This is a genomic window from uncultured Spongiibacter sp., assembly GCF_964011655.1.
GTDB lineage: Bacteria > Pseudomonadota > Gammaproteobacteria > Pseudomonadales > Spongiibacteraceae > Spongiibacter > Spongiibacter marinus.
On sequence record NZ_CAXGPO010000019.1, the window covers coordinates 1 to 49,980 of the forward strand.

At 55.2% G+C, this 49,980-nt stretch carries 44 protein-coding genes; 37 read left to right on the forward strand and 7 right to left on the reverse strand.

Translation table 11 applies throughout. The features are described 5' to 3' along the window. Positions 1–101: 101 nt before the first annotated feature. Positions 102–2,234 carry a YgiQ family radical SAM protein gene (locus tag ABNS66_RS09970; protein ID WP_286838280.1) on the reverse strand — a complete coding sequence of 711 codons (2,133 nt, stop codon included), beginning with the start codon at positions 2,232–2,234 and terminating at the stop codon, positions 102–104. A gap of 167 nt (positions 2,235–2,401) precedes the next feature. Between ABNS66_RS09970 and ABNS66_RS09975 the strand changes: the two genes are divergently transcribed. The 10 genes from ABNS66_RS09975 (at position 2,402) to phoU (ending at position 13,521) form a co-directional block, all read left to right on the forward strand. Further along, the gene (locus tag ABNS66_RS09975) at positions 2,402–2,878 is read left to right on the forward strand and encodes an NfeD family protein (protein WP_286838277.1); all 477 of its coding nucleotides are present in this window, start codon (positions 2,402–2,404) and stop codon (positions 2,876–2,878) included. Between the two features lie 45 nt (positions 2,879–2,923). After that, a complete protein-coding gene (locus ABNS66_RS09980) occupies positions 2,924–3,772 on the forward strand; it encodes an SPFH domain-containing protein (protein WP_286838274.1) in 849 nt (282 codons plus the stop codon). Between the two features lie 29 nt (positions 3,773–3,801). Continuing rightward, on the forward strand, positions 3,802–4,656 hold the full coding sequence (purU, locus tag ABNS66_RS09985) for a formyltetrahydrofolate deformylase (protein ID WP_286838273.1): 855 nt from the start codon (positions 3,802–3,804) through the stop codon (positions 4,654–4,656). A 105-nt stretch (positions 4,657–4,761) separates the two neighbouring features. Then, entirely contained in the window at positions 4,762–5,469 is a 708-nt protein-coding gene (phoB, locus tag ABNS66_RS09990; RefSeq protein WP_286838271.1) for a phosphate regulon transcriptional regulator PhoB, read from the forward strand. 9 nt (positions 5,470–5,478) lie between these two features. After that, on the forward strand, positions 5,479–6,774 hold the full coding sequence (phoR, locus tag ABNS66_RS09995) for a phosphate regulon sensor histidine kinase PhoR (RefSeq protein ID WP_027873873.1): 1,296 nt from the start codon (positions 5,479–5,481) through the stop codon (positions 6,772–6,774). A gap of 80 nt (positions 6,775–6,854) precedes the next feature. Further along, on the forward strand, positions 6,855–7,823 hold the full coding sequence (locus tag ABNS66_RS10000; RefSeq protein ID WP_027873872.1) for a phosphate ABC transporter substrate-binding protein PstS family protein: 969 nt from the start codon (positions 6,855–6,857) through the stop codon (positions 7,821–7,823). 194 nt (positions 7,824–8,017) lie between these two features. Beyond that, positions 8,018–10,174, forward strand: coding sequence for an ABC transporter permease subunit (locus ABNS66_RS10005; protein WP_286838269.1), 2,157 nt, complete (start codon positions 8,018–8,020; stop codon positions 10,172–10,174). A gap of 17 nt (positions 10,175–10,191) precedes the next feature. Beyond that, positions 10,192–11,892: a phosphate ABC transporter permease PstA gene (pstA, locus tag ABNS66_RS10010; RefSeq protein ID WP_286695696.1), complete on the forward strand. Its 1,701-nt coding sequence runs from the start codon at positions 10,192–10,194 to the stop codon at positions 11,890–11,892. Positions 11,893–11,960: 68 nt separating this feature from the next. Then, a complete protein-coding gene (pstB, locus tag ABNS66_RS10015; protein WP_286696193.1) occupies positions 11,961–12,761 on the forward strand; it encodes a phosphate ABC transporter ATP-binding protein PstB in 801 nt (266 codons plus the stop codon). Between the two features lie 37 nt (positions 12,762–12,798). Beyond that, a complete protein-coding gene (gene phoU / locus ABNS66_RS10020; RefSeq protein ID WP_027873868.1) occupies positions 12,799–13,521 on the forward strand; it encodes a phosphate signaling complex protein PhoU in 723 nt (240 codons plus the stop codon). 80 nt (positions 13,522–13,601) lie between these two features. Here the strand turns inward: phoU and ABNS66_RS10025 are convergent, their stop codons facing one another. Next, positions 13,602–15,110 (reverse strand): AbgT family transporter, encoded by a 1,509-nt coding sequence (locus tag ABNS66_RS10025; RefSeq protein WP_286838267.1) that lies wholly within the window; start codon positions 15,108–15,110, stop codon positions 13,602–13,604. 145 nt (positions 15,111–15,255) lie between these two features. Here ABNS66_RS10025 and ABNS66_RS10030 point away from each other — a divergent pair, with 145 nt between their 5' ends. The 7 genes from ABNS66_RS10030 (at position 15,256) to ABNS66_RS10060 (ending at position 22,479) form a co-directional block, all read left to right on the forward strand. Then, complete coding sequence (locus ABNS66_RS10030; RefSeq protein WP_286838265.1) at positions 15,256–16,515, forward strand: MFS transporter; 1,260 nt, start codon at positions 15,256–15,258, stop codon at positions 16,513–16,515. A 330-nt stretch (positions 16,516–16,845) separates the two neighbouring features. Further along, on the forward strand, positions 16,846–18,615 hold the full coding sequence (locus ABNS66_RS10035; protein ID WP_348655310.1) for a hypothetical protein: 1,770 nt from the start codon (positions 16,846–16,848) through the stop codon (positions 18,613–18,615). Positions 18,616–18,626: 11 nt separating this feature from the next. Further along, positions 18,627–19,298 (forward strand): TIGR01621 family pseudouridine synthase, encoded by a 672-nt coding sequence (locus tag ABNS66_RS10040; RefSeq protein WP_286838368.1) that lies wholly within the window; start codon positions 18,627–18,629, stop codon positions 19,296–19,298. Positions 19,299–19,325: 27 nt separating this feature from the next. Beyond that, positions 19,326–19,640, forward strand: a complete 315-nt coding sequence (locus ABNS66_RS10045; RefSeq protein ID WP_204996380.1) for a DUF2288 domain-containing protein — start codon at positions 19,326–19,328, stop codon at positions 19,638–19,640. Between the two features lie 12 nt (positions 19,641–19,652). Then, positions 19,653–19,946, forward strand: a complete 294-nt coding sequence (locus ABNS66_RS10050; RefSeq protein ID WP_286838370.1) for a hypothetical protein — start codon at positions 19,653–19,655, stop codon at positions 19,944–19,946. After that, on the forward strand, positions 19,946–22,078 hold the full coding sequence (locus tag ABNS66_RS10055; protein ID WP_286838373.1) for a GNAT family N-acetyltransferase: 2,133 nt from the start codon (positions 19,946–19,948) through the stop codon (positions 22,076–22,078). Before ABNS66_RS10050 ends, ABNS66_RS10055 begins: the two co-directional genes overlap by 1 nt. Positions 22,079–22,080: 2 nt before the next feature. Beyond that, positions 22,081–22,479: an HIT family protein gene (locus ABNS66_RS10060; protein WP_286695689.1), complete on the forward strand. Its 399-nt coding sequence runs from the start codon at positions 22,081–22,083 to the stop codon at positions 22,477–22,479. Between the two features lie 265 nt (positions 22,480–22,744). Here the strand turns inward: ABNS66_RS10060 and ABNS66_RS10065 are convergent, their stop codons facing one another. Then, a complete protein-coding gene (locus tag ABNS66_RS10065) occupies positions 22,745–24,673 on the reverse strand; it encodes a radical SAM protein (RefSeq protein WP_286838375.1) in 1,929 nt (642 codons plus the stop codon). Positions 24,674–24,832: 159 nt separating this feature from the next. Here ABNS66_RS10065 and ABNS66_RS10070 point away from each other — a divergent pair, with 159 nt between their 5' ends. Next, on the forward strand, positions 24,833–25,258 hold the full coding sequence (locus ABNS66_RS10070) for an SRPBCC family protein (RefSeq protein ID WP_204996385.1): 426 nt from the start codon (positions 24,833–24,835) through the stop codon (positions 25,256–25,258). Here the strand turns inward: ABNS66_RS10070 and ABNS66_RS10075 are convergent. After that, complete coding sequence (locus ABNS66_RS10075; protein WP_286838377.1) at positions 25,255–26,532, reverse strand: CinA family nicotinamide mononucleotide deamidase-related protein; 1,278 nt, start codon at positions 26,530–26,532, stop codon at positions 25,255–25,257. The genes ABNS66_RS10070 and ABNS66_RS10075 overlap by 4 nt on opposite strands. A gap of 88 nt (positions 26,533–26,620) precedes the next feature. Between ABNS66_RS10075 and ABNS66_RS10080 the strand changes: the two genes are divergently transcribed. After that, complete coding sequence (locus ABNS66_RS10080; protein ID WP_286838378.1) at positions 26,621–26,986, forward strand: hypothetical protein; 366 nt, start codon at positions 26,621–26,623, stop codon at positions 26,984–26,986. Between the two features lie 12 nt (positions 26,987–26,998). Here the strand turns inward: ABNS66_RS10080 and ABNS66_RS10085 are convergent, their stop codons facing one another. Together ABNS66_RS10085 and ABNS66_RS10090 are read right to left on the reverse strand one after the other, a co-directional pair. Then, positions 26,999–27,232, reverse strand: coding sequence for a DUF2789 domain-containing protein (locus ABNS66_RS10085; protein WP_286695684.1), 234 nt, complete (start codon positions 27,230–27,232; stop codon positions 26,999–27,001). Between the two features lie 45 nt (positions 27,233–27,277). Beyond that, positions 27,278–28,051: a glucose 1-dehydrogenase gene (locus tag ABNS66_RS10090; RefSeq protein WP_204996389.1), complete on the reverse strand. Its 774-nt coding sequence runs from the start codon at positions 28,049–28,051 to the stop codon at positions 27,278–27,280. Between the two features lie 129 nt (positions 28,052–28,180). Between ABNS66_RS10090 and ABNS66_RS10095 the strand changes: the two genes are divergently transcribed. Continuing rightward, positions 28,181–28,630: a hypothetical protein gene (locus ABNS66_RS10095; RefSeq protein ID WP_286838380.1), complete on the forward strand. Its 450-nt coding sequence runs from the start codon at positions 28,181–28,183 to the stop codon at positions 28,628–28,630. A 65-nt stretch (positions 28,631–28,695) separates the two neighbouring features. On the opposite strand, the gene gltA is transcribed toward ABNS66_RS10095, so the two are convergent. Continuing rightward, positions 28,696–29,979, reverse strand: a complete 1,284-nt coding sequence (gene gltA, locus ABNS66_RS10100) for a citrate synthase (protein WP_286838382.1) — start codon at positions 29,977–29,979, stop codon at positions 28,696–28,698. 507 nt (positions 29,980–30,486) lie between these two features. On the opposite strand from gltA, the gene sdhC reads away from it, so the two are divergent. From sdhC to ABNS66_RS10185, 17 genes are all read left to right on the forward strand, one after another. Further along, on the forward strand, positions 30,487–30,861 hold the full coding sequence (gene sdhC / locus ABNS66_RS10105; protein WP_204996392.1) for a succinate dehydrogenase, cytochrome b556 subunit: 375 nt from the start codon (positions 30,487–30,489) through the stop codon (positions 30,859–30,861). Next, a complete protein-coding gene (sdhD, locus tag ABNS66_RS10110) occupies positions 30,855–31,226 on the forward strand; it encodes a succinate dehydrogenase, hydrophobic membrane anchor protein (RefSeq protein WP_286838384.1) in 372 nt (123 codons plus the stop codon). Before sdhC ends, sdhD begins: the two co-directional genes overlap by 7 nt. A gap of 3 nt (positions 31,227–31,229) precedes the next feature. Next, positions 31,230–33,002, forward strand: coding sequence for a succinate dehydrogenase flavoprotein subunit (gene sdhA / locus ABNS66_RS10115; protein ID WP_027873851.1), 1,773 nt, complete (start codon positions 31,230–31,232; stop codon positions 33,000–33,002). Positions 33,003–33,019: 17 nt separating this feature from the next. Continuing rightward, complete coding sequence (locus ABNS66_RS10120) at positions 33,020–33,736, forward strand: succinate dehydrogenase iron-sulfur subunit (protein WP_027873850.1); 717 nt, start codon at positions 33,020–33,022, stop codon at positions 33,734–33,736. 289 nt (positions 33,737–34,025) lie between these two features. Then, on the forward strand, positions 34,026–36,860 hold the full coding sequence (locus ABNS66_RS10125) for a 2-oxoglutarate dehydrogenase E1 component (RefSeq protein WP_286838388.1): 2,835 nt from the start codon (positions 34,026–34,028) through the stop codon (positions 36,858–36,860). A gap of 55 nt (positions 36,861–36,915) precedes the next feature. Beyond that, on the forward strand, positions 36,916–38,109 hold the full coding sequence (odhB, locus tag ABNS66_RS10130) for a 2-oxoglutarate dehydrogenase complex dihydrolipoyllysine-residue succinyltransferase (protein ID WP_286838390.1): 1,194 nt from the start codon (positions 36,916–36,918) through the stop codon (positions 38,107–38,109). A 53-nt stretch (positions 38,110–38,162) separates the two neighbouring features. Then, positions 38,163–39,599, forward strand: a complete 1,437-nt coding sequence (gene lpdA, locus ABNS66_RS10135) for a dihydrolipoyl dehydrogenase (protein WP_204996394.1) — start codon at positions 38,163–38,165, stop codon at positions 39,597–39,599. A 138-nt stretch (positions 39,600–39,737) separates the two neighbouring features. Continuing rightward, on the forward strand, positions 39,738–40,904 hold the full coding sequence (gene sucC, locus ABNS66_RS10140) for an ADP-forming succinate--CoA ligase subunit beta (protein ID WP_027873846.1): 1,167 nt from the start codon (positions 39,738–39,740) through the stop codon (positions 40,902–40,904). Then, positions 40,904–41,776, forward strand: coding sequence for a succinate--CoA ligase subunit alpha (gene sucD, locus ABNS66_RS10145; RefSeq protein WP_027873845.1), 873 nt, complete (start codon positions 40,904–40,906; stop codon positions 41,774–41,776). The genes sucC and sucD overlap by 1 nt, the downstream gene beginning before the upstream one ends. Positions 41,777–41,919: 143 nt before the next feature. Then, positions 41,920–42,519: a TetR/AcrR family transcriptional regulator gene (locus ABNS66_RS10150; RefSeq protein ID WP_286695681.1), complete on the forward strand. Its 600-nt coding sequence runs from the start codon at positions 41,920–41,922 to the stop codon at positions 42,517–42,519. Positions 42,520–42,527: 8 nt separating this feature from the next. Next, positions 42,528–44,213, forward strand: a complete 1,686-nt coding sequence (locus ABNS66_RS10155; RefSeq protein WP_286838392.1) for an acyl-CoA dehydrogenase family protein — start codon at positions 42,528–42,530, stop codon at positions 44,211–44,213. Positions 44,214–44,297: 84 nt separating this feature from the next. Continuing rightward, entirely contained in the window at positions 44,298–46,199 is a 1,902-nt protein-coding gene (htpG, locus tag ABNS66_RS10160; protein ID WP_289083497.1) for a molecular chaperone HtpG, read from the forward strand. A 119-nt stretch (positions 46,200–46,318) separates the two neighbouring features. After that, positions 46,319–47,341 (forward strand): NAD(P)H-dependent glycerol-3-phosphate dehydrogenase, encoded by a 1,023-nt coding sequence (locus ABNS66_RS10165; protein ID WP_286839331.1) that lies wholly within the window; start codon positions 46,319–46,321, stop codon positions 47,339–47,341. Beyond that, entirely contained in the window at positions 47,341–47,817 is a 477-nt protein-coding gene (gene sixA / locus ABNS66_RS10170) for a phosphohistidine phosphatase SixA (protein WP_204996400.1), read from the forward strand. Before ABNS66_RS10165 ends, sixA begins: the two co-directional genes overlap by 1 nt. Before the next feature lie 4 nt (positions 47,818–47,821). Next, positions 47,822–48,703, forward strand: a complete 882-nt coding sequence (locus ABNS66_RS10175; protein WP_286839328.1) for an alpha/beta hydrolase — start codon at positions 47,822–47,824, stop codon at positions 48,701–48,703. Between the two features lie 236 nt (positions 48,704–48,939). Continuing rightward, complete coding sequence (locus ABNS66_RS10180; RefSeq protein ID WP_286839325.1) at positions 48,940–49,467, forward strand: hypothetical protein; 528 nt, start codon at positions 48,940–48,942, stop codon at positions 49,465–49,467. Positions 49,468–49,530: 63 nt separating this feature from the next. Further along, positions 49,531–49,980 (forward strand): hypothetical protein (locus ABNS66_RS10185; protein ID WP_286839323.1); only part of this gene is annotated, 450 nt, incomplete at its 3' end.

The window sequence follows — 49,980 nt, forward strand, 5'->3', positions numbered from 1 at the left end:
GCTTTTACATAAAACCAAGCTGCATCTATAGCCAGCAAGCTCATTATATACACAGTCTGAATAGGTATAGAAAGCCTTTTGCCAGCCATAAAATGAATTTTTTATGTCGTTTTTCTAGGGGGAAGTCCCGTGTGCTGCGTTAGCATGCGGCCGCGCTTCGGGTTTTTACTTTTCCAGTTTGCCGGTTGGCGCGGCGGCACGAGATGCTTTTTGCCATAGCCAATCAAATCCTTGCGTCCCATTTTCAGCAGCGATTCGCGCAACGCAGGCCAGCCTTCAGGGTCGTGGTAACGCAGGTAGGCTTTATGTAAACGTCGCTGTTTCAATCCCTTAGCACTGAATACATTTTCACTGCGACGGCTTACCTTGCGTAACGGGTTTTTTCCCGAGTAATACATTGCCGTCGCATTGGCCATTGGAGAGGGGTAGAAGGCCTGCACCTGGTCGGCGCGAAAGCCGTTGCTCTTCAGCCACAGTGCCAGGTTCATCATATCTTCATCGCGGGTGCCTGGGTGCGCCGCAATAAAGTAGGGAATGAGGTACTGTTCTTTACCCGCTTGCTTGGAGTATTTGTCGAACATGGCTTTGAAGCGGTCGTAGCTGCCCATGCCCGGTTTCATCATTTTGCTCAGTGGTGAGTCTTCTGAGTGCTCGGGTGCGATTTTTAAATAGCCGCCAACGTGGTGGGAGACCAGTTCCTTGACGTACTCGGGTGTTTCCACGGCCAAGTCATAGCGCAGGCCGGAGGCGATAAGGACTTTTTTAACACCTTTCAGATTGCGAACTTCACGGTACAGTTCGATAAGCGGTGTTTGGTCAGTGTTTAAGTTTTTGCAAATCCCGGGGTAGACGCAGGATAGGCGACGACAGCTTTTTTCAATCGCTTCGCTTTTGCAGGTCAGTTGCCACATATTGGCGGTGGGGCCGCCGAGGTCCGACACAACACCGGTGAAGCCCGGCGTTTTGTCGCGTATTTTTTCCACTTCTCTGACAATCGAGTCTTTTGAGCGGCTCTGAATAATCCGTCCTTCGTGTTCGGTGATAGAACAGAAGCTGCAGCCGCCAAAACAGCCGCGCATGATATTCACCGAGTTGCGAATCATTTCATACGCGGGAATCCGCGCCTCGCCGTACTTGGGGTGAGGGCGGCGCTGGTAGGGCAACTCAAAGACCCAGTCGAGCTCTTCTGTTGTGAGTGGAATGGGTGGCGGGTTGAGCCAAATTTCCTTGTCGCCATGGCGCTGAACCAGCGCGCGTGCGTTGCCTGGATTGGTTTCCAGGTGAAGCACCCTCGCTGCATGGGCGTAACTGACGGGGTCTTTTTTTACCGTTTCGTAAGCGGGTAGGCGAATAACTGTTCGCTCTGCCGGTGCGTCGCTTTTACGGGCCTGCCTGGGGTCGATAATAGTGATGGTCTGCGCAGCGTCTGGCTCGCTTGCTGCCTTTGCCTGTTCGGTTTTGCAACTGGGGTCAGCGCTGGTGTCCACATAGGGGCTGGTGATCGGATCCACCTTGCCGGGTCGGTCAATATCGCTGGAGTCCACAACCGTCCAGCCGTCAGGCACTGCGTCGCGAATAAATGCGGTGCCGCGAAGGTCGCGAATTTGCTCCACCGGCTCGCCGCGAGACAGCCGGTGAGCGAGGTCGACAATGGCGCGTTCGGCATTGCCATACAGCAGAATATCCGCCCGTGAGTCCATGAGAATTGAGCGCCGGACTTTGTCGCTCCAGTAATCGTAGTGCGCGATACGTCGCAGGCTTGCTTCGATGGAGCCGATAACAATGGGGCAGTCTTTATAGGCTTCGCGGCAGCGCTGGGCATAGACGATAACCGCGCGATCGGGGCGCTTGCCACCGACGTTATCCGGTGAGTAGGCATCGTCGTGACGCAGTCGGCGGTCTGCTGTGTAGCGATTAATCATCGAGTCCATGTTTCCGGCGGCGACGCCGAAAAACAGGTTAGGTTTGCCCAGCGCGGTGAAGGGCTCTGCTGACTGCCAGTCCGGCTGGGAAATAATGCCAACGCGAAAGCCCTGCGCTTCCAATACGCGCCCAATAACGGCCATGCCAAAGCTAGGGTGATCCACATAGGCATCGCCGGTGACAATAATGATGTCGCAGCTGTCCCAACCCAAGGCGTCCATTTCCTCGCGGCTGGTTGGCAAGTATGGTGCGGTGCCGAAGCACTCCGCCCAGTAGGGGTGGTGGCTAAAAATGGCCGGTGGTAAAGACATGGCGTAGCTACTCTCGAATGATCGGCTATTGTACCGGAAATCCCTGCTGTTTGCTGTGGGGGTGCAGCCCCAATCAAGTGTGAATTAGCAGCTTTGGCGCTTGCTATTAAGTGAGATCGTGGCTAAATAATGCCTCTCACTTATCGCGTGGCAGCAGGAGCGCACAAATGGATTGGCTGAATAACTCGATAGAGTACTGGCACTGGATGGTTTTGGGGCTTTTACTGGTTGCCAGCGAGGTCTTTGTTCCCAGCTTTGTCATGCTCTGGTTCGGTGCCAGCGCCATTGCGGTGGGGCTGATCACCGCCGTTGTGGATTTGCCCTTTAGTGTTCAAGTGTTGATCTGGGCGGGGCTGTCGGCGGTCGACTTGTTCCTCTGGTTTAAATTTGTGCATCCGCGTATGAAAGATAAAAGTTTATCGGGCATGTCGCGCGAGCAGGTTGTGGGTCAGGAGGGTATGGTTACGCGCGTTGGGGACCACCGCGAGGGGCAAGTGCGCTTCAGTATACCGGTGCTGGGTAATGACGAATGGAGTTATATTTGTCGCGAGCCCTTGATCGTTGGAGACCGGGTCGTTGTTGAAGATATCTCTGGTAATTCATTGATAGTACGCCGCCAGCGCGGCGCCAAAGCTGCCGAATAATACCGTTGCTGGCAGGCTCATTTTACGAGGTTTTAGGGGAAGAATATGGATGGTTTAGCGATTACAGGGGCGTTGTTTGTATTGGTTGTGGTCACGCTGTCGATGGGGGTGAAGACCGTTCCCCAAGGTTACAAACACATTGTGCAACGCCTGGGTAAATATCACCGCACCTTGAACCCCGGTTTGAATTTTATTATTCCCTATGTTGATCAAGTGGCCTATCGCCTAACAACCAAGGATATTGTGTTGGATATCCCCTCCCAGGAGGTCATCACTGAAGACAATGCGGTGATTATTGCCAACGCGGTGGCCTATATAAATATCGTTTCTCCTGAGAAGGCTGTCTACGGTGTTGAGAATTACACTATTGCCATCCAAAACCTAGTACAGACTGCGCTGCGTTCAATTGTAGGCGAAATGTCGTTGGATTCGGCCCTGTCGTCGCGGGAGCAAATCAAGGCCAAGCTCAAAGCGGGGATTTCAGACGATATTTCCGACTGGGGGATCACACTTAAAACGGTGGAAATCCAAGACATTAATCCATCTCCCACCATGCAAAGTGCCATGGAAGAACAGGCCGCGGCAGAGCGTCAACGTCGCGCGGCGGTGACCAAGGCCGAAGGTGAGAAGCAGGCTGCGATCCTCGAAGCTGAGGGGCGTCTGGAAGCATCGCGTCGCGACGCCCAGGCGGAAGTGGTGTTGGCTAAGGCCAGCGGTGCAGCGATTGAGTTGGTTTCGGAGGCCGTTAAAGGTGATGAATTGCCCGTGCTGTATCTGCTGGGTGAAAAATACGCTGACTCGCTGCGTCAGTTGTCAGCGTCCGACAATGCCAAGACCGTTGTGCTTCCCGCAGACCTGCCTCAGGCAGTGCGGGCAATACTGAACAAGGGTTAAGATTTTTTTGCAAGGATGTTGTTGTAAAGATGGAACATACCTACCGTTTGATCACCAGTTGTCCAGACCGCGTTGGCATTGTCGCCAAAGTGAGTCAATTTGTCGCCGACCAGGGGGGCTGGCTAACCGAAGCCAATCATCACGCGGATGCTGACAGCAATTGGTTTTTCATGCGCAATGAGATTAAAGCCGATTCACTGAGTATCGGTGCCGAGGCAGTGCGCGAGGCATTTACGCCCTTGGCGCAGGCCTATGACATGGAGTGGGAGCTGGTCGACTCAGCGCGGCGGCGCAAGGTGGTGATTCTGGCAAGCCATGCCTCACACTGTATTGCAGATTTATTGCACCGCTGGCATAGCGACGAGCTGTACTGTGATATTCCCTGTGTGATCTCAAATCACGAGAACTTGCGCAGCATGGTCGAGTGGCATGGAATTCCGTTTGAGTATGTGCCGGTCGACCCTCAAAACAAGGCGCCGGCCCACGCTCGTATTCAGGAGCTAACCGAAAGTTATGCCGCTGATTGTGTCGTGCTGGCGCGCTATATGCAGATTATTCCCCCGGAGTTTTGCCGTGCTTACAGCGGCAGAATGATCAATATTCACCACAGCTTTTTGCCTTCTTTCATTGGCGCGAACCCCTACCAGAAGGCCTATGATCGCGGCGTAAAATTGATCGGTGCCACTAGCCACTACGTCACTGAGCAGCTGGATGAAGGCCCGATTATCGAGCAGGACGTCATTCGGGTGTCGCATCGCCATAGTAAGGATGATCTGGTGCGTTTGGGTAAGGATGTTGAAAAGAGCGTTCTGGCACGCGCGCTTCGCAACCACCTTGAGGACAGGGTGTTAGTGCACGGTAATAAAACTGTCGTTTTCGACTAAGATTGGGGGCAACGGCTGGCGCCTTGATCGAGTCGTTGTCATATAATTGTCATTAAAGGCCGTTTTAATGCAGGCTCAAGCATCCACAGGCTACAAGGGAAGAGCATGAGCACAAAGACCATCCTCATCGTCGATGACGAAGCCGCCATTCGCGAGATGATCCGCGTAGGGCTAGAGCTTGCCGGTTACGACTGCATCGAAGCGAGCAACGCGCAGGAAGCGCACGGAATTATTGTTGATCAGCGCCCGGATCTGGTACTGCTGGACTGGATGATGCCAGTCACCAGTGGTATTGAGCTGCTGCGCCGCTTGCGCCGGGAAGATTTAACCCGGGATATGCTGGTGATCATGCTCACCGCTAAAGACGATGAAGACAACCGTGTTCAGGGCCTGGATGTCGGTGCCGACGACTATATTACGAAGCCGTTTTCTTCCCGAGAGCTAATGGCGCGCATCAAGGCAGTGTTGCGCCGCGGCAGCTCGCCTGAGCAGGAAGAGACCATTGAGGTGGATGGCCTCAAACTCGACCCCGCCAGTCACCGCGTGTTTGCCAATGGTGAGCCTTTGGATATGGGGCCCACCGAGTTTAAATTACTGAAGTTTTTCATGACCCACCAAGAGCGTGCCTATAGCCGTGGTCAACTGCTTGACCAGGTATGGGGCACCAATGTCTATGTTGAAGAGCGCACGGTAGATGTTCATATTCGCCGGCTTCGCAAAGCGCTGCTGACCGGCGAGCGAGACTTCGGGCAGCTGATTCAAACCGTTCGCGGTACTGGCTACCGTTTTTCCGCAACGGGGGTGAGCGCCTAGCGCTGCTCTATGCGGTATTACGGCTGGAAGACGGAGCTTGTTCGCGTAGTGCTGCCATTGGCAGCGGCGGCAGTGTTTGCAACAGCGTTCGACCTTGGAGTGTGGCCCGTTTTTATCGTTGCAGCGGTGATATGCACCTGGCTGCTATGGCAACTTCAACGACTGAGCGACTGGTTATATAGAGGCTTGGGTACCGAGCCGCCAGAGGCAATTGGCATGTGGGGTCAAATTTTCGACACGATTTACGATATGCAGAAGCATGCTTCGGGAGATCGTGATCAGTTACAAGCAATTATTGATTACTTACATTCATCGTTTGCATCGATGTCAGATGCTGTGGTGATGCTGGATCGTCACGGCAACATCGAATGGTGCAACGATGCGGCGATGGATCTACTGGGGCTGCGCAGGGATGAAGATGTCGGCTTGCAGCTGCTGAATTTAGTGCGCAACCCGAATTTTGTTGCCTACTACGAAGCAGAAAAATACGCCATGCCCTTTGAAATGGCGTCGCCGGTAAACAGCGAGATACAGCTCAGTTTAAGCATCAGCTTTTTCGCAGAGGGTAACCGTTTACTGTTTGCTCGCGATGTCACGCGAACCCACCGTCTCGAAAAAATGCGCAAAGATTTTGTCGCGAATGTGTCGCACGAGTTGCGCACGCCACTGACGGTGATCAATGGTTACCTGGAGACGTTTTCTGAGCACGGTGGCGACAACCCGCGCTGGGATCGCGCCATCGATCAAATGCTGCGGCAGTCTCGTCGCATGCATCACCTCATTCAAGATTTAATGCTCTTGTCGCGACTGGAATCCGTCCCTCAAGCCAGCGAGCATGAAGTAATACGCATCCGCCCGCTGATGGAAATGGTGCGCGAAGAAGCCCTGGCGGCCGCCAAGGGCAACCGCCAGATTGACATCGAATGTGACGATGCCATTGCCCTGAAAGGGCAGGCGACGGAAATACGCAGCGCGCTGTCTAACCTGGCGGTAAACGCCGCGCGCTACACCGCCGAGGATGACCGAATTGTGCTGCGTTGGTACCAGGATGACAGCCACGGTGTTTTGGAAGTGCAGGACAGCGGGATTGGTATCGAGCCGCAATACATTCCCCGTCTAACCGAGCGTTTCTACCGGGTTGATCAAAGTCGCTCCCTCGATACCGGCGGTACAGGCTTGGGTTTGGCGATCGTGAAACATGTTTTGTTGCGCCACCGGGCCGAGATGAAAATCTCCAGCCAGCCGGGGCATGGCAGTACGTTCAGTTGTTTATTTCCACGTTCATTAATCACTCGGGTAAACTGATTTCTCATTGTAATAAATCCGTCATCTAGCGCCGCTAAAATGACAGCCGTGTTACCAATTTTATTGATCGGGAGATACCTGTGAAACTGAAGCAATGTCTGATGGCGGCCGCATTTGGCCTTTCCTCTATGTGGGTGGCGGCAGCCACTGAAGTTGATCCGGCGCTGCCTGTGTACGAAAAAGCGGCGGGTGTATCGGGCACTTTTTCCAGCGTTGGCTCAGATACCCTGGCAAACCTGATGACGCTTTGGAGCGAAGACTTCAAACGCGCTTACCCAAACGTTAACGTCCAGATTCAAGCAGCCGGTTCCTCTACTGCGCCCCCGGCGTTGACAGAAGGCACTTCAAACATGGGGCCAATGAGCCGCAAGATGAAGGACAAAGAGATCGAAGCCTTCGAAGCGAAATATGGCTACAAACCCGTTGCGGTTCCGGTGGCTATTGACGCCCTGGCGGTGTTTGTCCACAAGGACAACCCCATTGAGGGGATGACCATCGCCGAAGTCGATGCGGTTTTCTCAAGCACTCGCAAGTGTGGCCACCCGGAAAATATCCAGCGCTGGGGTCAGCTCGGCATGGATGGGTCGTGGTCGGCGCGCGATATTCAAATGTTCGGTCGCAACTCGGTATCGGGCACCTACGGCTACTTTAAAGGCAAGGCACTGTGTAAAGGCGACTTTAAAAATGGTGTAAACGAGCAGCCAGGCTCGGCATCAGTGGTTCAGTCTGTGTCTACCTCTATTAACGGCATCGGTTATTCTGGCATCGGCTACCAGACCTCAAGCGTTCGCGCTATTCCGCTGTCCAAGAATGAGAAGGGCAGTTTTGTTGACGCCACGCCGGAAAATGCGATCAATGGTAGCTACCCGCTGTCACGCTTCCTCTACGTTTACATGAATAAAGCACCCAATAAGCCGTTTACGCCGCTAGAGCGCGAATTCGTTAAGCTGGTGCTGTCAAAGCAGGGTCAGGAAATCGTTGCCAAAGATGGCTACATCCCGCTGCCAGCAAGCGTTGTAGAGAAAATTCGCAAAAAGCTAGAGCTGTAAAAATGCCGACATGATGTCGCTGTAAAATGTGCTGCAAACGTGAGTTTGTGGCACATTTTTTATCTGTAACAAAACTGAAACATTATCGTCATAAAATCCCCGCCAGTTCCTCAAAGAGCCCGAGACTTATGAAGCAATCAGAGGTGCGCGCAACTGCATCGGCCCAACGCAGATGGCGCCAAGTCAAAGATGGCATGACCACAGCAACTATCACCGGCGGTGGTGTTGGGGTATTGCTGTCCATTCTGCTGATCTTTTTCTATCTGCTGTATGAAATTCTGCCGCTGTTTAATTCGGCTGGCATCGAGTCAGAGGAACAGTTCCAATTGCCAGTGGCCGCCGCGCCATTGTATCTGGCAATGGAAGAACAGGCCGAGGTGGGTTTTCGCCTTGCCGAAAACGGGGATGCCGTATTTTTTAATACCGAGAATGGTCAACAGGTTCTCAAGCGGTCGCTGCCAACGACTGCAGCGATTAGCAGCTTTGCACTGGAGTCAGAAGAAACCCGCGTATTCGCGGTGGGTATGGAAGACGGTCGAGCTCTGCTGGCCAAACATGACTATCGCGTGAGCTACCCCGAGGATCAACGCCTGATTACGCCGTCTCTGCGCTTTCCCTATGGCGAAGCCGGCATGGAAATTAGCGACGCGGCCCTGAGTCGACTAGCCGTGCGCGACAGTGAGGAAGCCCTGGTGGTGGTCGCCGTGAGTGACGGCCATTTGGTCGGACGCCGCTGGACCAAAGAAGAAGACTTCCTCAGTGAAGAAATCACCCTGGTCGAAGAAAACCTGGCATTGCCAACGCTGGATATCTCCGCCGACTATCTATTGATCGGGCCTCGCCAGCAGTGGCTGTACGTGTTGAGCCAGCAAGGTGGCTACCGGTTGATTAGCCTGCGCAGCCTGGAGATCGTTGATCGCGGCGAAGTGACTGATGGCGCGGCACTGAGTGATGTACGCTTTTTGTTAGGCGGTATTTCTTTGCTCACCGCCGCCGAGGATGGCAGCGTGTCCCAGTGGTTCGTGGTTCGCAATGCTCAGCAGGGCGGACAATACGGTTTGCAGTTTGTGCGCCAGTTTACGGCAGGTGGCCCCTCCGCGATGCTGCTGACCGAACACCGCCGCAAAGGCTTTGTCAGCATTACCGATGACGGTCACCTCGATATCTTCTACAGCACGTCGCAACGCCGTTTGCTGAGTGAAGAGCTGGAATTAAAAAATGTGCTTGGCATGGCAATTTCGCCGCGGGCGGATCGCCTCCTTGTCGAGTTGCAGGGAGGGGAGATCCGTAGCTTCGCCGTGGAAAATGAGCACCCCGAGGTCTCTTGGTCTGTGCTGTGGAGCAAGGTGTGGTACGAAAGCTACCCCGAGCCCGACTATGTTTGGCAGTCCTCGGCGGCAGACAATGATTTTGAGCCGAAGTACAGCTTTGCACCGCTGGCCTTTGGCACCCTGAAAGCCGCTTTTTATGCCATGTTAATTGCGGCGCCATTGGCGATTTGTGGTGCGATTTACACCGCGTATTTCATGGCGCCCTCGCTGCGCCGCAAGGTTAAACCACTCATCGAGTTAATGGAGGCCTTGCCTACCGTTATTCTCGGTTTCTTGGCCGGCCTGTGGCTGGCACCCTTTATCGAGCGCAATTTGCCCGCGGTATTCAGCATCTTTATTGCGCTGCCAGTGGGTATTCTCATTTTCGCTTGGCTGTGGTCGCGACTACCCGTGAGCGTGAGTCGCCGCGTTCCCGAAGGCTGGCATCCCTTGCTGTTGGTTCCCGTTGTAATTGGTCTGGTAATCGCATGCGTTGAGCTGAGCGCACCAATGGAGAGGGCATTCTTTGCGGGCGATATGCGCGCCTGGTTGACCAATGATCTGGGCATATCCTTCGACCAGCGCAATGCTCTGGTGGTGGGTGTGGCAATGGGTTTTGCCGTTATCCCCACGATCTTTTCCATCGCTGAAGATGCCATTTTCTCGGTGCCCAAGCACCTTAGTTACGGATCACTGGCGCTCGGTGCAACGCCTTGGCAAAGCCTGGTTGGTGTCGTTATGCCCACCGCCAGCCCGGGTATCTTCTCAGCCCTGATGATCGGCATGGGTCGCGCGGTCGGCGAGACAATGATCGTTCTGATGGCCACTGGTAATACCCCAATTATGGACGCCAATATCTTCGAGGGTATGCGGACGCTGGCGGCAAATATCGCGGTAGAAATTGGTGAAACGGAAGTCGACAGCAGTCACTACCGGGTGTTGTTCTTGGCGGCCTTTGTACTATTTATGTTTACGTTTGTTGTTAACACTGTTGCGGAGACGGTCAGACAGCGTCTGCGTCAGCGCTACGGCAACCTCTGATTGATTCGGGATACATCATGTATTTACAGGATAAAGAAAAGCAGGGGCTGACGGCCTGGTTCAAGGGCGGCGAACCCTTGATTTGGATGAACGCCGCTGCGGTGACCGTCAGCACACTGGCCGTTATCGGTTTGTTAATACTGTTGGCAGTGCGTGGTTTCAGCCACTTTTGGCCCGCCGATGTTTTTGTCGCAGAGTATCAGTTGCCGGATGCAACCCCAGCGGTGGTGATGGCTGAGCGGGTTGAAAGCGAGGATGTGGCGATCGAGCAGCTGCTCAGCGCTGGCTTTACACTCGATACCGACGAGCCGTTTATCCAGCGAGAGCTGGTGAAAGTCGGCAACCGCGATGTTAGCGGTGCGGATTTTAAATGGGTGTTAAGTCGCTACCTGCAGAACACGTATTACCCAGAACAAGCGATTGTTCTCGAGCGCCGTGAGTGGGGCAACTTTTACGGCTTTTTGCGCGGTTTGAAGCGCGATGGCCAGGCGATCGCCGCCGCCGATGACGAAGCACTGTGGCAGGCGTTTCAGCAGAGTATCGAACGTGCTGAAACCATTCACCATGATATCGAGCGCGTTGAAAAGAAAGAGATTGGCGCGATCAACTACCGCTTGGAAAAACTGCGTCTGCGCCAGCGCGGCTTGGAACTCGATGAAGCGTTACCTGCCGCTGAGCGCGCCCAAAAGCAGCTGGAAATAGACAGCGAACGCGCTGAGCTGGATGCCGCCTATGCGGTATTGCAAAAAGAGCTGAATGCACTGTATGCCGAGTGGAACCGAGACAGTTTTATTGTCGAGACCGCGCAGGGCCAGCAGCGCGAGCAACGCGTGTCGACGGTGGTCCACGCCTACAAGCCCAATACCATGAACTTTGCCAACAAGGTCGGTTTTTACTTCGGCAAGTTTGCGGAGTTTCTCACCGATGAGCCCCGCGAAGCGAATACCGAGGGCGGCATCTTTCCCGCGATCTTCGGTACAGTGATCATGGTGCTGATTATGTCGGTACTGGTAACGCCCTTCGGTGTTATCGCGGCGGTGTATCTGCGCGAATACGCCAAGCAGGGGCTGATGACGCGAATCGTGCGCATTGCGGTGAATAACCTGGCGGGCGTACCTTCGATTGTATACGGGGTGTTCGGGCTCGGCTTCTTTATCTATTTTGTTGGGGCAGAAATCGACCAGGCCCTATTCCCCGAAGCACTGCCGTCACCAACCTTTGGTACACCGGGACTTCTGTGGGCGTCTGTGACGCTGGCGCTGCTGACGCTGCCGGTGGTTATTGTGGCAACCGAAGAGGGCTTGGCGCGTATTCCCCGCAATCTGCGAGAGGGCAGTCTGGCCCTGGGTGCCACGAAGGCCGAGACCCTGTGGCGGGTGGTGTTGCCCATGACCAGTCCGGCGATGATGACTGGCCTGATTCTGGCCGTTGCTCGTGCCGCCGGGGAGGTTGCGCCGTTGATGCTCGTCGGGGTGGTCAAGTTGGCACCGTCGCTACCGGTGGATGGCAACTTCCCATACTTCCACCTCGATCAGAAGTTTATGCACTTGGGCTTCCACATCTATGATGTTGGTTTTCAAAGTCCGAATGTCGAAGCAGCGCGGCCACTGGTGTACGCTACGGCATTGCTGTTGGTGATTATCATTGCGCTGCTGAACCTCAGTGCCGTGGCACTGCGGAATCATCTGCGCGAAAAATACAAATCTCTGGAAATGTAATTGGCACAGCCATGACGGTAAAATTTATGGATACCAACAAAACTGCTACAGCTGGTCACGCAATCGATATGGAATCGCTTGGCCGGGTACGCAATGAAGCCTCTATTACCGACGAGGACATTACTCTGAATGTCGACGGTTTGGATCTGTACTACGGCGACAAACAAGCGTTGTTTGACGTCAATATGGAGATTCCTCGTCAAAAGGTCACGGCGTTTATCGGCCCCAGCGGTTGCGGTAAGTCGACCCTTCTGCGCTGCTTCAATCGCATGAATGACCTGGTCGATACTTGCCGGGTTGAGGGTGCCATTCGCCTGGACGGCAATGATATCTACGACCGCAGTGTCGATGTGGCAACGCTGCGTCGCCGAGTCGGAATGGTATTTCAAAAGCCGAATCCCTTTCCCAAGTCGATCTATGAGAATGTCGCTTACGGGCTGCGTATTCAGGGTGTGAATAAAAAGCGGGTGCTGGATGAAGTGGTCGAGCGCTCGTTGCGCGGTGCCGCCTTATGGGACGAAGTGAAAGACCGTCTGCACGATAACGCGCTAGGCATGTCTGGCGGCCAGCAGCAGCGTTTGGTCATTGCGCGCACCATTGCGGTTGAGCCGGAAGTCCTGCTACTGGATGAGCCAGCATCGGCGTTGGATCCCATATCAACGCTTAAGATCGAAGAACTGATCAATGAGCTGAAAGACAAGTACACGATTGTCATCGTTACGCATAATATGCAGCAGGCAGCGCGAGTCTCTGACTACACTGCATTTATGTATATGGGCAAACTGATCGAGTTTGATAATACGGATACCTTGTTTACCAATCCGACCAATAAACAAACTGAAGATTACATAACAGGTCGTTACGGCTAAGGCTAGGCCATTAGCTCGGCGCCAATAGGATGCGGGAATGAAAGATAAAGACTTACACGCTCACCATATCTCTCAGCAGTTCAACTCTGAGCTGGACGATATTAAAACCCGTATGCTGGAAATGGGTGGGGTCGTCGAGAAACAAGTTGCCGATGCGACTACTGCGTTCATGAGTCAGGACAGTGGTCTGGCTGATGAAGTGAAGCGTGGCGACCGTATCGTCAATGCGCTGGAGGTGTCCATCGACGAGGAGTGCACCATTATCCTGGCGCGCCGCCAGCCCGCGGCGACCGACCTCCGCCTGGTGTTGTCGATCAGCCGAATCATCAGTGATCTGGAACGTATGGGCGATGAGGCCACAAAAGTTGCCGAAGCCGCAATTAAGCTGGGTGAACTGGGTGGCCTGCCGCGCAGCGTGTTAGAGATTCGCCACATTGGTGACCATGTCTTGAGCATGGTGCGCAACGCGTTGGACGCGTTTGCCCGTGTAGACAGTGATATGGCTCTGGATGTGGCGGAAGAAGATCACTCCGTCGATATGGAATACGGCACCGCTATGCGCAGCTTGGTGACCTATATGATGGAAGATCCGCGCACCATTTCTTCGGTGTTGCAGGTACTGTGGGCGCTGCGTTCCCTGGAGCGTATTGGCGACCACGCGCGCAACATTGCCGAGCACGTTATTTATTTGGCCAAGGGCGCGGATGTTCGTCACGTGAATATCGATGAGATGAGTGCGGCTGTCCAAGAGAAAAAATAAGGCGTGACGCCAGTAGTCGAAAGCCGCCCCAGCTTGGCTGAGGGCGGCTTTTTTGTGGCCCTTTTTTATTTCGGTCCTTTTTATTTCGGCCCTAGTGGAATCCCCAATCCGACCCAGGCCGCCAGTAACACGGACCAGCTCACGATAAAACACAGGGAGTAGGGCAGCATCAATGCTAACAGCGTGCCCATACCGGCTTTGCTATCGTGGCGCTGTATAAAGGCCACCACAACGCCAAAATATGGCATTAACGGCGTGATGATGTTGGTGCTGGAGTCACCAATTCGGTAAGCCATTTGCACGGCCTCGGGTGCCACATCGAGCATCGCCAGCATGGGGACGAATATCGGCGCCATCAATGCCCATTTTGCCGACGCGCTGCCGATCAATAGGTTGATGGCCGCGCTGCACAGCACAAAGCTAATCAGCAGGCTGGTAGTGGAAAGCTCGAGCCCGGCAAGCCATTGTGCGCCTTTAATTGCCGTTAATGCGCCAATGCCCGTCCAGGAAAAATAATTGACAAACTGGGCGGCAAAGAACATTAGCACCAGATAGCCGGCCAGGGTGCTCATGCCTGACTCCATGGCGTCTACCCAGTCTTTGCTGCGCGTAAAGCGGCCACTGCTGTAGCCGAAAATAATCCCGGCGAGTGCGCCATATGCAGCAATAAACACCACAATTCCCTGCAGCAGAGGCAGGGCTGCCATACCGCTGGGGTCAGGGTTGCGCAATGGCCCCTGTGGGTGGACGACCGCCGCGATGAGCGCCGCGACATAAAGTACGCTAAAAAGCAGCACGCGGCGCAGCGCTTTTGTCTCGCTGGCCGAGGCTTCCGGGGGCGTGCTTGTGCTCTCTGTCTGCCCAGGGCGCTGCAGTCGAGGCTCTACCAAGGTTTCCGTCACCCATGCGCCGACGAGGGTAATAAGCAGGGTAGAAAAGGCGATGAAATAATAATTTGCGCTGACGCTCACCGAGGCCTGCGGGTCAATCAGCTGTAGTGACTCGGTGGAGATCCCCGCCAAAATTGCATCGACCGGGCCGAGGAGAATGTTTGCGCTAAACCCGCCAGATACCCCGGCGAATGCGGCGGCAATGCCCGCTAGCGGAGAGCGTCCGGCGGCGCGAAAAACGATCGCCGCCAATGGGATTAAAACAACATAGCCTGAGTCAAAACCAATACTGGATAATACGCCGGTGAATACAATCACCGCACTCAATGCCTTGGGTGGCGCCCGTCGTGCGAATTGTGTCAACACATGGCCGAGCAAGCCGGAGTGTTCCGCCACCGCAATACCCATAATCGCGACGATCACAGAGCCGACAGGCGCGAAGCTCACAAAGTTACCCACCGCATTGTGTAGCATCCACAGCAGGCCGTCGCGGGACAACAACGAGCGCGTGTAAAGCCATTCGCCACTGCTGGGGTTCTGAACATTAGCGCCTGTTGCCGTGAGCCATGCCGACAGCAAAACGACGATCGCGCAGAAGTAAATGAACAGCACGACCGGGTGTGGCAGGCGATTGCCGGTGCGTTCAATTCGGTCCAGCCAACGCTGGCTCAATGGTACGTCTTGCTGAACCTTTGACATGTTTCCCGCTTGGTTTGTGTTGGCAAAAGGAGTGGCTGTGTAAAATGCATGCTCCGCGAACGGACGATAGCCAGCCGCTATCACGCTGTATCAAAGTGTGCCAGATGGCGTGGCAGATAAAAACCGATGGCAAGAGGATAGCTGAGTGACGGAAACAGGCAGTGCACCGAGGTCTGACTGGCGGGCGATGATTTCGCTTTACGCCGCCATGATGGCGGTGGGGATGGGCCAGAGCGTGGTGTTTGCGGTGCTGCCAATGTTGGGGCGCGAACTGGCCCTGCATGAAATGCTCTGGCAACTCCCCTTTACCGAACTAACGATTGCGCCCAAGGAAATGGCAATCACCTCGCTGTCGGCGCTTACCGCGCTCGTTTTTTTCATGACCTCACCCTACTGGGGAAGAAAGAGCGATGTATGGGGGCGAAAGCCGATCATTATTATCGGCCTGTTCGGCTACACCATTGGTACCATGCTGTTCAACGCGGTCGCGTGGATGGGACTTGTTAGCATACTCGGTGGCGGCCTCCTTTACGTGTTGCTGATGTTCAGCCGCGGTATTCACGCCGCTTTGATGTCGGCGACCCACCCGGCATCGGCTGCCTATATGGTCGATGTCACCGATATTTCCCGGCGCGCGCAGGGGATGGCGAAATTGCAGGCCTTTAATCAACTGGGGGTAATGCTGGGGCCCGCGCTGGCGTGGTTTGTCGCCTTCAGTTATTTAACGCCGCTATATTTGCAAGCCGCGCTGGCCGCATTGGTTGCGATTTTGGTCTGGCGTTATTTGCCAGCCATTCCAGCGCATAGCAGCGGCGGCAAGCGGCCGAAGCGCATGGCGTATTTCGACCCCAGGTATCGTCTGTTTATCCTCATCGGTTTTGCGCTTTACAGCTTGCTGGGCATGGTTCAGCAGACGCTGGGGTTTTATTTTCAGGATTTACTGTCACTCGACGGTGTGGCGGCGGCACAGTGGTTTTCCGCTGCGATGATCGTGTCATCAGGTGCCATGCTGTTTGCGCAATTTGTGGTGGTACAGCGCTACAACGGGTCGCCAATGAACCTGCTGTTTATGGGGCTGCCGTTCAGTTGCGCCGGGTATTTGCTATTAGCATTGTCAGACACCTTGCCGATGTTGTTGTCGGCGATGGGCTTGTTCGGTTTTGGTATGGGTTTGACCGGCCCGGCCTACGGTGCCAGTGCCAGCTTGGTTGTCGAGCCCCATGAGCAGGGCGGTTTGGCGGGCCTGCTTGGCTCGGTGGCGGGACTTGGGTTTGTCGCTGGGCCGCTCGTGGGGGGCTTCTTATACCGAATCGCGCCGAGCTACCCGTACTTTTGCGCGGCCGCCGTAATGGCTTTGATTATTGTGGTAATGGTGTCACGTCGTCGCCAGATCGCCAAAGGTTGATCAAAAACTACGCGCGCGACGGTAGCGTTGATGAGACGCCGCTCAGCGGAGAATTGAACAGCCTTATCCACAAGCTTATTCACTGTATCTGGGGAAAACTTGTTGTGGATAAGCGGTGATCTTAGCGCAGTCACGTGACAGTGCTGTGACGCTGAAGCATTTCTTTCATGTCATGTCGCCAGCTTTTCATTTTGCTTGCCAGCAGTCTGTTGTTCAGCGTCGCTCAGGCCACTAAGCAGCGATTGCTGCGCGACTTTAACTCAAAATGTTGTAAGCTGTAGTGTATTGATAAATGTGAAGTGAATCACAACAATAAACGAGAATACGGCAATGAAGAAACTTCGAGCCCCTGCTTTTATTCCACTGCTACTAGCGGTCGCCGTCAGCCCCGATGCGACAGCCATGGGTTTAGGTCGTGCAGAGCTGGATTCGGTGTTAGGCAAGCCATTGGCCGCTCGTGTCGTCATCAGTGGTGCCGAGGGCTTGGATCCCGAACAAATTCTGATTGATGTGAAGCCGGTGTGGGATGCGCAGAGCGATAGTGCGATGGGCGGGCTCGATACCCGAACCCTGACGGTGCGCAGCGAATTAAGTCCCTCTGGCAGTGGCGTAATTTATTTACGTAGCACCACGCCAATTGTTGAACCCTTTTTGAATTTCGTTTTATCGGTGCGCTGGCCGACCGGTACGATTGAGCGCGAATACACATTGCTGCTCGACCTGCCTGCGCAGGCACCGGCGTTGGCAAGTGCGGCCCAAGCGGGTGCAGTGAGCACTCGGCTGGCATCGGGAAAACCAGCGCAGGGTAATCGCCCCGCGAAATCGTCACCGGCGAGGCCTATTAGCGCTGATACATCGACGTATACCACCGTGCGCGGGGACAGCCTTTGGCGAGTGGCGTCGCGCATTCGGCGTGCCCGAGGCGGTGAGCAACTGCCCCTGATGGAGGCGGTCTATCGCCTTAACCCCCAGGCCTTTGTGCGCGGCGAAAAGGACCTGCTAAAGGAATCTGTCTCGCTAAATGTTGAGGCAGCAGCACTTGCCGAGGTGTTTTTGCCGGGCGGGGGCCCTGGCGGTTCGGGCAAACAAATATCGCGGGCGCCTAATGGCACGGTAAATAGTGAAGTGGAAACGGCGCCAGAAGCGTCGACAGAACGTGTCGTTTTAAGCTCCAACGCCGCTCAGACGATGACCGAAGAGCAGCGATTGACGGCTTCGTTGGCGGCGGTGACCGAGGAGGTGTCAGCCGTACGAGCGAATATAGAGGCAATGAATAGCCGCTTGCAGACGCTACAGACGCGCCTGCTGAGCTTGCAGGATGAATATACTGCGCTGAAGGGCCAGACCGCAGCGATCCAGGCCGGTGAAAGCGCACTGCTGCCGGCGGTGAGTGTCGCGGAGCCTTTGGCTGAGGCATCTCAGGCAGGGGAGCAAGCCGTATCAAGCACCTTTGTACGTGGTGCTGATGTGGCGTCGGCCTCGCCCTCTGAGGCGATTCAAGCTGGGGTTACGGCGACTGACACGGCGCCCATTGGCGAAACCACCGCTGCGCTGCCTGAAAATGCTGAGTGGCGCGGCAGTCCTTGGGCGTTATTGCTGCTGGGTGTTGCAGCGGTGGGCGGGCTATTGTTTTATCGGCGCCGTAAAGCCGCCGCAAAACGCCGCTTGCAAGCGTTTCACTATGCTGGTGTGGCCACGGCTGCCCCCAAGGCGTCGGCAACACATTTTGAAGACGTTTTCGCGGAACTGGGTGATGCCCCTCAAGAACAGTCTGGCGGCGCAGATATTGCTTCAGTGACTGCTCGTGTGGTTGAGGAGGATAACTCGCCGCAGGCGGCCGCGGCGGCGTGCATTGAGTTGGGGGATTACCGCGGTGCTCAGCAGATCGTTGAGCAGGCACTGCGTGAGGACGAGTCTCTGACTTTACAAATGCTACTGCTCGATCTATATGCGCGTCAGGGGCAGGCCACGGACTTTGAGGCACTGGCCTTACAGATGGAGTTTGCCGGCGTAGAGGAAGAATCCCTAAGAGAGATCGATATCCTGCGGCGTGAGCTCAATGGCGCGCAGCAACACCGCACTCAGCAGCAAGGGCAGTAGTCGATCCACCCGTGTATGAACTCGTGTATGAGCACAGTGATTTTTTTGTGCTCAATAAAACTGCCGGTGCTAATTTGCACCGCAACCATCACCGTGAAAGCCTGTTAGACCGCCTCAGCACTGAGCGAGGGGGAACCGGCTTGCACCTTGTCCATCGCCTTGACGATGCGACCTCGGGTTTACTCCTTATCGCCCGCAATGCGGAGGCCGCAGCCGAGCTGGGGCGCAGCTTTAGTGAGCGGCGTATCGATAAGTTTTATATCGCCATTGCACTCGGCAAGCCTCGAAAAAAACAGGGGGCAGTAGTGGGGGATATCATTAAAGCACGCGGGGGAAGTTACCGGCTTAGCCGCAGTTGCAATAATCCCTCGCGGACCCGCTTTATCAGCACCAGTATTGCGCTGGGCAAGCGCTGCTATCTACTGAAACCTGCCACCGGTAAAACGCATCAATTGCGCGTGGTGATGGCGAGTTTGGGCGTGCCGATTCTCGGCGATGAGCGTTATGGTAAGTCGCCGGCGGATCGCTGTTACTTGCATGCCTGGGGGCTGCGTTTTGACTACCGAGGCGTGCCAATGTCATTCACTTGTGAGCCAAGCAGTGGTGAGGCCTTTGGCGATAGAGCTGTTGAGGCGGCGCTGGTAGAATGGTCGCCACCTTGGCAGCTCCCCTGGGGAGCTTAATACACCGACTTTGAGACCTACCTGTTCATGACTGACCCGCAAGAAAGTGACGAGCTGCTGACTAAGCTGAATCGCGAAACCGCCAAAATACCCTGGGAGGAATTGCAACGTTTCTACGCTCAGGGCGCCGTACTGGAGGTTTCACCCAAGCTCGATCTTGTTGCTGTGGCGGCAGGCATGGCAAACGACGATACCCAGACCATTAGCCCGTTGCTCACCTCCGGTCAGCTTGGCCGTGTCGACACCGAGTCGGCGCAGAAGTGGACGCAAGAGCAGGCTTCGTTATGGGCCGTGGTGGTCGCCCCTTGGGTGCTGGTGCAGACCCATCGCGATCTAGATTAAGGCGATAGACCAGTGGACTCTCAGGCTTTTATCGACGACTTGCGCAAGCGTTTGCGTGCGTTCTTCACTGAACAGGCACAGGGCTGGGATGTGCCACCCGCGACCCTGTACCGTATGGAAGGCGCGATGGCCTCAGCGGTTCAATTGGGGCTAGTGTCCGAGGCGGAACTGCGTGGCTATTTGCTCCATCTTGCTGAAGAATTTCTGGACGAAAACTTGCAAGGCATTTACCGAAACGACCGGCAACTGCTGTTGCATCTACACATGCACGAGGCCCCGGTTTATCCCAGTGGCGGTAGCCAATAGTGCAGGCCGACGTCTTTTCTCAGTGGTGCGCGTCGCGGCGCGCGAGCAATGTCCGCCGCGGTCACCGCCAGCTTATTGTATTAAGCGGTGAACAGCGTTGGGCAGAGGCATTATTATCCGCAGCGATCAACGGCGACGATAGCGTCTTACTCGTTGCACACGATGCGCTGGCGGGGTTTCAGCCGAGCGGTAAAGCCGCCAGCTTAGGCATCGAAAGTGATTGGGTCATTATCGACGGCCATCGCTACAGTTCGGTTAATCACTGGTTGGCAGCAGCCGGCACATTGCGAGGCGGCGGCTCCCTGGTGTTACTAACGCCGCCTTTAGCGGATTGGCCACAGGCCTACGCCCTGGCAATGGGGGAGGCGGGTTTCGCGGTTGAGCACTCGGCCTTCATTTCCAGGCTCACGACGTTGCTTCCCCTGCAGCCTGCAGTCTGCTTGATCCAGCAAGGCAGCGAGTCAGCCCAGGTGAGCCACTCGACGTCACTCAACGGCGACAAGTCGCAGGCCTGGCAAGCCGAGGTACCCAGCGCAGATCAATTATCCACCGTTACTGCCATTGTTCGCGCGGCGCGAGGTCGGTCGGGGCGCCCCCTTGTTATTCGCGCCGACCGTGGTCGGGGGAAAACATCAGCGCTCGGAATGGCCGCTGCAGAACTGCTGTGTAGCGGAAGCCAAAAAGTGGTGATATCCGCGGCCAGAGCCGACATGGTTGAGATCGCCTTTCGCCGCGCGATGGAGGTGTTGCCGGGCGCGGTGCGCGAAGGTGATAAGCTGGTGTGGCAGGGCGCGGCGCGCGAAGGTGATAAGCTGGTGTGGCAGGGCGCGGCGCTGGAATATCTCACGCCGGCTGACTTGCTGTCTGCCAGTGCCTGCGACGACTTTCAAGCCGAGCTGGTGATGGTTGACGAGGCGGCTCACTTGCCGCTACCAGTCTTGGAAACGCTGCTAGGGCGCTTACCGAGGCTGGTATTTTCCACAACCGTGTCAGGATACGAAGGCACAGGAAGAGGGTTCGATATTCGTTTCCGGCGCTGTCTTGACCAGTTACGGCCGCAGTGGCGCAGACAGTTCTTAGCGACGCCGCTGCGCTGGGCTGACGACGACCCCCTTGAGACCACGTTAAACGCCATTTTTTTGCTGGGCACTGCCGACGCTGCACCCGACACTGTTAAAGGAGGCTTGCGCGTCGATAGCGTCAGTGCGGCGACACTGGTGAACGATGACTTGGCGTTGGCGCAGGTGTTTCAGTTACTGATGGAAGCGCATTACCAAACGACGCCGCAGGATCTTCAATACTTGCTCGACCTTCCTTCTCAGCTGATGATCGCGCGTATCGGTACAACGATCGTTGGGGTTTGTCAGGCGCTTCCGGAAGGGGGGCTGGCCGATGAACAATGTGAACGGGTTAGCCGCGGCCAGCGGCGTATAAAAGGCCACTTGCTGGCTCAGGCCCTGGCACAGCGGAGCGGGCAGACACAGTGGTTAGTGGCGCCGAGCTTGCGTATCAATCGTATCGCGGTGAGCGAAGGGCAGCGACGAAGGGGGATTGCTAGCGCATTGCTACGGGAGCTTCTGCACAATGCTCGCGGGAGCGGCTGCGCGTTCCTGAGTAGCAGCTTCTCTTGCGAGCCGGAATTATTGGCATTTTGGCTGCGGCAAGGTTTTGCTGCTGTCCATCTGGCCAGTCGGCGAGACATCAGTAGCGGCAGCTATTCACTGATGGTGGTTCGCCCCCTCGGTGATAATTTGCCCCACCTTGATGCCCTGCGTGAGGTGCTTTGCGATGAGTTGCTGAGCTGTACAGAGCTACTGCGCCGGGACATGCCGGCACCAGCGCTGGCCGCTTTACTGGCGGCGCTGCCGGTGCAGGGGACTGAATACGACAGACAGCAACAACAGCGCTATGTAGCGGGTGAGCTGCCCTTTGAACAGGCGGCAGTGCATTTAAAGCGCGCCTGCATTGGCGCTACGCCATCGCCGTCCGCGCTGGTTGTAGAACGCTTGTACCAAAGCCGCGATTGGCTTGCTTTGGCAGCCGCGTACCGTCTAACAGGGCGAGCGGATTGCGAGCGACAAATAAAACAGTATTTTGCCGGTGTTGACACTGGCGATGATCAACAGGAGTAATCATGGCGAGTATTTTCAGCAAAATTATTGCAGGTGAATTGCCCGGACATTTTGTTTGGCAGGACGATGACTGTGTGGCGATTATGACCATTCAGCCGATTAAGCCGGGCCATATTTTGGTCATTCCCAAAGAGGAAATTGATCACTGGGACGATTTGCCTGAGGCGCTCAGTGCTCACTTGCTGGCGGTGTCCAGAAAACTGGCGAAGGCCCAGAAGCGGGTGTATCAATGCCGTCGCGTGAGCTTGCAGATCGTCGGGCTGGAGGTGCCACATACCCACCTGCATCTCGTGCCAATTGACGAGATGCGTGACATCGACTTTGCCGGGGCTGAAATGGCCGACGCCGCGTCGCTGGCGGCTGAGGCAGAAAAAATACGTGAGGCACTCGCGGCAGGTTAAGGCACCTCTGATTAATTCGGTAATGGCTCAGCGGAGCCTCTCGCGTGCACTGGCGAGGCGCAGCGCGAAGGTCAAGGGTGGTTCTCCTTGACGAGTGTTGCAACGACGGCCAGGGGGCGCGAGAGACCCGCCCTTCGGGGTTTTGCCTTATTTCGCCTGGCGGCGTTCCGCTCATTTGAAAGGCAACCAGCCTTACTGCCTGAGCGCGCCTTGCCAACCGAAATAAGGCAAAGCCTGAGTTATCACCGAATTAATCAGAGGTGCCTTAAGAGTGCGCGAGCGCTTCCTGTCCGGGGTGGATCACGCGTACCACTTGCTCTTCAGTGTCGTGTTGAATTTCGCCGCGTAGCCAGGCGCCGCCGTCGGGTTCGTGGAGAATGCTACCGACGCCGCCCGGGGTGCGTATTCGCGCTGAGCTCGGGCCGGACTGAAAGCAGCTTTCATCAGGCGATGACATCTCGTCCAGCGCCCGTTTGCAGCCCAGTGCATCGAAGCTAAAGGTAACGTCGCGTTCGCTGGCTTCTCCCCAGCGAGGTGAAAGTGCTTGGTCAAGCTCGAGCAGCCTGTGCAAGCGCGCCTTGATCGGCAGTGTGGTACTGGCGCCGGCGTAATCACTCACATAGTGGTTCATTACCCTTTGCACGCACTGATACAGGCGCTGCGGATCGCGCAGGCACTCGGTGAAGATGGCGTTGCGTGACTCGTAGACCGTAAGGGCATCGTTAACATCGACGCTAGGCAAAGCGTCCTGAAATTCCCGGCACACCGCCAGTAGTAGCTCGCGCATCAGTGTTGCGGTCGTAATACCCTCTTGCTGGGCGATGTAGCGAATGCTGTAGGGCAGAATATGGCCGTGAGCAAATAACATATGCGCGGTAATTAACAGGTAGCCCTGCAGGCCTTGTTCGCGGCTGAAGCTGTGACAGGCGACCACGTATTCGCCCTTCGCCTTGCCGTAGCCGGCCACCGGAATGGTTTCGATCTGATATTCCTGGCGTTTTTCGTAAAACTCGGTGCCTGGCAGCAGGGTGTAGGCAAAAATATTGAGGTTGGGGAAAACCTGCAGCAGTTCATCGAGGTTGCGCTCAAAATCCGGGAGATTATCGCCGGGTAGGCCCCAAATGAGCTCGGCGGCAATAGGCACCCCTTTACTGGCCATATCTTTGGCAATGGGCTCGTACTTATTGGCGGCCATGTTTTTGCGATTGCTAAGCTCAAGGGCCTTTGGCGTTAGGGTTTGCAGGGCGAGTTGATAGTGCGGCAGTAGCCCGTGCTGGTTAAGCAGCAAGACAATTTCCTGCACCCGCGGGCTGTGTTTCTTTGACCACGAGGTAGCGAAGCTGCTGGGTAGGCCGGTGGTGTTTTTCAGTTCGCAAATGAGTTTGGCTTTGTCCAGGTCTTCTCTCAATGCACCAAAATTGGAATCGGCAAGCCAGATATCCTTGATGCCAGCGGCAACAATTTTGCGCCAGTCCCGCTCAATCCTCTCCATGGAAAACTGGTACATTTTCGAGCCGATAGCGCCGGTGCCCCATTCGCAAAACGCGCATTTAAAGGGGCAGCCACGGCTGCTTTCATAGGAAACGGAGTCGTAGAGTGGCTTACCCGCATCATCACACAGCGGCACTACATCGAGGGCCGAGGGGAGGGCGTCGAGATCCTGGCGGCGCTTGCGCTCGGCAGTTTTTACCAGTTCACCATCGCGCAAATACGCGAGGCCATCCACGTCTTGCCACTGCTCTCGGCTTTTGCAGTCCAGCCACTGGGCGAAGGTGGTTTCTGCCTCGCCCAGAGCAATAACATCAATCGGGTCGTCGTACAGATAATCCTCAGCTTGTTGAACGTGGGGCCCGCCGGCAATGCAAAGGACTTGCGGGCAGTCAGACTTGATTAGCGCGATCAGCTCGAGAAATTCCGCTGCATTCCAGGTGTACATACTGAAGCCCACCACCGGTACACCGCCATGTGCGATGCAGGCGATGAACTCCTCTCTAAGCTCGGGCCATGTGGCTTTCCAGGCGTCAGCCGCGTCGCTGTCGCGAAAATGTATCAGGCGTATGTCGTTGCCGGCTGGGTTATTGCCGTAATGCTGGTAGTACGCTTTCAAGCCGCCCGTTGTGGTGGGAACAGCCCAAAAGCCGTCCGAGTCCATGCTGAATAAACAAACGGGGCGAGGGGAGTGCGCTGAGCTCATGTGGGTGGAATGCCTTGTTGTGATTATGGCGCTATTGTCGCATCTTGCGCCGCCATTTGCTCATGAGTAAGCCGAGGGTTAACTAAGCCGTTCGGGTGAGGTTGATCCACCTATTATGCGGCAAGATCGCCGCTGAATAAAAAAACTTCGGAGAGTCAGATGGTTGAAGTACACGTAGAGCGCGATTTAGATTTTCCCGCCGCAACGGTTTGGGCCTTATTGGAAGATTTTGGCGACATTAACTGGGCGCCGGGTATCGACAAAATTGAGGTAATCGGTGAGGGCATTGGCATGATTCGCCGTTTGCACCTGGCGGGGATGGAGCCGATTGATGAGCAGCTCGAAAGTATGGACGCCAGTACCATGAGTTTTGGCTATACGATCCCTCGCGGTATTCCCATGCCGGTAACCGATTATTCGGCCAATGCCAAGGTGACGGCCATTGATGACGGCCGTTGCCATGTAGACTGGTACGGCCGCGCAACACCACAGGGCGCATCAGACGAAGAGGCGGCCGCGATGATTCGCGGTGCCTATGAAATGCTCTTGCAATGGGTGGACGAGCACCTGAAATCGCGCGCTTAATGCGCTTTTTTGCAGTAGCGCTGTATCAAGCTGGGCATTGTGGCAATGCCCAGTAAGTGGCGGCGCACCAGCTCCATACCCAGTGCCGACACCCACATTTGAAAGGCCTGTCGGTCAAAAGGCAGCACCAAACATTCCACTTTTAGGTGGTCTTCGCTGCCCCAGGCTATCCATACGGTGCCGACCGGCTTGTCTTCAGAGCCACCATCGGGCCCGGCAATGCCTGTGACGGCCAAGGCCACATCGGCGTGGCCAACGCGTAGGGCGCCCTGCGCCATGGCCAGGGCAACGTCTCTGCTTACCGCGCCGTGCTGTTGCAGCAGCGCCTCACTCACACCCAGCTGGCTGCTTTTCATCGCATTTGAATAACTGACGATGCCACCGGGAAAGACTTTCGATGCGCCAGCGGTGCTGGTGATTTGGGAGGCGATCAGGCCACCTGTGCAGGACTCTGCTGTGCACAGAGTTTGATTTCGCTTGCTGAGTTCGTCGACCAATACTGAGGGCAAACTGAGCGGCAGTTCGCCGAGTAAATGTTCGCCGAGCAGGGTTTCAACGGGCGTGCGCCACTCGGCTAAGGCCGTGTTTGCGTGTTCACCGCGCGCGGTTAACTTTACTTCCAGCACGGGCATTGAGGCGCGAAAACCCAGTTCGATATTGTCGGGCCAATTGGGTAACTCGCGGTCAAACAGCTCCTGTATGCTGGACTCACCTAAGCCAAAAACGCCAAGACGAAGGGTGTGAATATGGTCCGACTCAAAGCGTTGCTTGAGGAGAGGGAGGAGTTCGTCGGTCAGCATCTGACGCAATTCGCTGGGTACCCCCGGCGTGGCCAATACCAGGCAGTTGCGATACATAAGCCGTATTCCCACGGCGCTGCCTCGGGCGTTAGCGATAATATCGCAGCCCTCGGGGAGAATGGCTTGCTTGCGGTTAGAGGCGTTCATGCTGAAACCGCGTTGCTCGCACCAATGTGATAAGTGCGCTAATGCCTCAGGGTGTTCGGTAAGTGCCCGGTCGCAGAGCTGGGCCAGCACGGCGGCGGTTAAGTCATCGACGGTGGGGCCGAGGCCGCCATTAATAATCAGTACATCGCCCTCTTCACACAGCTGATCAATTTCCTTTTGCAGCAGTGCGCTGTCGTCGCCTACCGTGACCTTTTTATGTATTCTCCAACCTTGTGGCGCCAGTTGCTGGGCAACCATCGCGGAGTTTGAATCAATAATATCGCCGGCCATAAGTTCATTGCCGGTTAACAGTAAATTCAGCTTCATAGCGTTCCGGTTTTTCAAGTTTACTGGCGATTATCACCTAAAACGGGCATACAATGCCTGTGTCGAAAAAGCTCGGAGAGAGCATAGTATGAAATCATCGTTAAACGCGATATTTGCCGTAGCGATTGTTGCGTTGATTGGCTTTGAATATTGGCAGTACCGCCATAATCAGGCGGAAACGCAGCGTTTGGAGCAGCAACTCGTTGCCTTGCAGCAAAGCGTGGACGCCCTGAGCCTGCAGCTAAACAGTGCCAAGGAAGAGGACGCTGCCAGTTCGCTGGGGAATCTTCTCGAGGAAGCCAACAAAGCGTTGGTTGATGGTTGGTCGGTGATGGTCGATGCGGTTGAGCGCGAATTGCAACGCGCGCAACAGCAGATCGAAGAAAGTAAAAAGCCGAAATCAGAAGCGCCTCCCGAGACGTCGCAGAGCCACTATGGTCCCGGGGCGCTCTGAGTCGCGAACGTGTCAGTGGCGCAATTGCGCGTCCAACTCGTCTACGAGCTCAGCCCACTCAGCGTCGTCGTCCAAGGCCTGCTTCAAAAAGGCGGCCTGGCTCGGCGACCAGAAGTGAGCCTGGTGCAGGGCCAGGTCTTTGGGGAGTGGCCGGTGACGCCCAATGAATGCTTCAATGTCGCTGGGCGTTGCTGGCAGGCCGAGTTGCTGAAACAGTGCTGACATGCTGTGAAATTCTGCTTCCATATTACCCTCCGTTATTCATGGTGAGTCAGCTGTCAGCCTAAACGATTAGGAGGTCGGCAGTAAATCCAGCCTCAACCCCGCATTCCACCCGCCGTCGACAATAAACTCAGAGCCTGTTGAGTAGCTGCTTTCGTCGGAGGCCAGAAACAGCGACATATTGGCCACTTCGGCGGGAAGGCCGACCCGCGGTAAGGGATGATTGACGTAGAAGGCATTGTCCTCGTCGCTGGGCTGGGCACCTTCTCCCGCGCCGTGCATGTCGGTGTAAATGCCACCTGGGTGGACCGTGTTCACGCGAATATTGTAGGGGCCTAATTCAATGGCGGCCGACTTGCTTAGGCCGCGAACCGCCCACTTCGACGATACATAGGCGCTCAAGCCGTTTTTTGCTTGCAGGCCGTCGATAGACGAAATATTAATAATTGAACCGCCGCCGCTGCGCTTCATTGGCTCGATGGCAGCGCGTATGCCGAGGTAGGGGCCGAGCTGATTAACCTTGATAACGCGCATGTAGTCATCGCCGTCCGAATCGGCAATGGCGGCTGCGTGGAGTATCGCCGCATTATTTACCAATATATTGAGCGGCCCAAAGGCCTCGGCTTCGGCAATCAGTGTTTGCCAATCCTGTTCGCGCGATACATCGGCATGCACGTAGCGAGCATTCTCGCCTAGCTGTTGGGCCAGTGCCTGCCCGGGCTCATCCAGTAGGTCGGCGATTACCACTTTGGCGCCTTCTTCTACAAAACGTTTGGCGGTGAGGGCGCCCATTCCGCGCGCAGCACCGGTGATAATTGCGACTTTTCCCGCGAGCCTAGCCATCGATTTCTCCTGTTATTTTGTTAAATTCTCTGCGCATTTAATCGGTGACAAACTGTGCGGTCAATTGTCCAATAGGAGTAGGGCGTAGGTGTTATTCAATATCGGTGCGCCGCAGTTAAGGGAGGGTAGATGAAAAGTACAATCGGCATCGCGCTGTTGCTGCTGGCGGCAGGTCTAATGTGGTTTTATTACCAACAACAAGCGTGTTGCGTTGCGCCCCTTGAACCGCTGCCCATGACAGAGGGCAAATCCTCCCCCGGGGTGACTTCTAATCCGCCATCGCAAAAACAGGCAACAAAAACAGCAGACGGTGTGCCAACTGCGCCACCACTGGATTCGGCGCCGCCACTGGATTTGCGTTTGCCGACTGACTACACAGAGGACGCGACGCCATTTGAGCCTCAAACGAGTCGCTATGGTGTTGAGCGTTGGTTTGAAGAGGGCGATAAGCCGGAATCAAAATTAAAGCTGAAAAGTAAAATCTACCTTAAAGAAGATGCAACGCTGGATAAAAGTTTCAACGCTTACGATGAAAAGGTCGATGGTGTGGAAATGGGCTTTGAGTACAAAACGCCGTAGGCACGCTGGCAAAGTCAGAAACGTTGAGCAAAAAAAAAACCCTGCCGAGGCAGGGTTTTTTGTTTTTAGCGCTTGTCCAGTGGGACGAAATCGCGTTTTTCCGGGCCAGTATACAACTGACGTGGGCGACCGATGCGGTAGGCGCCGCTGATCATCTCGTTCCAGTGCGCGATCCAGCCTGGGGTACGACCCAGTGCAAAGATAACGGTGAACATGCTGGTTGGGATGCCGATCGCTTTGAGGATGATGCCTGAATAGAAGTCTACGTTGGGGTAGAGCTTCTTCTCAACGAAGTATTCATCTTCCAGGGCGATTTGCTCAAGGCGCTTGGCAATCTTCAGCAGAGGGTCATTTTCCAAACCAAGCTCAGCCAGTACTTCATCAGCTGCTTGCTTCATTACCTTGGCGCGTGGGTCAAAGTTTTTGTAAACACGGTGACCAAAGCCCATCAGGCGGAATGGATCGTTCTTGTCTTTAGCGCGGGCAACAAACTCGTCGATGCGTGAGGCATCGCCGATTTCTTCCAGCATATCCAGAACAGCTTCGTTCGCGCCGCCGTGAGAAGGTCCCCACAGGGCAGCGATGCCAGCAGAAATACAGGCGAAGGGGTTGGCGCCAGTCGAGCCAGCCAAACGCACAGTAGAGGTAGAAGCATTCTGCTCGTGGTCAGCGTGCAGCAGGAAAATCTTGTCCATGGCCTTAGCCAGTACAGGATTAACATTGCTGGGCTCGCAGGGGTTGCCGAACATCATGTGCAGGAAGTTTTCTGAGTAGCTCAGGTGATTCTGCGGGTACATGAAGGGCTGGCCGATGGTGTACTTGTAGGTCATGGCAGCCAGTGTTGGCATTTTTGCAATGAGTCGAATTGCAGAAATTTCGCGATGGTGTTCGTCAGCAATGTCCAGAGAGTCGTGGTAGAACGCTGACAGGGCGCCAACTACGCCACACATAATTGCCATTGGGTGAGCGTCGCGGCGGAAGCCTTTGAAGAACGTGCTCATCTGGTCGTTGACCATGGTGTGCATGCGCACTTTGTTGACGAAGGTTTCTTTTTCAGCTTGGTTGGGGAGCTTGCCGTAGAGCAGGAGGTAACAGGTTTCCAGGTAATCTGACTGTTCTGCCAGTTGTTCGATGGGGTAACCGCCGTGAAGCAGAACACCTGCATTACCATCGATATAGGTGATTTTTGATTCGCAGGCTGCGGTGGAAACAAAACCGGGGTCGTAGGTGAAATATCCGTTACCCGTCAGGGGGCTAACTTCAATCACGTCCGGGCCAATGGTGCCGGAATGGACATTCAACTCCAGCGTTTTGCCATCGATACTCAGAGTGGCTTTCTTATCGCTCATTTGACGGGCTCCTGTTACTTTCTTTTCATAGCTTGTGGCGGTGGTTTCTGCTGTCTGACAATCGGCGTGGTGATGCTGAGCGCAACAGGCAGAAAGGCTCCCTGCAAAATTAGGGAGTCACAAATATAGAGAGCTAAAACGTTTTGTCAACGCTGACCACATTTTACCCTGTGATTGCGGCCGTGGGAATGTTTGATGTTTTCTGTACTTTATGCTGCCCCCGTCGATGCGTGCGCGGTTTTGGTGCGCCGCAAATCTTATGGCGCCATAATGGCGCGAAATAGTCCCGCAAACCCTTGATATAGCGCTTTTTTGGAGGGCAATTTCGACTAAAGGCGTGTTTGTAATTGCGTATGTATAGCCCTATAATGCGCGGCGTTTCTTCTCGAGCCCCAGTGCTTGCACCTCTTAGGAAGAAGCCCGGGAAGGAGAGCCCGGCAAACTTGATAGATCCACTTCCGTTGAACCGCCCGTAGTAAAAGGGCCTGAAATAAAGTGTGGAAAACCGTGAACGATAAACGACCTGTGAACCTGGATATCGGGACAATCGCACTGCCGATTACCGCATATACCTCAATCATGCACCGCGTCAGTGGTGTTTTCCTAGTGGCCGGTATGGCCGTCTTATTCTGGTTGCTGGGCACTAGCCTCAGTGGTCCAGAAGGTTTCGCTCAAGCCAAAGAGTGTTTGTCATCGTTCTGGGGCAAGCTGATTGTCTGGGCAGTATTAGTGGGTATTAGTTACCACGCTGCTGCGGGAGTGAAGCATTTGGTCATGGACGCCGGTATCGGTGAGTCTATGGAAGGTGGCGAGAGAGGGTCCAAACTGGTGCTGCTGACTACAGCGGTTCTGGTTGTACTGACGGGGTTATGGGTATGGTAGTTAAATCAGTAACAAGTTTTGGTCGCAGCGGTCTTTCAGACTGGCTGGTTCAGCGAGTATCCGGTGTTGTTCTGCTGGCTTACTTCTTGGTCGTAGGTGGCTACTTGGTTTGCGAAGGCAGCGCGATGGATTACGCCCAGTGGAGCGCGTTCTTTGCCTCGACATTTATGCGTGTCTTTAGTACTGCAGCGGTGCTGTCGGTAATTGCTCACGCGTGGATAGGTTTGTGGGCGGTCTCTACTGACTACCTGACCGAGCGTATGATGGGTGGCAAGGGTCTTGTCTTGCGCCTGGCGTTTCAGGCTGCATCAGCAGTTGTTCTGTTCACCTACCTCGTTTGGGGCATCCAGATTCTGTGGAGTTAAGTAATGGCTAATGTTCGTACTATTACCTTTGACGGCGTTATCGTCGGCGGTGGTGGCGCAGGTATGCGCGCTGCACTGCAGTTGGCCCAGTCAGGCTACAAAACTGCGGTAATTTCTAAAGTATTCCCTACGCGCTCTCACACAGTATCAGCCCAGGGTGGTATCACTTGCGCGATCGCGAGTGCCGACCCTCAGGATCAGTGGCAGTGGCACATGTACGATACCGTTAAAGGGTCTGACTACATCGGTGACCAAGACGCTATCGAATACATGACCAGCGTTGGCCCAGAAGCGGTTTTCGAGCTGGATCACATGGGTTTGCCGTTCTCGCGCACAGAAGAAGGTCGTATCTATCAGCGTCCCTTCGGCGGCCAATCTAAAAATTTCGGTGAAGGCGGTCAGGCGGCGCGGACATGCGCAGCAGCTGACCGTACCGGTCACGCCCTGCTGCACACCCTTTATCAGGGCAACCTGAAGAACAACACCGTGTTCTTTAATGAGTGGTTCGCCACTGACATTGTAAAGAACCAAGACGGCGCGGTTGTCGGTGTGATGGCGATCTGCATCGAAACGGGTGAAGTTGTCTACGTTAAGGCGAAAGCAACCGTATTCGCGACCGGTGGTGCAGGGCGTATCTACGCATCTACCACTAACGCTCACATCAATACGGGCGACGGCGTGGGCATGGCCCTGCGTGCTGGCTTCCCTGTACAAGACATTGAGATGTGGCAGTTCCACCCCACCGGTATTGCCGGCGCAGGGGTTCTAGTAACAGAAGGCTGCCGTGGTGAAGGTGGCTATCTGATCAATAAAGATGGCGAGCGCTTTATGGAGCGTTACGCGCCGAATGCCAAAGACTTGGCCGGCCGCGACGTCGTTGCTCGCTCAATGACACTGGAAATTCTCGAAGGCCGTGGCTGTGGCCCCAATGGCGACCACGTTTTCCTCAAGCTCGACCACCTTGGCGAGGAAGTGCTGGAAAGCCGCCTGCCAGGTATTTGTGAGCTGAGCCGCACCTTCGCCCACGCTGACCCAGTTAAAGAGCCAGTGCCTGTGGTACCAACCTGTCACTACATGATGGGCGGTATTCCCACCAATATTCACGGCCAGGCATTGACGGTTGACGCCAGCGGCAACGACCAAGTGATTCCCGGCTTGTACGCCTGTGGTGAAGTGGCCTGTGTATCGGTACACGGCGCGAACCGTCTGGGTGGTAACTCGCTGCTTGATCTGGTGGTATTTGGTCGCGCTTCAGGTCTGTTCATTGAGAAAGCGCTGCGCGAAGGCATCGATATGCGCGACGCCTCAGAGAGCGATCTCGAGCAGGCCAACGAGCGTTTGAACCGCGTTAACAACAGCAAAGGCGGCGAGAAAGTTGCCGATCTGCGTACCGAGCTGCAAAACGTCATGCAGAACCACTTCGGTGTATTCCGCCGCGGTGACTTCATGCAAGAAGGCGTGAAGAAATTGGCAGATCTTCGCGGTCGCATTGAAAACGCGCATCTGGAAGACAAGAGCAACGCGTATAACACAGCGCGTATCGAAGCGCTTGAACTGCAAAACCTCTTTGAGGTGGCCGAAGCAACGGCTATCGCCGCTGAGGAGCGCAAGGAAAGCCGCGGTGCTCATGCTCGCGAAGATTTCCAAGACCGCGACGATGAGAATTGGCTGTGTCATTCCATGTACTTCCCTGGCGAGAAGCGTGTTGGTAAGCGTGCGGTTAACTTCGCGCCGAAAACCCGCGAAGCTTTCGCGCCTAAAGTACGCACCTACTGATCAGGGGAGAAGAGAAAATGTTGAAAGTCAGTCTCTATCGCTACAATCCTGAAGTCGATCAGGAGCCGTACATGCAGGATGTCGAACTCGACACCGGCGGCAAAGACCTGATGGTACTCGACGTATTGGAACTGCTGAAAGCGAAGGACCCTTCGCTGACCTACCGCCGCTCTTGCCGCGAAGGTGTCTGCGGTTCCGATGGTATGAACATCAATGGTAAAAACGGTTTGGCGTGTATTACGCCGATTTCGGAAGCCTTGAAAAACGGCAAGGGTGGTAACACCTTGGTGCTGCGCCCGCTGCCCGGCTTGCCCGTTATCCGTGACTTGATTATTGATATGAGCTTGTTTTACAAGCAATATGAGAAGATCAAGCCTTACCTGATTAACAACACGCCAGCGCCCGCGATCGAGCGTCTGCAATCACCTGAAGAGCGCGCCAAGCTCGACGGCCTGTACGAGTGTATTCTCTGTGCATGTTGTTCAACGGCTTGCCCGTCTTTCTGGTGGAACCCGGACCGCTTCATCGGACCCAGCGGCCTGTTGCAAGCTTACCGCTTCCTTGCGGATAGCCGCGACACGGCAACTGAACAGCGTTTGAGCGAACTGGACGATCCTTTTAGCGTCTTCCGTTGCCACGGCATTCAAAACTGTGTCAATGTTTGCCCTAAAGGCTTGAACCCAACCCGGGCTATCGGCCATATTCGCAACATGTTGCTGAATCGGGCGAGCTAATCGCTGAGGGGCTCGAGAGAGCCCCACTTATTAGACCCTGCGAAGATAGGGCTAAAATCTGCGCGTATTGTGTCCTTTGGTGTCACAACGTGACACCGGAACAAAATACAACTCGGTGCTTACCGGCACTAGCGAGATAAAAAACGTATTGAGAGGGATTGGCTAAGGCCTGTGGTTTAAGCCGGCCTCGCGGCGTACACTGAGCGCTGCGGGCGTAAGACGATGCAAAACGCCTTATCGGGCGATGCAGCATCCGGCAGCCACGCCTCTCGTTATTAGGTGGACAGGAATGCAGAAAGCGTCAATGGAGCTTCTTTGGAAGAGCTCCCACATATCTGGTGGAAATGCGGGTTACGTCGAAGACCTGTACGAAACCTACCTCACTGATCCCAATGCTGTTCCTGAGGAATGGCGAAACTATTTTCAACAGCTCCCTCGCGTCAGCGAATCCGCTATCCGCGATATCCCTCATTCTCCGATCCGAGATCACTTCGCTCAGTTAGCCAAACAGCCGGTTCGCGCCGCTGCCTCGGCCAGTAGTGAGGTCAGCGAGCATGAGCGCAAGCAGGTACGGGTTATCCAGCTGGTCAGCGCGTATCGTCAGCGGGGCCATCAGGAAGCGCAGCTCGATCCGCTGAACCTGTGGCAGCGCCCGGGCGTACCCGATTTGGAGCTGCAATATCACCAGCTCAGCGAAGCGGACTTCGATACCGTATTTCAGACGGGTAGTCTGTACATCGGTAAAGACCAAGCGACCCTTCGCGAGATCTACGACTCGCTGCGTGAAACCTACTGTCGCTCAGTCGGCGCCGAGTTCATGCACATTGTGGATACCCGCGAGCGTGCATGGATTCAGCAGCGTATGGAGAGTGTACGTTCAAAGCCGGAATACGGTTTTGAGGCGCGCAGCCATCTGCTGGAGCGCTTGACTGCCGCAGAGGGGCTGGAGAAATCGCTGGGTTCAAAATACCCCGGTACCAAGCGCTTTGGCCTGGAAGGCGGCGAGAGCCTGATCCCAATGATCGACGCCATGATCCAGCGCGGCGGCGAATACGGCGCCAAAGAAATTGTCATTGGTATGGCCCACCGCGGTCGACTCAATGTTTTGGTCAATATTCTGGGTAAGAACCCCGCCGAACTTTTCGACGAGTTCGAAGGCAAGGTTCAATACCAGGGCTCGGCCGACGTTAAATACCACCAGGGCTTTTCTTCCAACGTGATGACCCCGGGCGGGGAGGTGCATTTGGCACTGGCCTTCAACCCGTCTCACTTGGAAATTGTATCGCCAGTGGTCGAGGGCTCTGTGCGTGCACGGCAGGATCGTCGTTTTGACCCCGTCGGGGAAAAGGTCGTGCCGATAGTACTCCACGGCGATGCGGCCTTTGCCGGTCAGGGTGTGGTCATGGAGACATTCCAGATGTCCCAGACCCGCGCTTACAAAACCGGTGGCACGATCCACGTCGTCATCAACAACCAAGTGGGTTTCACCACCAGCTTGCAGGAAGACGCGCGCTCCACGGAATACTGTACTGACGTTGCAAAAATGGTACAGGCGCCGATTTTCCACGTTAACGGTGACGACCCCGAAGCGGTGTTGTTCGTATCGCAGTTGGCCGCCGACTTCCGCCAGGAATTCAAGAAAGACGTGGTGGTTGATTTGATCTGCTACCGTCGTCGCGGTCACAACGAAGCGGACGAGCCGTCAGGCACCCAGCCGCTGATGTACAAGCAAATCAGCAAGCAAAAGAGTACACGCGAGCTCTACGTCAATAAGCTGCTTGACGATGGCACTATCGACAAAGCGCTCGCCGACAAAATGGCCTCTGAATACCGTCAGGCCTTGGACGACGGTCAGCACGTTGCCAAGAGCTTGGTGAAAGAGCCGAATACCGAGTTGTTTGTCGATTGGACGCCGTATCTGGGACATGCGTGGGATGTCTCGGGTGATACCCGCATTGACGCCAAAGAACTTAAAGAAGTGGCAGAGGCGGTTAACGCCGTGCCAGAGGCCTTTAGCGTGCAGCGCCAAGTGGCGAAGATCTATGAAGATCGCCGCAAAATGGCTGTCGGCGCCATGCCAATCAACTGGGGCTTTGCCGAAACGCTGGCCTACGGTTCCCTGCTCAATGCTGGCCACCAGGTTCGCCTTACCGGGCAAGACGTGGGCCGCGGAACCTTCTCGCACCGCCACGCGGTGTTGCACAACCAAACAGACGCCAGCCGTTATGTGCCACTGCAACACGTGGCCGATGATCAGCCGTCGTTTGATATTTACGACTCGCTATTGTCCGAAGAGGCGGTACTGGCTTTTGAATACGGTTACGCGACCACCCAGCCCAATGCATTGGTGATCTGGGAAGCGCAGTTTGGTGATTTCGCCAACGGCGCACAGGTGGTAATCGACCAGTTCATCAGCAGTGGTGAGTTGAAATGGGGCCGTTTATGCGGTCTCACCATGTTGTTACCCCACGGCTATGAAGGCCAGGGGCCTGAGCATTCATCTGCTCGCTTAGAACGCTTCCTGCAATTGTGTGCCGAGCACAACATTCAAGTATGTGTGCCCTCTACGCCGGCGCAGGTTTTCCATATGTTACGCCGCCAGGTTATCCGCCCGCTGCGCCGCCCACTGGTGGTTATGTCACCGAAGAGTCTGCTGCGTCACAAGGAAGCGGTATCAACGCTGGAAGAGCTGACGGATGGCCAGTTCCAGAATGTGATTGATGAAACCGACGATATCGATAAGTCAAAAGTGACGCGCATGGTGTTGTGTAGTGGCAAGGTCTATTACGACCTGCGCGACGCTCGCCGAGAGCATGGCAAAGACTCTATCGCTATTGTTCGTTTAGAGCAGCTTTATCCCTTCCCCTACGACGATCTGCGTGAAGTTATTGCGCAGTATCCAAACCTGAAGAAAGTGGTTTGGTGTCAGGAAGAGCCGCGCAACCAAGGGGCGTGGTACAACAGTCGCCACCGTATGGCGAGGGTAATTCGCAGCTTTAAACCCGAGAAGAATTTGCTGTTGGGCTACGTCGGTCGCGAACCGTCAGCGTCGCCGGCTGCGGGCTACATGGCCTTGCACATTGAGCAGCAAGAAAAATTCATCAGTCAGGCTTTGAAACTTTAGGCCGGACCAGCGCATAACCATAGACGCGTGCAGCGAACTAACGACAGGATGAAAAATGAGTACTGAAATCAAAGCGCCAACGTTTCCAGAATCTGTTGCTGATGGCTCTATTGCAACATGGCATAAACAAGTCGGTGAGGCGGTAAGCCGCGACGAGCCGCTGGTAGACATCGAAACCGACAAAGTCGTGCTCGAGGTTGTTGCACCAGCCGACGGTGTGTTGAAGGAAATTATCAAAAATGAAGGCGACACGGTATTGAGTGACGAAGTCGTGGCCGTTTTTGAAGAGGGCGCGGCAGGGGAAGCCCCCAAAGCGGATAGCGCACCCGAAGCAGCGCAAGCGCCAGCTGCCAGCGAAGACCTGAAGATCAGCCCGGCGGCGCGCAAAGCCCTGGAAGAAAAGGGCATTGATGCCAGCGCCGTAAAAGGCACCGGCAAAGGTGGCCTGATCACGAAAGAAGATGTGATGAATTACCAGGCGCCAGCTGCCAAACCGGCCGCTGCAGCACCTGCACCCGCAGCCGAGGTGGATGTGCCTGCCGGTGAGCGCGTTGAAAAACGTGTGGCGATGACCCGCCTGCGTAAGCGCATTGCCGAGCGTCTGCTTGAAGCCAGCCAGACCACAGCGATGCTCACGACCTTTAACGAGGTCAATATGAAGCCGGTAATGGAGCTGCGCAAACAGTACAAAGACCTGTTTGAAAAGAGCCACAATGGCACGCGCCTGGGCTTTATGGGTTTCTTCGTTAAGGCAGCTTGCGAAGCGCTGAAACGCTTCCCCGCAGTGAATGCCTCGATCGACGGCGACGATATCGTTTACCACGGTTACCAGGATGTTGGTGTGGCGGTTTCGACCGATAAAGGCCTGGTAGTGCCGGTATTGCGTGATGCCGACCACATGAGCCTGGCCAAGATCGAAGACAAAGTACGCGACTTCGGCTTGCGCGCTCGCGACGGCAAGCTCGGTATCGAAGACATGACCGGTGGAACCTTCACCATTACCAACGGTGGTGTGTTTGGTTCGCTGTTGTCGACGCCCATTCTGAATCCGCCGCAAACGGCCATTTTGGGTATGCACAAAATCCAGGAGCGGCCGATGGCTGTGAATGGTCAGGTTGAAGTGCTTCCCATGATGTACTTGGCGCTGTCTTACGATCACCGCTTGATCGACGGCAAAGACGCCGTGCAGTTCCTGGTCACCATTAAGGACCTTATCGAAGATCCTGCGCGCATTCTGCTTGAGGTATAAGGCCGCTGCTAGCGTCAATGGAATCCATGGTTTAGGTATTACAGGAAACAAATATGTCTAAGTACGATGTTGTCGTAATCGGGTCAGGACCGGCAGGCTACGTAGCCGCTATTCGCGCTGCGCAGCTGGGTTTGAAAACGGCCTGCGTTGAGAAAAACCGCAACAAGGCGGACAAGGTTGCCCTGGGTGGCACCTGCCTGAACGTTGGCTGTATCCCTTCTAAAGCGCTGCTCGATAGCAGCTACAAATATCACGAAGCGAAAGACGCCTTTGATGTACACGGTATTTCTACCGGTAAAGTGAGCATCGATGTGCCCGAGATGATCAAGCGCAAAGACGCGATCGTCGATCAGCTAACTGGCGGTGTCGGCGGCCTGTTTAAGGCCAACGGCGTAACCACCATCGAAGGTTACGGCAAAGTGCTGGCGGGTAAGAAGGTTGAAGTCACCGCGGAAGATGGTTCGACGTCAACGCTGGAAGCGGAAAACATCATTATCGCGGCTGGTTCAGTGCCGGTTGAAATTCCACCGGCGCCTATCGACCAAGAGGTGATTGTCGACTCAACGGGCGCGCTGGAATTCCAATCTGTGCCCAAACGCCTTGGCGTTATCGGCGCGGGTGTTATCGGCCTGGAATTGGGCAGTGTATGGGCCCGCTTGGGCAGCGAGGTTGTGGTGTTGGAAGCGCTGGATAGCTTCTTGCCGGCCATGGACCAGCAAATTGCCAAAGAGGCTGCCAAAGTCTTCAAAAAGCAGGGGCTGGATATTCGTTTGGGTGCACGGGTTACCGACACCGAGATCAGCCGTAAAAAAGTTAAAGTGTCTTACACACTGAACGACGAAGAGAAGGATGAAACCTTCGACAAGCTGATCGTGTGCGTGGGTCGCCGTCCGCTGAGCAATGGTCTGTTGGCCGCCGACAGCGGTGTGAACCTCGACGAGCGCGGCTTTATCTTCGTCAACGACCACTGCGAAACCGATGCACCTGGCATCTACGCGGTGGGCGATATTGTGCGCGGCCCGATGCTCGCTCATAAAGGTTCGGAAGAGGGCGTGATGGTCGCCGAGCGCATCGCTGGCCATAAAGTCAGCATGAACTACGACTGCATTCCGTCCATCATTTACACGCACCCGGAAATTGCTATGGTCGGCGCCACCGAAGAGCAGCTGAAAGCTGACGGTGTACCCTACAAATCAGGCAGTTTCCCCTTCGTTGCCAGTGGCCGCGCTCTGGCAGCCAACGACACCACAGGGATGGTGAAGATTCTCGCCCACGAAGAGACGGACCGCATTTTGGGCTGTCACATCATTGGCCCGAGCGCCGCCGACCTTGTTCAACAAATCGTTATTGCGATGGAATTCGGTTCCTCAGCCGAAGATATCGCCCTGACAGTGTTTGGCCACCCGACCTTGTCGGAAGCGGTTCACGAGGCGGCATTGGCCGTCGACGGCCGCGCCATACACATGCCGAATCGCAAGAAGCGCAAATAGATTTGCGGTAGTTCGCAAAATTCGGGAAAATACTGACCCGAATTTTGCGGCGTGCCGCAATGTGCAGAGGGAGCGGGCCATTCACTGACAGCGTATTGCCCGCTTAACACTTCCACAGACCGAGATGGTAAATCCAACATGAACCTTCACGAGTACCAAGGCAAACAACTGTTTGCTGAATACGGGCTGCCTGTGTCTAAAGGCTACGCCTGTGATACCCCGGAAGAGGCCGCTGCTGCGGCTGAAAAAATCGGCGGAGACAAGTGGGTTGTAAAAGCTCAAGTCCACGCTGGTGGCCGTGGTAAAGCTGGTGGCGTAAAGCTGGTCAGCAGCACCGACGAAATTAAGGCGTTTGCAGAGCAGTGGCTGGGCAAGAACCTGGTTACCTACCAAACAGACGAAAATGGTCAGCCAGTTTCTAAAATCCTGGTTGAGTCTTGCACCGATATCGACCAGGAATTGTACCTGGGCGCCGTGCTTGACCGCGGTACTCGCCGTATCGTCTTCATGGCCTCTACCGAAGGCGGTGTTGAAATCGAGAAAGTTGCCGAAGAGACTCCAGAGAAGATTCTCAAAGCAATCATCGATCCCCTGACTGGCGCTCAGCCTTACCAGGGCCGTGAACTGGCTTTCCAACTGGGTCTGAACCCCACTCAGGTTAAGCAGTTTGTAAACATCTTCCTGGGTCTGGCTAAGCTGTTCCAGGAAAAAGATCTGGCGCTGCTGGAAATTAACCCGCTGGTTATCACCACTGAAGGCAACCTGCACTGCCTGGACGCCAAAGTGGTTATCGACGGCAACGCGGTATACCGCCACAAAGACCTGCAAGCCATGCACGATCCTTCACAGGAAGACGAGCGTGAAGCGCGCGCAGCAGAGTGGGATCTGAACTATGTTGCCCTGACCGGTAACATCGGTTGCATGGTAAACGGTGCTGGCCTGGCAATGGGTACTATGGACATCGTATCCCTGCACGGCGGTTTCCCCGCTAACTTCCTCGACGTCGGTGGCGGCGCGACCAAAGAGCGCGTTACCGAAGCCTTCAAAATCATCCTCGAAGACAGCAACGTTAAAGCCGTATTGGTTAACATCTTTGGTGGTATCGTACGCTGTGACCTGATCGCCGAAGGTATTATCGGCGCAGTGAAAGAAGTGGGTGTGAGCGTACCAGTGGTTGTGCGTCTCGAAGGTAACAATGCCGACCTGGGCTCTAAGTTGTTGTCAGAGTCTGGCTTGGACATCATCGCGGCAACCAGCCTGACCGACGCGGCTCAGCAGGCTGTTAAAGCAGCGGAGGGTAAATAATGGCTATTCTGATCAATAAAGACACCAAGGTTATCTGCCAGGGTTTCACCGGTGGTCAGGGTACCTTCCACTCTGAGCAAGCGATTGCCTACGGCACGAAAATGGTTGGCGGTGTTACGCCAGGCAAAGGCGGCACTGAGCACCTGGGCCTGCCGGTGTTCAATACCGTTAAAGAAGCTGTAGAAGCGACTGGCGCAGAAGCGTCCGTTATCTACGTACCTGCGCCATTCTGCAAAGACTCCATCCTGGAAGCGGCAAACGCAGGTATCAAGCTGATCGTATGTATCACCGAGCACATCCCCGTACTGGACATGCTTGAGTGTAAAGTGAAGTGTGACGAGCTGGGCGTTCGCCTGGTTGGCCCTAACTGCCCAGGTGTTATCACTCCGGGCGAGTGCAAAATCGGCATCATGCCAGGCCACATTCACTTGCCGGGTAAAGTGGGCATTGTATCGCGCTCCGGTACACTGACCTATGAAGCGGTTAAGCAAACCACTGATTACGGTTTCGGCCAATCTACTTGCGTAGGTATCGGTGGTGACCCGATCCCGGGCTCTAACTTCATCGACATTCTGGAAATGTTCGAGAAAGACCCCGGCACTGAAGCGATCGTTATGATCGGTGAAATCGGTGGAACTGCAGAAGAAGAGGCGGCAGCCTACATCAAAGCAAACGTAAGCAAGCCAGTGGTTTCTTACATTGCCGGTGTGACTGCACCTCCAGGCAAACGTATGGGCCACGCTGGCGCCATCATCTCGGGCGGTAAAGGTACTGCCGATGAGAAGTTTGCTGCACTTGAAGATGCAGGCGTTAAAACCGTGCGCTCACTGGCTCAAATCGGTGATGCACTGAAAGAAGTTACTGGCTGGTAAGTTCGGCTGTAACGCTAAGAGGGCGGCTTCGGCCGCCTTTTTTGTGTCTGCTTATTTTGTGGCTTGAATCCGACGCATCGTCTTCAAGTCGTGCTTGTGTTAAAAAGTGAACTATGATTCACTCCTTGTGGTGAGACAGTGTTATGGCTTACAGAGAAACGCCACCCATCGCCAAACGTAAGGCCGAATTGCGTGAGCGGCTGCTGAAAAGCGCTGAATCATTGGTAAGGGAAGGGGGCTTTAAAGCGCTGACCATTCAAGCCCTCGCCGCCGATGCGCAGGTGAGTGTGGGGTCGGTCTACCGGTATTTCAAAAACAAGGACCAACTGGCGACGGAAGTCTTCTCCCATGCCAGCCGCCGCGAAGTGCGGGCCGTTGCCGACGCCCTGGAGGGCGTTGGCGATGCAAGGGGGCAGATCGTCGCTGGCACGCGTTGTTTTGCCGAGCGCGCATTTATGGCGCCCCAGTTTGCCTGGGCGTTGATCGCCGAGCCGGTCGACCCAGCCGTGGATGAGGCGCGTATTAATTTTCGCCGCGACTACACCGCGCTGTTCGCGAAAGTAGTCAAACGCGGGGTTGAGAGCGGAGAGTTTTGCCAACAACCAGCGGCGCTGGTAGCACCCGCACTGGTTGGTGCACTGGCAGAAAGTTTGCTCGGGCCGTTGGCAGAGTCCGAGCGCAGTAGCGACATGATTGATGAACTTTGCCTGTTCTGCTTGCGAGCGGTGGGGGCGAAAGACTAGGAGGGCTTATGGAGCCGTTGAAGAATCAAAACCCCAGTAGCGATGACGCCAATAACACAGTGAATACCCATTCGGTGTTCAACCAATCTCAAGCGCTGGAAAACACCAATCTCTTCGACGACGACATCGCCCTGCAGCAGGCGCTGACCAGCTATGCGCCGGGCGCTGCTCTCGATGCGCTGCGCGACTATGGTCAGCGCTGTGGCAGCGCTGAGGTGATTGCCTGGGGCTTTGACGCCAATGAGCAAAAGCCCCAGTTCGACAGTCACGACCGCTTTGGTCATCGCGTGGATGAGGTGCGTTTTCACCCCTCGTATCACAAGCTGATGAAAATGGCCTTGGAGCAGGGCATTCACGCGGTGCCCTGGCAGGGCGACATTGCTCAGGCCCACACACAGCGCGCTGCGTATAGTTATATGCAAAGTCAGGTTGAAGCCGGACACGGCTGCCCGTTGACCATGACCTTTGCCTCGGTGCCCACCTTGAATCTCACGCCGAGTATCGCCAAGCAATGGTTGCCCAAAGTGCTGGCGCAGGGCTATGAGCCCGAGAACAAGCCCTATTTTGAAAAGCAGGCCGTCACCATTGGCATGGGTATGACCGAGAAACAGGGTGGCAGTGATGTGCGTGCCAACACCTCGGTCGCCCGCGCTGTTGGCGCTCAGGGCCCGGGTGAACTCTACGAAATTACCGGCCACAAGTGGTTTTTATCCGCACCGATGTGCGACGCCTTTTTAATGCTGGCGCAGTCGGCGGGCGGCTTGAGCTGCTTTCTGGTGCCGCGCTGGCGACCGGATGGCGAGAAGAACTCGTTGTTTGTACAGCGCCTAAAAAACAAGATGGGCAACGTTTCAAACGCCTCCTCAGAGGTTGAAATGCGCGCTGCTCAGGGTTGGATGGTCGGCGAGGAAGGGCGGGGCGTTCCCGCCATCATAGAAATGGTCGCCTTGACCCGCTTCGACTGCATGGTGGGCTCTACCGCGGGCCAGCGCCAAGCCGTTGCCCAGGCCGCGCACCACGCCAGTCAGCGTGAAGCCTTTGGCAAGCGCTTAATCGAGCAGCCCCTCATGCAAAATGTGCTGGCAGACCTGCAGTTGGAGGTGGAGGGATCGTTGGCCATGACCCTGCGCATGGCTGCCGCGCTGGACGCCAAGACCGACGACGAAAAGCTGCTGCTCCGTTTGGGTTGCGCGGTAGGGAAATTTTGGATCTGCAAACGCACACCCGGCCATGCCTACGAGGCCATGGAGTGCCTCGGCGGCAACGGCGTAATTGAAAATTGCATTATGCCGCGTTTGTACCGCGAGGCGCCGATTAATGCGATATGGGAAGGCTCGGGGAATATTCAGGCGCTGGATGTGCTGCGCGCCTTTAATAAATCGCCCGAGGTTCAGCAGCGTTGGTTTACTGAATTGGAGCAGGTTCGCGGTCAATCGGCAGTGCTGGACCAGAGTATCGATGCGCTGCGGCAATCGCTGGCGGATCGCGATGGCGTTGAATACGCCGCCCGCCGCTTGGTTGAGCAAATGGCGCTGTGTCTGCAAGCGGCGCTATTGCTAAAAAATGGCGACCCTGTGGTGGCCGAGGCCTTTATCGCTTCGCGTTTGCAGCAGCCCCACGGCGTGTATGGTTGCCTGCCCAAAGGCGTGGATGTGGCACATATTGTTCGCCGTATTTTACCCGAACGTCTGTAAAGGTCTTGAAATTGGACAGCCTGTCCCCATAAAGCTTACACGTCCCGCTGGGCGAACGATAAATTAGCTTTACAGGTGATAGGCATGTCCACAGCAGAAAAAGAAACTCTGGGATTTCAAACCGAAGCGAAGCAAATGCTTCAGCTGATGATCCACTCCATGTACAGCAACAAGGAAATCTTCCTTCGCGAGCTGGTTTCTAATGCTTCCGATGCGGCTGACAAGCTGCGCTTTGAAGCGCTTTCCAATGACAGCCTGTTTGAAAACGACCCCAATCTTCGTGTGCGTGTAGAGGCCGACAAAGAGGCCGGCACGGTTAGCATTAGCGATAACGGCATTGGTATGAGCCGCGAGGAAGTGGTGGCCAACCTCGGCACGATCGCCCGTTCAGGCACCGCAGAATTTTTGAAAAATCTCAGCGGCGACAACAAGAAAGACTCGCAGCTTATCGGTCAGTTTGGTGTGGGTTTTTACTCGGCCTTTATCGTTGCTGAGCGCGTAGAAGTATTCACCCGTCGCGCAGGTGCCGATGCCTCGGAAGGTGTGCACTGGGAGTCGACTGGCGAAGCCGACTTCTCCATTGAAAGCTGCGAGCGCGCCGAGCGTGGTACCAAGGTGGTACTGCACCTGCGCGAAGAAGACAAAGAATTTGCCGATGATTGGCGACTGCGTTCCATCATCAAGAAATACTCTGACCACATCAGCATTCCCGTAGAAATGCTAAAAACGGTTACCGCGGAAGAGGGTGAAGAAGCCCCCGAGCCAGAGTTTGAAAGCATCAACTCCGCCACAGCGCTCTGGACGCGCCCGCGCAACGAAGTGAAGGACGACGAATACCAAGCCTTCTATAAGCACGTGAGCCACGACTTTGCTGAGCCGCTCACCTGGAGTCACAACAAGGTTGAAGGCAAGCTGGAATACACCAGCCTGCTATACCTGCCATCGCAGCCACCGATGGATATGTGGAACCGCGACGCGGCGCGGGGCGTTAAGCTCTATGTGCAGCGCACCTTCATTATGGACGACGCCGAGCAATTCCTGCCGCTGTACCTGCGCTTTGTAAAAGGTGTGGTGGACTCTAACGACCTGTCGCTCAATGTATCGCGCGAAATTCTTCAGCAAGACCCCGCTGTGGATGCAATGAAAACGGCGCTGACCAAGCGCGTGCTGGACATGTTGGGCAAGCTGGCGAAGAACGATACTGAGAAATACCAAACGTTCTGGAAGGCCTTTGGTCAGGTATTGAAAGAAGGCCCGGCTGAGGACTTCAGCAACCGCGAAAAGATTGCCAAGCTGCTGCGCTTTGCCACCACCCACGATGACAAGGCCGAACAGCTGCACTCGCTGGAAGATTACGTAGCACGTATGAAAGAGGGGCAGGAGAAAATCTACTACGTGGTGGCTGAAAACCATCGCACTGCGTCCAGCAGCCCTCACCTGGAAGTGTTCCGCAAGAAAGGTATTGAAGTCTTACTGCTTTCTGATCGCGTCGACGACTGGCTGATGAATCACCTCGCTGAGTTCGATGGCAAAGCCTTCCAGGATGTTGGCCGCGGCCAGCTGGACCTCGGTGAGCTGGAAAACGAAGACGAGAAAAAAGCGCAGGAAGAGCTGGCTGAAGAGCACAAAGACCTGATTGAGCGCGTTGCCAAGGCGCTGGGTGAAAAGGTTGAAGAGGTGCGCGCGACGAGCCGACTGACCAGTTCGCCGGCGTGTCTGGTAGTGGGTGACCACGATATGGGCGCGCAGATGCGGCGTATTCTTGAAGCCGCTGGCCAGGCGCTGCCCGAGTCCAAGCCGATTTTCGAGCTGAACCCAGAGCACCCGCTGGTGCAAAAACTGGACAAAGAGCCCGATGAAGACCGTTTTGCCGACCTTGTCGACATTCTCTTTAATCAGGCGCATTTGGCCGAGGGCGCGCAGCTGGAAGACCCTGCGGACTACGTTAACAAGCTGAATAAGCTGCTGCTGGAACTCAGCGCCTAGCGTAAGCGCAAGAACCACAGTGAATAGAGCGGCGCTTCGGCGCCGCTTTTTTTTCGACGCCGTTCTTCATCGCCGCAGCGCAATGATAAACTGCATGAAAAACAACAAGCGGAGCCGCAATGACGGACAAGCATAAAGTAGCCATAGTGGGTGGGGGCAGTTTCGGTACGGCAATCGCCAATATTGTTGCCGATAACGGCCATGATGTGTGCCTGTGGATGCGTAACGCCGAGCGCGTCGCCGAGGTGAACGAGCAGCACAGTAACAGCGCCTACCTGCCCGATATTTCCCTGAACCCCGCCCTGCGCGCCAGTACCGATCTGGCCGAAACCGTAAAGGGCTGCGACGTGGTCTTCGTTGCCGTGCCTAGCAAGTCTTGCCGAGATGTGGCTCGCCAACTGGCGCCGTTATTAGCCGACGGCACTATGGTGGTCAGCACGACCAAGGGTATCGAGGTCGACAGCAATGAACTGATGAGCGAAGTTTTGCGAGAAGAGCTGGGCAACGTCAGCATCGGCGTGATGAGTGGGCCAAACCTTGCCAAAGAGTTGGCAGCTCGGGAAATTACCGGCACGGTTATCGCCAGCGCAGATGAGCGGCTTACTCAGTGTATTCAAGACCTGCTGCAGTGCTCGTATTTTCGTGTATACGCCGGAAGCGATATCTACGGGGTGGAGCTGGCCGGTGCCCTGAAAAATGTCTACGCCATCGTCGCGGGTTTGGCCGCGGCACTGGGCGTGGGGCACAACACGATCAGCATGTTGGTTACCCGCAGTTTGGCGGAAATGAGCCGCTACGCCGTGCAAAAGGGCGCTGACCCCTTAACCTTTTTGGGCCTGGCCGGTGTTGGCGATTTGTTCGTGACCTGTACCTCGCCACTGAGCCGCAACTACCGCGTGGGTTATGCGCTGGGGCAGGGGCGGGATCTGAACGAAGTCGTCGCTGAGCTGGGGCAGGTGGCGGAAGGGGTGAATACCCTCAAGCTGCTCAAGCAGCAATCTCAGCAGCTGGATATTTACATGCCGTTGGTCAATGGTTTGTACGCCATCATTTACGAGGGCAAAACCGTGCAAGAAGTGATTGGCGATATGATGTGGGCGGAGCAAAACCGCGACGTTGAATTTGCAGTGCAGAAAAGCTGATGGAAATAGTCTTAATTCGCCACGGCGCGGCATCGTGGGATGCCGCTACCGATATGGAGCGCGAACTCACCGAGCGCGGTATTGCCGAAGTTGAAGCCGCGGCGCAGTGGCTTGGCCAGCAAGATTGGCGCCCCGAGGAAATCTGGGTAAGCCCTTACCGCCGCGCCCAGCAAAGCGCCGCCATTATCAATGCCGATTGGCAGCTACCCCAGCGCAATAAAGCCTGTCTAACCCCGGATAACCGACTCGAAGACCTCGATACCATGCTGTCGACGTTTCGCGGTCAGCGCCTGCTGCTAGTGGGGCACAACCCACTACTCAGTAATGCGCTGGCTCACTGGCAGGGCGAGTCACAATCCTATTGGGGGCTGCAAACTGCCAGTATGGCTCGTGTTGACGCCGAGGTGTTCGCCCCGGGCTGTGGCAACTTGCAATGGCTGCGTCACTTTCCGAACTACGCTCACAATGGCCGCTAGTACTATGACGACTGTCTCTGCAGAATCGCTCAGCTTTGAGGTGGAAGGTCTGCACATAGCCGCGCAAGCCTGGGGCCAGGCCGATGGTATTCCAGTGCTTGCCCTGCATGGTTGGCTGGACAATGCCGCCAGTTTTGCCGCCATTGCCGAGTATCTCCAGCAGCAGGGCAACCCGCTGCGCATTGTTGCGCTCGATCTGCCCGGCCACGGGAATAGCGATCACAAACCGCCGTCGGGTAACTACGCCATTTGGGACGATCTGCGAATTATCTGCGGTGTGGCCGAACAACTCGACTGGTCCCAGTACAGCCTGTTGGCCCACTCACGCGGCGCGATGATCGCGGCGCTGCTGGCGTCGGCTATGCCAGACAATATTCGCGCGGTCGTCTGCATCGACGGCTTGCTGGCCGACCCGCAAGCGGGTGAAGAATTCCCCAAACAGCTGCAGCGCTATCTAAACGGGTTTTCCAACAAGGGCCGACCGCCACGCGCGTTTGATACCCTGGAAGACGCCGCCGCCGCGCGTATTAAAGTAATGCCCATGAGCAAGCGCTCGGCTCGTGCCATTGCCGAGCGCGGTACCTATCAGGGTGACGACGGCAAATTTTATTGGCGCAGCGATCGCCGCCTTGCACTCGCCTCCCCGCATAAACTGACCGCAGAGCAATGGCGGGCCGTGCTGCAAGGCATTCACGCGCCGCTGCTGTTTATTGCCGCCAAACAGGGCTTTGGCCAGGAAATACTCGCACTAAGCGACGCCAGGCCGAAGGCCTTTAGCACACTGGATGTTGATGGCGACCATCACTGCCATATGGATAGCTGCGTTGAGGAAGTGGCTGAGGCAGCGGTGGCGCATTTTCTGTGCAATGCGGGTGGGGCGGAGTAGCGAGCCTGAATTTATACCGTTGATTTGTATACTGGCGTATATATGATCAAGGCAAGGGAATGTAGGTCAGAAATAAGGGAATAAGCCTTCGCTTCAGAGTTTATTGTGCATTGGAATGCCGCTTTCTATTCGAATTACCTTCGATTCCCAAATACATACTGGCGCCCCTGTTTTGATAAGAAGGCCAAAATGGTGAGGGGGAATATGTCTCTGTAATAAACTGTTAGGTGGTGAAGGTGGAATCTAATATCTTAAATGGACTTTTTACCCTTGCAGGAGTAGCTGTTGGTTTTAGTTTGTCGGAAGGGGCATCGTGGCTTAAATCGAATCGGAAAAATAGATATCTGAAATCAGCCCTTAACAGTGAATTAATTGCCATTAAAAGGATGATTCCGCATCGCCAAGATATCTTATCTAAAGCAGCGCATGCATTCTCAGACGGCCGGGTACTTGACCCCGCATCAACGCACTTCCCTAGGTCGGCGTACGAAAGTATTTTAGATAATGCTCCCGAATTACTTTCAGTCGAAGAGCAAGATTGTCTTCATGTCTCATACGAAAGACTGCGGGTCATAGACGAGCAAATGGACACTGCGGTCGCGTATTTTAATACAGTTAGATCTGCGCATTCTTCGCTTCACGCCGCAGACGCTCTCGCGCTTAAAATGTCGGATATGGAAGAAGCACTGATAACAACAATTCCACTTATAGATTCATTGATCCAAAACGATCCAATAGACGTGTACAACGATGTACGTACTTAATGATCAAGTGCGGTTAGCTGCTTACTTGTCCGCCCCCACCCCAGAGTAGGGTTCTGAATCATTATGAACTTTGAAGCCGAGCTGCGAAAAGCAAATATATTTCGGGAATCTCTTGATTTCAAGATGAAAGGTATCGTCATTCCAGGCGATATTAAGTCCAGACTATTTAATGGGTATTACCACCTATCTTTAGAGCACTTTTTTTCTGTCATGTACTTACTAAACCACAAGTTTTACGCATCTGCGGCGGCTCTCCTTCGGCCTCAATATGAGGCGGCGGTCAGGGGGGGGTACTTTCAAGATTATGCTACAGACAAAGCAATTGAAAAATTCATATCGGGTAAGTCAAGTCCAACACTTTCAACTCTTGTAGGCGATATTAGTACTAAGCTTGAGTCCGCCAAAGAGAGCTCGTTTTATCGGTTTTTTAAAAAAATTGAAGTGTCAATGAATGAGTTTACTCATGGAGGCATCTACCAAATTAACAGGAGGTTTACTCAAAGCGATCTTGCC

Excerpts from the sequence above, each read along its gene's own strand:
- ABNS66_RS09970 (WP_286838280.1), bottom strand. The coding sequence starts at position 2,234 with ATGTCTTTACCACCGGCCATTTTTAGCCACCACCCCTACTGGGCGGAG.
- ABNS66_RS09975 (WP_286838277.1), top strand. The coding sequence starts at position 2,402 with ATGGATTGGCTGAATAACTCGATAGAGTACTGGCACTGGATGGTTTTG.
- ABNS66_RS09980 (WP_286838274.1), top strand. The coding sequence starts at position 2,924 with ATGGATGGTTTAGCGATTACAGGGGCGTTGTTTGTATTGGTTGTGGTC.
- purU (WP_286838273.1), top strand. The coding sequence starts at position 3,802 with ATGGAACATACCTACCGTTTGATCACCAGTTGTCCAGACCGCGTTGGC.
- phoB (WP_286838271.1), top strand. The coding sequence starts at position 4,762 with ATGAGCACAAAGACCATCCTCATCGTCGATGACGAAGCCGCCATTCGC.
- phoR (WP_027873873.1), top strand. The coding sequence starts at position 5,479 with ATGCGGTATTACGGCTGGAAGACGGAGCTTGTTCGCGTAGTGCTGCCA.
- ABNS66_RS10005 (WP_286838269.1), top strand. The coding sequence starts at position 8,018 with ATGACCACAGCAACTATCACCGGCGGTGGTGTTGGGGTATTGCTGTCC.
- pstA (WP_286695696.1), top strand. The coding sequence starts at position 10,192 with ATGTATTTACAGGATAAAGAAAAGCAGGGGCTGACGGCCTGGTTCAAG.
- pstB (WP_286696193.1), top strand. The coding sequence starts at position 11,961 with ATGGAATCGCTTGGCCGGGTACGCAATGAAGCCTCTATTACCGACGAG.
- phoU (WP_027873868.1), top strand. The coding sequence starts at position 12,799 with ATGAAAGATAAAGACTTACACGCTCACCATATCTCTCAGCAGTTCAAC.
- ABNS66_RS10025 (WP_286838267.1), bottom strand. The coding sequence starts at position 15,110 with ATGTCAAAGGTTCAGCAAGACGTACCATTGAGCCAGCGTTGGCTGGAC.
- ABNS66_RS10035 (WP_348655310.1), top strand. The coding sequence starts at position 16,846 with ATGAAGAAACTTCGAGCCCCTGCTTTTATTCCACTGCTACTAGCGGTC.
- ABNS66_RS10045 (WP_204996380.1), top strand. The coding sequence starts at position 19,326 with ATGACTGACCCGCAAGAAAGTGACGAGCTGCTGACTAAGCTGAATCGC.
- ABNS66_RS10060 (WP_286695689.1), top strand. The coding sequence starts at position 22,081 with ATGGCGAGTATTTTCAGCAAAATTATTGCAGGTGAATTGCCCGGACAT.
- ABNS66_RS10065 (WP_286838375.1), bottom strand. The coding sequence starts at position 24,673 with ATGAGCTCAGCGCACTCCCCTCGCCCCGTTTGTTTATTCAGCATGGAC.
- ABNS66_RS10070 (WP_204996385.1), top strand. The coding sequence starts at position 24,833 with ATGGTTGAAGTACACGTAGAGCGCGATTTAGATTTTCCCGCCGCAACG.
- ABNS66_RS10075 (WP_286838377.1), bottom strand. The coding sequence starts at position 26,532 with ATGAAGCTGAATTTACTGTTAACCGGCAATGAACTTATGGCCGGCGAT.
- ABNS66_RS10080 (WP_286838378.1), top strand. The coding sequence starts at position 26,621 with ATGAAATCATCGTTAAACGCGATATTTGCCGTAGCGATTGTTGCGTTG.
- ABNS66_RS10085 (WP_286695684.1), bottom strand. The coding sequence starts at position 27,232 with ATGGAAGCAGAATTTCACAGCATGTCAGCACTGTTTCAGCAACTCGGC.
- ABNS66_RS10090 (WP_204996389.1), bottom strand. The coding sequence starts at position 28,051 with ATGGCTAGGCTCGCGGGAAAAGTCGCAATTATCACCGGTGCTGCGCGC.
- ABNS66_RS10095 (WP_286838380.1), top strand. The coding sequence starts at position 28,181 with ATGAAAAGTACAATCGGCATCGCGCTGTTGCTGCTGGCGGCAGGTCTA.
- gltA (WP_286838382.1), bottom strand. The coding sequence starts at position 29,979 with ATGAGCGATAAGAAAGCCACTCTGAGTATCGATGGCAAAACGCTGGAG.
- sdhD (WP_286838384.1), top strand. The coding sequence starts at position 30,855 with ATGGTAGTTAAATCAGTAACAAGTTTTGGTCGCAGCGGTCTTTCAGAC.
- sdhA (WP_027873851.1), top strand. The coding sequence starts at position 31,230 with ATGGCTAATGTTCGTACTATTACCTTTGACGGCGTTATCGTCGGCGGT.
- ABNS66_RS10120 (WP_027873850.1), top strand. The coding sequence starts at position 33,020 with ATGTTGAAAGTCAGTCTCTATCGCTACAATCCTGAAGTCGATCAGGAG.
- ABNS66_RS10125 (WP_286838388.1), top strand. The coding sequence starts at position 34,026 with ATGCAGAAAGCGTCAATGGAGCTTCTTTGGAAGAGCTCCCACATATCT.
- odhB (WP_286838390.1), top strand. The coding sequence starts at position 36,916 with ATGAGTACTGAAATCAAAGCGCCAACGTTTCCAGAATCTGTTGCTGAT.
- lpdA (WP_204996394.1), top strand. The coding sequence starts at position 38,163 with ATGTCTAAGTACGATGTTGTCGTAATCGGGTCAGGACCGGCAGGCTAC.
- sucC (WP_027873846.1), top strand. The coding sequence starts at position 39,738 with ATGAACCTTCACGAGTACCAAGGCAAACAACTGTTTGCTGAATACGGG.
- sucD (WP_027873845.1), top strand. The coding sequence starts at position 40,904 with ATGGCTATTCTGATCAATAAAGACACCAAGGTTATCTGCCAGGGTTTC.
- ABNS66_RS10150 (WP_286695681.1), top strand. The coding sequence starts at position 41,920 with ATGGCTTACAGAGAAACGCCACCCATCGCCAAACGTAAGGCCGAATTG.
- ABNS66_RS10155 (WP_286838392.1), top strand. The coding sequence starts at position 42,528 with ATGGAGCCGTTGAAGAATCAAAACCCCAGTAGCGATGACGCCAATAAC.
- htpG (WP_289083497.1), top strand. The coding sequence starts at position 44,298 with ATGTCCACAGCAGAAAAAGAAACTCTGGGATTTCAAACCGAAGCGAAG.
- ABNS66_RS10165 (WP_286839331.1), top strand. The coding sequence starts at position 46,319 with ATGACGGACAAGCATAAAGTAGCCATAGTGGGTGGGGGCAGTTTCGGT.
- sixA (WP_204996400.1), top strand. The coding sequence starts at position 47,341 with ATGGAAATAGTCTTAATTCGCCACGGCGCGGCATCGTGGGATGCCGCT.
- ABNS66_RS10175 (WP_286839328.1), top strand. The coding sequence starts at position 47,822 with ATGACGACTGTCTCTGCAGAATCGCTCAGCTTTGAGGTGGAAGGTCTG.